Source organism: Commensalibacter papalotli (ex Servin-Garciduenas et al. 2014) (assembly GCF_000527695.1).
GTDB lineage: Bacteria > Pseudomonadota > Alphaproteobacteria > Acetobacterales > Acetobacteraceae > Commensalibacter > Commensalibacter papalotli.
On sequence record NZ_ATSX01000001.1, the window covers coordinates 1384117 to 1441787 of the forward strand.

51 protein-coding genes and 1 tRNA gene (2 of these 52 only partly in view) are annotated in these 57671 nt (G+C 35.7%); 21 read left to right on the top strand and 31 right to left on the bottom strand.

Annotated elements, in window-relative coordinates; all coding sequences use genetic code 11:
- The 3 genes from COMX_RS06265 to COMX_RS06275 all read right to left on the bottom strand — a co-directional run.
- Positions 1-254 carry the 5' end (the start) of a heparinase II/III family protein gene (locus COMX_RS06265; protein ID WP_051461921.1) on the bottom strand. The gene continues 1657 nt to the left of window position 1, outside the view, so 254 of the gene's 1911 nt are visible here — the first part of the coding sequence; it begins with the start codon at positions 252-254; the stop codon falls past the left edge of the window.
- 39 nt (positions 255-293) lie between these two features.
- On the bottom strand, positions 294-965 hold the full coding sequence (gene rpe, locus COMX_RS06270; protein ID WP_034338234.1) for a ribulose-phosphate 3-epimerase: 672 nt from the start codon (positions 963-965) through the stop codon (positions 294-296).
- A 159-nt stretch (positions 966-1124) separates the two neighbouring features.
- Complete coding sequence (locus tag COMX_RS06275) at positions 1125-2387, bottom strand: RsmB/NOP family class I SAM-dependent RNA methyltransferase (RefSeq protein ID WP_051461922.1); 1263 nt, start codon at positions 2385-2387, stop codon at positions 1125-1127.
- 162 nt (positions 2388-2549) lie between these two features.
- Here COMX_RS06275 and COMX_RS06280 point away from each other — a divergent pair, with 162 nt between their 5' ends.
- The 6 genes from COMX_RS06280 to COMX_RS06305 all read left to right on the top strand — a co-directional run bounded on the left by COMX_RS06280 (position 2550) and on the right by COMX_RS06305 (position 8552).
- Entirely contained in the window at positions 2550-3359 is an 810-nt protein-coding gene (locus COMX_RS06280) for a glycosyltransferase family 2 protein (protein ID WP_051461923.1), read from the top strand.
- Positions 3360-3397: 38 nt separating this feature from the next.
- Entirely contained in the window at positions 3398-4078 is a 681-nt protein-coding gene (locus COMX_RS06285) for a YggS family pyridoxal phosphate-dependent enzyme (RefSeq protein WP_034338239.1), read from the top strand.
- Between the two features lie 246 nt (positions 4079-4324).
- Entirely contained in the window at positions 4325-6283 is a 1959-nt protein-coding gene (locus COMX_RS06290) for a potassium transporter Kup (protein WP_051461994.1), read from the top strand.
- Between the two features lie 5 nt (positions 6284-6288).
- Positions 6289-7461: a radical SAM family heme chaperone HemW gene (hemW, locus tag COMX_RS06295; protein ID WP_034338241.1), complete on the top strand. Its 1173-nt coding sequence runs from the start codon at positions 6289-6291 to the stop codon at positions 7459-7461.
- A gap of 30 nt (positions 7462-7491) precedes the next feature.
- Positions 7492-7914 carry a DUF1489 family protein gene (locus tag COMX_RS06300; RefSeq protein WP_034338243.1) on the top strand — a complete coding sequence of 141 codons (423 nt, stop codon included), beginning with the start codon at positions 7492-7494 and terminating at the stop codon, positions 7912-7914.
- Between the two features lie 98 nt (positions 7915-8012).
- Positions 8013-8552, top strand: a complete 540-nt coding sequence (locus tag COMX_RS06305; RefSeq protein ID WP_034338245.1) for an SPOR domain-containing protein — start codon at positions 8013-8015, stop codon at positions 8550-8552.
- Between the two features lie 5 nt (positions 8553-8557).
- Here the strand turns inward: COMX_RS06305 and COMX_RS06310 are convergent, their stop codons facing one another.
- The gene (locus tag COMX_RS06310; RefSeq protein ID WP_034338248.1) at positions 8558-9922 is read right to left on the bottom strand and encodes a hypothetical protein; all 1365 of its coding nucleotides are present in this window, start codon (positions 9920-9922) and stop codon (positions 8558-8560) included.
- A 188-nt stretch (positions 9923-10110) separates the two neighbouring features.
- Here COMX_RS06310 and COMX_RS06315 point away from each other — a divergent pair, with 188 nt between their 5' ends.
- From COMX_RS06315 to COMX_RS06325, 3 genes are read left to right on the top strand one after another with little or no spacing between them, the layout of a single operon-like run.
- Positions 10111-11214 carry a lytic transglycosylase domain-containing protein gene (locus COMX_RS06315; RefSeq protein WP_034338251.1) on the top strand — a complete coding sequence of 368 codons (1104 nt, stop codon included), beginning with the start codon at positions 10111-10113 and terminating at the stop codon, positions 11212-11214.
- Between the two features lie 38 nt (positions 11215-11252).
- Positions 11253-12377 carry a DUF3142 domain-containing protein gene (locus tag COMX_RS06320; protein ID WP_161631853.1) on the top strand — a complete coding sequence of 375 codons (1125 nt, stop codon included), beginning with the start codon at positions 11253-11255 and terminating at the stop codon, positions 12375-12377.
- 43 nt (positions 12378-12420) lie between these two features.
- A complete protein-coding gene (locus tag COMX_RS06325) occupies positions 12421-13392 on the top strand; it encodes an AEC family transporter (protein ID WP_034338257.1) in 972 nt (323 codons plus the stop codon).
- A 27-nt stretch (positions 13393-13419) separates the two neighbouring features.
- Here the strand turns inward: COMX_RS06325 and COMX_RS06330 are convergent, their stop codons facing one another.
- A complete protein-coding gene (locus COMX_RS06330) occupies positions 13420-13923 on the bottom strand; it encodes a YdcF family protein (RefSeq protein WP_235176783.1) in 504 nt (167 codons plus the stop codon).
- A 418-nt stretch (positions 13924-14341) separates the two neighbouring features.
- Here COMX_RS06330 and COMX_RS06335 point away from each other — a divergent pair, with 418 nt between their 5' ends.
- Positions 14342-14785: a LexA family protein gene (locus COMX_RS06335; RefSeq protein ID WP_034338260.1), complete on the top strand. Its 444-nt coding sequence runs from the start codon at positions 14342-14344 to the stop codon at positions 14783-14785.
- A 290-nt stretch (positions 14786-15075) separates the two neighbouring features.
- Positions 15076-15246: a hypothetical protein gene (locus COMX_RS11095; protein ID WP_161631854.1), complete on the top strand. Its 171-nt coding sequence runs from the start codon at positions 15076-15078 to the stop codon at positions 15244-15246.
- Positions 15247-15720: 474 nt separating this feature from the next.
- On the opposite strand, the gene COMX_RS06340 is transcribed toward COMX_RS11095, so the two are convergent.
- The 4 genes from COMX_RS06340 to COMX_RS06355 are packed head-to-tail and all read right to left on the bottom strand — an operon-like array spanning position 15721 to position 19956.
- Positions 15721-16449 carry an SDR family oxidoreductase gene (locus tag COMX_RS06340; protein ID WP_034338263.1) on the bottom strand — a complete coding sequence of 243 codons (729 nt, stop codon included), beginning with the start codon at positions 16447-16449 and terminating at the stop codon, positions 15721-15723.
- A gap of 34 nt (positions 16450-16483) precedes the next feature.
- Positions 16484-17755 carry a class II D-tagatose-bisphosphate aldolase, non-catalytic subunit gene (locus COMX_RS06345; protein ID WP_034338267.1) on the bottom strand — a complete coding sequence of 424 codons (1272 nt, stop codon included), beginning with the start codon at positions 17753-17755 and terminating at the stop codon, positions 16484-16486.
- The gene (locus COMX_RS06350) at positions 17755-18738 is read right to left on the bottom strand and encodes a tagatose kinase (protein ID WP_034338270.1); all 984 of its coding nucleotides are present in this window, start codon (positions 18736-18738) and stop codon (positions 17755-17757) included. The genes COMX_RS06345 and COMX_RS06350 overlap by 1 nt, the downstream gene beginning before the upstream one ends.
- A 45-nt stretch (positions 18739-18783) precedes the next feature.
- Entirely contained in the window at positions 18784-19956 is a 1173-nt protein-coding gene (locus COMX_RS06355; RefSeq protein WP_034338273.1) for an ROK family transcriptional regulator, read from the bottom strand.
- 376 nt (positions 19957-20332) lie between these two features.
- On the opposite strand from COMX_RS06355, the gene COMX_RS06360 reads away from it, so the two are divergent.
- A complete protein-coding gene (locus COMX_RS06360) occupies positions 20333-21217 on the top strand; it encodes a D-psicose 3-epimerase (protein ID WP_034338275.1) in 885 nt (294 codons plus the stop codon).
- A 101-nt stretch (positions 21218-21318) separates the two neighbouring features.
- On the top strand, positions 21319-22566 hold the full coding sequence (locus COMX_RS06365; RefSeq protein ID WP_034338277.1) for an MFS transporter: 1248 nt from the start codon (positions 21319-21321) through the stop codon (positions 22564-22566).
- A 608-nt stretch (positions 22567-23174) separates the two neighbouring features.
- Here the strand turns inward: COMX_RS06365 and holA are convergent.
- The 10 genes from holA to COMX_RS06415 form a co-directional block, all read right to left on the bottom strand.
- Positions 23175-24239, bottom strand: coding sequence for a DNA polymerase III subunit delta (gene holA / locus COMX_RS06370; protein WP_051461925.1), 1065 nt, complete (start codon positions 24237-24239; stop codon positions 23175-23177).
- Between the two features lie 18 nt (positions 24240-24257).
- On the bottom strand, positions 24258-24971 hold the full coding sequence (locus tag COMX_RS06375; protein WP_051461926.1) for a hypothetical protein: 714 nt from the start codon (positions 24969-24971) through the stop codon (positions 24258-24260).
- Positions 24968-27580, bottom strand: coding sequence for a leucine--tRNA ligase (gene leuS, locus COMX_RS06380; protein WP_034338280.1), 2613 nt, complete (start codon positions 27578-27580; stop codon positions 24968-24970). Before leuS ends, COMX_RS06375 begins: the two co-directional genes overlap by 4 nt.
- A gap of 24 nt (positions 27581-27604) precedes the next feature.
- Positions 27605-28096 (bottom strand): DUF3576 domain-containing protein, encoded by a 492-nt coding sequence (locus tag COMX_RS06385; protein ID WP_034338282.1) that lies wholly within the window; start codon positions 28094-28096, stop codon positions 27605-27607.
- Between the two features lie 116 nt (positions 28097-28212).
- Positions 28213-29475 (bottom strand): nickel pincer cofactor biosynthesis protein LarC, encoded by a 1263-nt coding sequence (gene larC, locus COMX_RS06390; protein ID WP_034338285.1) that lies wholly within the window; start codon positions 29473-29475, stop codon positions 28213-28215.
- Positions 29476-29593: 118 nt separating this feature from the next.
- Entirely contained in the window at positions 29594-31795 is a 2202-nt protein-coding gene (locus tag COMX_RS06395) for a hypothetical protein (RefSeq protein ID WP_152534167.1), read from the bottom strand.
- A gap of 451 nt (positions 31796-32246) precedes the next feature.
- Positions 32247-33401: an MFS transporter gene (locus tag COMX_RS06400; RefSeq protein ID WP_051461927.1), complete on the bottom strand. Its 1155-nt coding sequence runs from the start codon at positions 33399-33401 to the stop codon at positions 32247-32249.
- Positions 33402-33406: 5 nt separating this feature from the next.
- Entirely contained in the window at positions 33407-34207 is an 801-nt protein-coding gene (locus tag COMX_RS06405; protein ID WP_034338293.1) for an inositol monophosphatase family protein, read from the bottom strand.
- Between the two features lie 181 nt (positions 34208-34388).
- Positions 34389-37757, bottom strand: coding sequence for a glycosyltransferase (locus COMX_RS06410; protein ID WP_051461928.1), 3369 nt, complete (start codon positions 37755-37757; stop codon positions 34389-34391).
- A gap of 267 nt (positions 37758-38024) precedes the next feature.
- Positions 38025-38408 (bottom strand): hypothetical protein, encoded by a 384-nt coding sequence (locus tag COMX_RS06415; RefSeq protein WP_051461929.1) that lies wholly within the window; start codon positions 38406-38408, stop codon positions 38025-38027.
- A 27-nt stretch (positions 38409-38435) separates the two neighbouring features.
- On the opposite strand from COMX_RS06415, the gene COMX_RS06420 reads away from it, so the two are divergent.
- Both COMX_RS06420 and rpoH read left to right on the top strand, forming a co-directional pair.
- Positions 38436-39425, top strand: a complete 990-nt coding sequence (locus COMX_RS06420; protein ID WP_034338297.1) for an RluA family pseudouridine synthase — start codon at positions 38436-38438, stop codon at positions 39423-39425.
- A gap of 447 nt (positions 39426-39872) precedes the next feature.
- Entirely contained in the window at positions 39873-40781 is a 909-nt protein-coding gene (rpoH, locus tag COMX_RS06425) for an RNA polymerase sigma factor RpoH (protein ID WP_034338300.1), read from the top strand.
- A 79-nt stretch (positions 40782-40860) separates the two neighbouring features.
- On the opposite strand, the gene COMX_RS06430 is transcribed toward rpoH, so the two are convergent.
- The 3 genes from COMX_RS06430 to COMX_RS06440 all read right to left on the bottom strand — a co-directional run bounded on the left by COMX_RS06430 (position 40861) and on the right by COMX_RS06440 (position 42919).
- Entirely contained in the window at positions 40861-41181 is a 321-nt protein-coding gene (locus tag COMX_RS06430; RefSeq protein ID WP_200867609.1) for an AzlD family protein, read from the bottom strand.
- Positions 41171-41929 (bottom strand): AzlC family ABC transporter permease, encoded by a 759-nt coding sequence (locus COMX_RS06435; protein ID WP_034338303.1) that lies wholly within the window; start codon positions 41927-41929, stop codon positions 41171-41173. Before COMX_RS06435 ends, COMX_RS06430 begins: the two co-directional genes overlap by 11 nt.
- A 90-nt stretch (positions 41930-42019) precedes the next feature.
- Positions 42020-42919 (bottom strand): LysR family transcriptional regulator, encoded by a 900-nt coding sequence (locus COMX_RS06440; RefSeq protein WP_034338306.1) that lies wholly within the window; start codon positions 42917-42919, stop codon positions 42020-42022.
- Positions 42920-43012: 93 nt separating this feature from the next.
- Between COMX_RS06440 and COMX_RS06445 the strand changes: the two genes are divergently transcribed.
- Entirely contained in the window at positions 43013-44098 is a 1086-nt protein-coding gene (locus COMX_RS06445; protein ID WP_034338309.1) for an NADH:flavin oxidoreductase/NADH oxidase, read from the top strand.
- Positions 44099-44399: 301 nt separating this feature from the next.
- Here COMX_RS06445 and COMX_RS06450 read toward each other — a convergent pair whose 3' ends face one another.
- Positions 44400-44843, bottom strand: coding sequence for a PACE efflux transporter (locus COMX_RS06450; protein WP_034338311.1), 444 nt, complete (start codon positions 44841-44843; stop codon positions 44400-44402).
- 699 nt (positions 44844-45542) lie between these two features.
- Here COMX_RS06450 and COMX_RS06455 point away from each other — a divergent pair.
- Positions 45543-46898 (top strand): sugar porter family MFS transporter, encoded by a 1356-nt coding sequence (locus COMX_RS06455; RefSeq protein ID WP_200867610.1) that lies wholly within the window; start codon positions 45543-45545, stop codon positions 46896-46898.
- 146 nt (positions 46899-47044) lie between these two features.
- Here the strand turns inward: COMX_RS06455 and COMX_RS06460 are convergent, their stop codons facing one another.
- A complete protein-coding gene (locus COMX_RS06460; RefSeq protein ID WP_034338313.1) occupies positions 47045-47488 on the bottom strand; it encodes a PACE efflux transporter in 444 nt (147 codons plus the stop codon).
- Between the two features lie 110 nt (positions 47489-47598).
- Between COMX_RS06460 and COMX_RS06465 the strand changes: the two genes are divergently transcribed.
- Positions 47599-48480: a LysR family transcriptional regulator gene (locus COMX_RS06465; protein WP_034338316.1), complete on the top strand. Its 882-nt coding sequence runs from the start codon at positions 47599-47601 to the stop codon at positions 48478-48480.
- Positions 48481-48568: 88 nt separating this feature from the next.
- Entirely contained in the window at positions 48569-49069 is a 501-nt protein-coding gene (locus COMX_RS06470; RefSeq protein ID WP_034338318.1) for a DUF6678 family protein, read from the top strand.
- A 63-nt stretch (positions 49070-49132) separates the two neighbouring features.
- Here COMX_RS06470 and COMX_RS10700 read toward each other — a convergent pair whose 3' ends face one another.
- The 7 genes from COMX_RS10700 to COMX_RS06505 all read right to left on the bottom strand — a co-directional run bounded on the left by COMX_RS10700 (position 49133) and on the right by COMX_RS06505 (position 55222).
- Positions 49133-49837 (bottom strand): acetolactate decarboxylase, encoded by a 705-nt coding sequence (locus COMX_RS10700; protein WP_051461930.1) that lies wholly within the window; start codon positions 49835-49837, stop codon positions 49133-49135.
- The gene (locus COMX_RS06480; protein WP_034338320.1) at positions 49838-50650 is read right to left on the bottom strand and encodes a hypothetical protein; all 813 of its coding nucleotides are present in this window, start codon (positions 50648-50650) and stop codon (positions 49838-49840) included.
- Positions 50651-50675: 25 nt separating this feature from the next.
- Complete coding sequence (locus COMX_RS06485) at positions 50676-51284, bottom strand: hypothetical protein (protein WP_034338323.1); 609 nt, start codon at positions 51282-51284, stop codon at positions 50676-50678.
- Positions 51285-51374: 90 nt separating this feature from the next.
- Positions 51375-52661, bottom strand: coding sequence for an adenylosuccinate synthase (locus COMX_RS06490; protein ID WP_034338325.1), 1287 nt, complete (start codon positions 52659-52661; stop codon positions 51375-51377).
- Between the two features lie 63 nt (positions 52662-52724).
- A complete protein-coding gene (locus COMX_RS06495; RefSeq protein ID WP_034338327.1) occupies positions 52725-53879 on the bottom strand; it encodes an ATP phosphoribosyltransferase regulatory subunit in 1155 nt (384 codons plus the stop codon).
- A gap of 48 nt (positions 53880-53927) precedes the next feature.
- Positions 53928-55094: a phosphoserine transaminase gene (locus tag COMX_RS06500; RefSeq protein WP_371827976.1), complete on the bottom strand. Its 1167-nt coding sequence runs from the start codon at positions 55092-55094 to the stop codon at positions 53928-53930.
- Between the two features lie 44 nt (positions 55095-55138).
- Positions 55139-55222: transfer RNA gene (locus COMX_RS06505), tRNA-Leu, on the bottom strand.
- Positions 55223-55636: 414 nt separating this feature from the next.
- Between COMX_RS06505 and rpiB the strand changes: the two genes are divergently transcribed.
- On the top strand, positions 55637-56095 hold the full coding sequence (gene rpiB, locus COMX_RS06510; RefSeq protein WP_034338333.1) for a ribose 5-phosphate isomerase B: 459 nt from the start codon (positions 55637-55639) through the stop codon (positions 56093-56095).
- Positions 56096-56742: 647 nt separating this feature from the next.
- Positions 56743-57671, top strand: the 5' portion of a protein-coding gene (locus COMX_RS06515) for a glycoside hydrolase family 32 protein (protein ID WP_034338336.1). It continues 526 nt past the right edge of the window; 929 of the gene's 1455 nt are visible here — the first part of the coding sequence; its start codon is at positions 56743-56745; the stop codon falls past the right edge of the window.

The window sequence follows — 57671 nt, forward strand, 5'->3', positions numbered from 1 at the left end:
AGCCAAGAAAAATCATAAATTTTACATAATCCATCAATAGGAAGGCTGCGTTTACCCCATAATCCAGGTTGCAATGGTATAATATAATCCTTGTAGATTAACTCCCCTTTAACCAAATGCATGCCATAAATAGAATTACCTTTCCATAAATCTCGCAAAAAATACGCAGGGGTCAGTGGAAGCTTACCATACCCAACAGCAGGCAGACGTGCCAAAGAAAGCCGCATTTTACGTAGCATGCTTTGTAAAGCCATCCTGATCTGCCCCTTTCTTGCTTAACAGACATCAAATAATTATTTTTTATCTGTTCCACGCAGAGCATTCATTGCTTGACGATAATCTTGTTGGCCATACACAGACGTCCCAGCCACCAAAACATCTGCTCCAGCTTTGATAACTAATGGCGCAGTTTCCTTGGTAATTCCACCATCAACACTGACACGAATATCGCGGCCAGTTGCATCAGCCATTTGACGGATTTGTTTGATTTTTGGTAATTGGCTAGAAATAAATTTCTGTCCACCAAAGCCAGGATTGACCGTCATAATCAAAATCGTATCGACCATATCCAACAATTCAGATATCGCCTGTGCTGGTGTTGCAGGACACAAAACAATGCCTGCTTTGATTCCAAAAGATTTGATCGTTTGTAACGTGCGATGTGCGTGTGGACCTGCTTCTATATGAAATAAAATTTGATCTGCCCCTGCCTTCACAAACGGTTCAATAAACAAATCAACAGGCTCAATCATTAAATGAACATCAAAGCACAGTTTACTGTAAGGGCGCAAAGCTTTTACGATTACTGGTCCAAAAGTTATATTAGGAACAAAATGACCATCCATTACATCAAGATGAATCCAATCCGCACCTTGTTCATCAACCGCCTTGATTTCTTCACCAAAACGAGCTGCATCTGCAGAAAGAATACTAGGAGCAATTAAAGGAACGGTTAAAGCTGGCATATACACTCCAATTTTATAAAATAAAAGGATCCAAACTATATCATAGTAAAATGACACTAAATCGAAGAAAAAGAAATATGATATTCCTGTAAATATACATTTTAATATGCAATTTATCAATTTTTACAGTAAAATATTACTTATATCACAATATATTCGTTATAATTTTTTAAATCTTGCCACAAAAAAACCATCCAAACCTCCTTTTTCAGACCACATAAAAGGTAATGTGCGGATCCATCCCTCTTCAGTCAGACTTTCTGGTAAAAAAGGAATATCTTCGGAAGTAAACGGTTGGGCAGTAACCCCTGGTAAGGTTGCAATATATCGTGCTTGCTCTTCAGCTTCTTGGGCTTGCAAAGAGCAAACGCTGTACATTAACCGTCCCCCAGGTTTTAAATATTGTAACGCTGCTTCAATAAGCTCACGTTGTATTTTCACCAAAGCGCCAACTTCTTTTGATTTTTTAATGTGTAAAACATCAGGGTGTCGGCGAAAAATACCCGTCGCAGAGCAAGGCGCATCTAATAATATTGCATCAAATTCTGCTTTGTAATTCAATTGTGCTGCATCAGATTGCACAATTTTTGCTTGTAATTGTAGACGATCCAAATTTTCTTTAAGACGTTTAATCCGTTTTGGGTCTTTCTCGACAGCAACGACTTGACCACCTGCAATAATCAGCTGTGCTGTTTTCCCTCCTGGAGCTGCGCATAAATCGGCAACCTTTTCACCGTTTTGAACACGTAATAAAAAAGCAGGTAAAGAGGCTGCCACATCTTGCACCCAAAATTGGCCATCATTAAAACCTGGTAGAGTATTAACTTTGGTACCAACAGGATAACGATAACTGTCCGCACATAAAAACGTTCCCCCTTCAGGAGGCGTTATCCCAGCCTTAACCGATAAATCTAAAGGCACTTCATAAGAAAGACATTGTGCCAGCTTTCTGGGATTAAAACCTGCTTTGTCCCATTCTTGCCAAAGCCAAGTTGGTAGATTAAGGCGTTCTTGGTCCAGCCCTTCCAAAGATTCTTGACCTTTATCAGCGACTTTTCTTAAAACCGCATTCACCAACCCTGTAAAACCAGAAAATCCATTTTTGCGTGTTAAATTAACCGTCGTATTAATCGCTGCATGTCTAGGGGTTTCAAGGAAAATAATTTGTGCCACCCCTAAAAGCAAAATCCACAAAACCTTTTGTGGGGGCGCTCGACGGAGCAAAGGCTCAATAATAGCTTCCAACACACCTTTTTGTCGCAAGCAACACACAATCAATCGATAAGCCGCAGCTTTGTCACGCGCATCAGCATGTCGTGACAGCAATTGGTCTAAAACCACATCCAAAGAGCGATTCTTTTCCAAAACTTGACTAATTGCTTCAAAAGCAATTTGACGTGTGTCATCTTTTTCTTTATTCATTATCTCGAACTTAAACTTAACAATTTATTATTGAACAGGATTTTCTTGTTTTACAATTTATATATTAATTTAAAATCATATATAATCTTAGATATGCCATATTTATGCATATTATAGTATCTTTATTTTACCATTCTATCACAAGAAACGTTACTTGCTATAATGAAAAACTGGTCAATTATCCTTCCTTATTATAATGAAGAAAAATTCCTTCCCGGCACCCTTGAATCAATTTGCGCTCAACATTTAAAAGATTTCACTCTTATTCTAGTTAACAATGCCTCGAATGATCAGTCCGAAGAAATCACAAAAAAAACTTTATCTCGTTATCCAGATATTGACGTTCTTTATCTATATGAGCCTAACCCTGGAAAAACAAATGCATTACAAACTGGGTTAAATGCAGTTACTACCCCGTATGTTGCAACAATTGATGCTGATACATATTATCCCCCTTATTATCTTTATTTTTGCAATTCTATTCTTGAAAAACGCCCAGAAATTCATGGGGTTATGGCGTGTGATATTTATGCACCTTATGAAGATCATAAAAGCCAAAAACGATGCCGAAAAATCTATAGAAAATCTCTTCTTTTCAGCAAACAATGCCATGCTGGTGGTTATGCTCAAACCTTCCGTACTAAAAGTTTGAGACAAGTCGGAGGGTTTGACCAAAATTTATGGCCTTATGTCTTGATGGATCATGAAATTGTTCATCGTTTATTAAGAGTTGGTAAAACTTATTACTCTTCTAAACATTGGTGTATGCCCTCTGAACGCAGAAGCGATAGAACAAAAGTACAGTGGAATAAACTTGAGAAAATACTTTATGAATTTAGTCCATATTTCCTCAAAGACTGGTTTTTTTATCGTTTCCTTAAAAAACGTTTTGAACAACGTAAAGCAACCATTACGCAATTACGTGAGCATAAATGGGAAAAAAACATAGATAAAGATGCTCATCTATCGTAATATAAAATATTCTTTTCATTTTGTACTGATAGCCTTTTATGAATAGTTTAGAAATTCAACAAAATCTATACAATATTAGACAGCGTATTGAAAAAGCAGCCAGTGTTTGTGATCGTAATTCCAAAGAAATACAACTTGTTGCTGTTTCTAAATTTCATCCGATCACGGCGGTGCAAGCTGCTTTATCGCATAATCAATTCATATTCGGAGAAAATCGAATACAAGAAGCCAAAGAGAAATTTACACCTCTATTGGAGATAAATCCTGATATTCGTCTGCATATTATCGGCCCTATACAAACCAATAAAATTATTGATGCTGTGAAAATAGCCAACGTCATTGAAACCATTGACCGCGTTGCTTTATTAGATCCTTTGCAAAAAGCAATCGATAAAACAGGACGATGCCCTAAATTATTTATTCAAATCAATGTTGGCCAAGAACCTCAAAAAGCTGGGATAATGCCATCAGAGGCTAATGATTTTATTGAAACTTGCATAAAGAAATTTGGTAAAAAAATTCAAGGGATTATGGGAATCCCCCCTGTTGAACAAAACCCCACCCCTTATTTCCAACAACTGACAAGTTTTGCTCGTCAATATCATTTACCAGAAATCTCAATGGGTATGTCAGCTGATTTTGAGCAAGCTATTGCTTGTGGTGCAACTTTGGTAAGAGTAGGCTCTGCTATTTTTGGAAACCGTCCTCCTAAATTATAAAATAGTTCACCACACAAAAAACTTTTCAAAAATAACAAAAAGCTATATTTGTTTTCTATTTTAAATTAAAGCTGTTTTTGAATAATCAAGCAAAGATTATAAATAAACACGGAGTCCCCCTACATGACTGATTCTTCAAACGAGGAAGATACTCATAAAAAAGACGAACCTTCGTCTGAAAATACAGATACAACCACCTATGTATCCTCTATTCATGATAATACTGAACTTAAAAATGAAGATGAAATGTTACAAGGCGGTGTTGCAGTTTTACCTTCATTAAGTGAAGAAAGCCCAATCACCGAATTTGGAACTGATCAACCTGAACATAAGATCAAACCTTTAAACGCAGCAATTTTAATGACTGTTCTTGGGGTTGTGTATGGCGATATCGGAACCAGTCCGATCTATGCATTCAAATCCACGATGTGGGTTATTTCTAATCATCATACAGACGTGCAACGCTGGGAAGTTTTCGGTATTGTCAGCCTTATTTTCTGGGCTTTGATATTAGTTGTTACTATTAAATATGTAATGTTAGTCATGCGTGCCGACCATAATGGTGAGGGTGGTATTCTAGCATTAATGTCGTTGGCACAACGTGTTACGAAAAATATCAGAGGCAAAGTCCTCTTAGGGATTGTCGGGATTGCAGGAACTTGCCTTTTCTTTGGCGATGGAATGATTACCCCTGCGGTCTCGGTGCTTTCTGCTATTGAGGGGCTTGAAGTTTCCATCCCTCAAACCCAAGAATTTATCGTGCCAATGGCTTTGATTATCTTGTTTGGCTTATTTAGTATGCAAAGCAAGGGAACAGAACGTATTGGTAAAATATTCGGACCCGTTATGTTTTTGTGGTTCGGCACCATCGGTGCCCTGGGATTATTACAAGTCATCCAACATCCCTTTATTTTGGCAGCCTTGTCTCCATATTATGCAATAACCTTTATTATTCAACACGAATGGATGGCATTTCTGGCCCTTGGTTCTGTTGTTTTGGCCGTTACAGGTGCCGAAGCGTTATATGCAGATATGGGACATTTCGGCAGAAACCCAATTCGCTATGCGTGGATTTTCTTTGTATTGCCTTGTTTGACCTTAAACTATATGGGACAAGGTGCTTTGGTATTAAGCGATGCTAAGGCGCTAAGTAATCCTTTTTTCTACTTAGCACCTCATTGGTTTAATATTCCTTTGGTTATTTTATCAACCTTTGCCACAGTTATCGCCAGCCAAGCAGGAATCTCTGGTGGTTTTTCTTTAGCCAGACAACTAACATTACTGGGATATTTCCCAAGACTGCGTATATTACATACAAATGCCGAAGAAGAAGGGCAAATCTATGTGCCTGATGTTAATCATGCTTTAATGTTGGGATCTTTATTATTAATTGTAAGCTTTAGATCCTCTGAAGCTTTGGCTGCGGCTTATGGTATCGCAGTGACAGGAACTTTCCTTTGTACCACAACCTTATCCTGTGTTGTATTTAATAAACTTTATAAATGGCCAGTTTATAAAGTGGCTTTAATTTTTGGTATTTTCTTCTGTATCGATATTCCATTCTTTGCCGCAAACGCCTTGAAAATTCCTCAAGGAGGTTGGGTGCCATTACTCCTTGGTATTTGTTTAACGATTATGATGACCTCTTGGAACAAAGGGCGTAATATTATCATAAAAAAACGTGAACAAGGGGCTTTGCCTATTGCTTCTTTCCTAGCTCGGCTACCACAAGGAAAAATTACTCGCGTTTCTGGAACTGCTATTTTCATGACGCCAGACCCTATGTCTATTCCCAATTCTTTGATTCATAATTTGCGTCATAACAAAGTTTTACATGATCATGTGTTATTTGTAACGATTGAGAACTTAAAACAGCCAGAAGCAGAATACGGACATCGTATTGCCATGCGTAAACTTGCACCTAATATTTATCAAGTCATCGTGCGTTATGGCTTTATGGAAATGCCAAACTTACCTAAAGTCTTGGAGCTTTTGAAATCACAACCACAGCTGGGCTTTTTTGATCCTTTACAAGCATCTTATTTTACCACCAGAGAACAAATTGTTCCTGCTGCTATTCCTAAGATGAGCAGATGGAGATTAAATATCTACATGTTTATGAATAGAAACGCCAGTCCTGTCACCGACTTTTTGCGTATTCCCGCAGATCGTGTGGTTGAATTAGCCGTTCGTGTATCTATCTGATTGGTATGGAACCTACAATTGAACATCAACAACAAGGCATTGCACTTTATATTCATTGGCCATTTTGTTTGGCCAAATGCCCTTATTGCGATTTTAATAGCCACGTTGCCCAACAAATTCCTCAAGAGGCATATGCCAATGCCCTTGTTCAGGAATTAATAACTTCACTGACAGATATTCCTAAAAAACCCCTCACCTCTATTTTCTTTGGTGGGGGAACTCCTTCCTTAATGCTTCCCTCAACGGTGCAAACTTTAATTGATACTGCAACCAGCTTGCTTCCTGTATCTAATGACATTGAAATTACCCTTGAGGCCAACCCTACCAGTGTTGAAAACCAAAAATTGAAAGATTTTCAAAAAGCAGGTGTTAACCGTGTATCTTTGGGTATTCAAAGCCTTAACCCCACCGCTTTGAAAGCTTTGGGTCGAGAACATTCTGTTGCTGGGGCGATTGAAGCATTAAGTTTAGCCAAAAAAATATTTAGTCGTATTTCATTTGATCTGATTTATGCTCGTGAAGGACAAAGCGTTTATGAATGGGAAAATGAGTTAAAAGAAGCTCTATCATTGGCAAATGATCATTTATCCTTGTATCAATTAACTATTGAGCCTGGAACCCTGTTTGCCAAACAATATCAACAAGGTAAAATTACTTTACCTAATGAAGAAATCAGTACAACGCTTTTGAATATGACTGAAACCATAACAGGACAATATGGACTGCAAGCTTATGAAGTTTCTAATTATGCCAAAATAGGTGCACAGAGCAGGCATAATTTAACCTATTGGCGTTATCAAGACTATATCGGTATCGGCCCTGGGGCGCATGGGCGCGTAACAATAGATCAAACTTTATATGCCACTGAACGCCATAAAAACCCGCAAAAATGGTTGAAATCTGTACAAGAAAATGGGCATGCTTTATGTGTCAAAGAGGCTTTGACCTCAAAGGACAAAGCCCAAGAAATGTTACTTATGGGATTACGATTAACTGAAGGCGTTCAAGCCGAGGCTTTTGCGCAACGTTGTGGCGTTGATTTGATGGATGCTATTAACCAATCAATGCTCACAGCTTTACTTGAAGAAAATTATCTTTCTTGGGATAATAATTACCTTAAAACAACACCTCAAGGACGTTTACGTCTCAACGCAATACTGGACGTTTTACTTCAATAATATACTCTTAGATATAGAAAAGGATAATCCATGCTTCATATCATGAAAGTTGCAGTTGGTATTACAGATATTGAAGAGTTACAACAAGTAAATCTATTTTATGCCAAAGACAATCAAGGCTATCCGTATGTATACACACGTTATCCACCCAAAGAGGCAGAGAAAATTCTCAATGATGGTGGTTCTTTATACCGTGTAATCAAAGGGTCTTTGTGTTGTCGTCAAATTATCAAAGATTTTACACCCAGTATCCGAGAAAATGGAAACCCCTGCATCAAAATCTCGCTGGAACCTGAAATTATACGCACACAGTCCATTGCAATGCGTCCATTTCAAGGGTGGCGTTACCTTAAACCAGAGAATGCTCCTCAAGATCTAAACACAAGCAACATGCAGTTACTGGACTTACCCATTAAACTTCGTAAAGAACTTGAAGAGCTTGCTTTGCTCTGAGTATATAAAAGCTATTAAAACATAAAAATGATTTGAAGAAATATCTTTCTTTCTGGTATAAATAATAAGTTCAGTTCGTTATTATAAAGAGTCTCATAATGGTTATTATCAATAAAATTTTGACTACACATCCATTATACTTCGTCCGCTTTATTCCTGTGGCTGCTTTATTATTTTTTACCGCATGTGGTGGTGATGATTTTGCAAATAAACCGTTAACCGTCACCCCTAACGAACATGTCATTGCATCACCTGTTGCAAATGAACCCCCTATTATTATCCTCTCCCCCAACACAAGTAGTTCTGACGCTTACACACCAACAAAAAAAACATCAAAACCAATAAGAAAAAAAACTTCTTCCATCGATTATAATGCTTCAAATATAGTTGCTAATTCAGGAAACTATGCTGTACAAATTGGTGCTTTTTCATCTAACTCTATCGCCAACAAAGCAGCTAAACAAGCCCAACAACAAGCATCAAGTTTACTTGCCTCTGCAAAAACAGACATCGATACCATCCAAAAAAATGGGAAACCTTTATATCGCGTTAAACTGACAGGGCTTAGTGCCTATACGGCGGCACAAGCTTGTTCTGAACTAAAACAAAAACAGCTTTCTTGTATTATCACACAATAAACCAATTAAATAATCGCAAACTGTTCCCATTCCCTAGGCTTGTTAGGATAAAAGTTACCATTCCCTTGTAGGTCGACCTGAAAACAAAGCTTACGATCTTTACTGTAAATAATTGCTATATTTTCTTGCTTTTCGACTACAATAATATCTTCTTGTTGATCCTCAAAAACAAAAGGGGTAATCAATATTTCCCCTTTACGATAATGTAATTTAAACAATACATCTTCCCACACGCATACTAACCGATAACCAGACTGATCCCCATATAACCTTACTGGTAGACAATGCGTATTATATATAAAATCACGTACTGGGATAATTTTTTTCTTGGCCTGATCGTAAACTAAAATATAGTAATTATGTGCAATTAAATAAGGTAAGTGGGATAACGAGTTATTATCATCCATATTATGACGTGAATTAATTTGATCAGCCTCGTAAAAACTACATTTTAAATATGCTCTTAAAAAACACAACCTCAATAAATTACGGCTTTGTTGATGATGATTATTTTTGCATAGACTATAAATTAATAGTAAATTATTCTCGTTATCGTCAAATATGATATGATTATTTTTAACTGTTGAAAAAACTTTACTGGCAAGCAGTTTAAAAACAAGTAAAGGATAACGATGTCTTAACAGTTTAATCTTAGAATAAATATTATGAATATGATGTCTACGAATTTTAACAACTTGTTGTATAACATCCTGATCATTTCCTGCGATCAGCATATCAAGAATAGATTTAAATTCTTCAGAACCTTTCAAACTATTAATAACTAGATGATGAGCAAATAAAACAGGAACAAGAACTGTATTGGGCAGATTTTCTCTAATTTTATCAATATGTTCATGATCAATTGCATTATATCCAACACTCCCTTGATAAGTATCATGAGCAATATATATCTTGCCCGAAACTTCATGAGATTGGATCGTTGTCTGCACGATAGAATGTGGGTCTAATCTATCTACTGTCCTTTGCATAATTCCACTGACCGAAGCAATATTTGCATCTAGCGTATAACGTGCACCCATCGCAAAAACAACATCTGCGTTTAGCGATGCCGAGAATTTTAAAGCAGCATATGCAGCCATCGAAAGCCCTGTAACGAGTATCTTCTTATATTTTATGGCAATTTCATTACATAATGGAATAATATGATACATATCAGAATGCTGATAATAATTATCGAATTTGGTTGTTATCCCCAAGCAAGACAAATCATATTTCTCAACAATTGGTTTTAAAAAATAATTATTTTGCGCTTGTTCAGTCTGATCTGCGGATGTGAAAGTAATTAAAATATAATCACTTGTTCCTTCATGATAATGCAGTAACAATTCCTCACCTTCAAAAATAATCATCCTTGATCCTTAACCATACATCATTGCTTTAGATTACAAGTATAATATAGTTCTTTTTATAAAAAACTGTTACCAATATCTTAATAGACAGAATAACTCTTTATAAATATAGAGATTATGCCTTTAACAAAATAATATTCATCTGTTATAAATAAAAAACGCATTTAATCACTTCAGGATAAAAAGTAATGAAAATCTATAAAAATATGAAAAAGGATTCATTCTTATATTTTTTACGTTTTTCTCCTGTCTTGATTTTATTATGCATGACTGCTTGTGGAGGTGGAGGAAGTAAAAATAAAGGTGGCGCTGTGGTCTCTTCTCGTTACAGTAATTATATGTCCAGCCATCCCAATTGGAAACCACCCGGACCTCCTGCTGATCCTTGGGGGCCTTATATTAATCAATCATCACAACGTTTTAATGTACCTGACCAATGGATTCGTGCTGTGATGATGCAAGAATCTCGTGGATATCAATATTATAATAAACGTCCCATCACCTCTCCTCATGGGGCAAAAGGATTAATGCAACTTAAAACACCTGCATATAAAGATATGGCCAAACGTTATAAATTGGGTAAAGACCCTTATAATCCTTCGGATAATATCATGGCTGGAACAGCTTACATTCGTATTTTATACAACAAATTCGGAGCCCCAGGATTTGTTGCAGCCTATCATGGAGGGCCTGGAACATTAAGCAATCATTTAAATAAAGGTTCTTCTTTACCTAAAGAAACCAAAAAATATCTAGCAGCTGTTTCACAAAAACTTGGTAATGATGTACCAATGAGTGGCCCTTTTGCAAAATATGCTAGTGGCTCTTCCAGACGTTCAAACTCCAAAACCCCTTTACCCTTAGAAGCCTATTATACCCCTAAATCATATGCACCAACGACTATGGTTGCACAAAATACTGCTCAACATAAACACGTGAAAAATACTGTTGGTAAAAACGCTTATAAACCTATGACGCCTATTTATCCCGCGCAACGCCAAGCAACACCTGATATTGTGCAAGTTGCTTATGTACCTGACACCAATACGGGGGGAAATTGGGGAATACAAGTGGGTGCTTATTCCTCTGCCAGTTTAGCTCAACAAGCAACCTCCAGAGCACAACGTAATGCTGGGGGCTCTTTGTTATCTGCCAGCCAATCTATACAAACTGTTCATAAAAATGGATCAACTTTATACCGAGCACGATTAACTGGCGTTAACCAAATCGCCGCTATACAAGCTTGTCGTCAATTAAAACAAAAAGGAATGAATTGCGTTACAGTCCAATAAAATATGGCAAGTGCTTCATCAAGATTACTATTGTTATTTTGTTATTTTCCCTAACCCAAAGCACTCATATCAACCGTATTTTACCCCAAGAAGTTTATATTTGGCAGAAAAAATGGGTTGCTAGCTTAAAACCTGCAATAGAACAAACCACCCCTTATATTACAGGCTGGAGATTTTTAGCAGGAGAGTACGAACCCGATGGGCAAGTTATTTACTCTGTTATTTCATTTGAGTGGTTACAGCAATCGCACTTGCCTTTAACGGCAGTTTTTCGTTTTGATCGATTGCGTCCATTGCCATCTATTGATGAAATTTTATCTCTGATTCAGAAATCATCTGTTTATCAAAATAATCATATTCGCAATATAGAGCTGGATTTGGACTGGCCAACTGCAAAATTAAATCTTTATATTGCCCTGTTAAAATCACTCAGGGAAAAACTTCCTAAAAATATCCAACTCAACATTACCATGATACCAGATTGGCTGCGTTCACCTCAATTCCCAGAGCTAAGTGAACAGGTTCCTTATCTTGTTCTACAAGTTCACAGTGTAGATAATCCTCAAACAGGTTTATTCAATCCAAAGAATGCCATAGCCTATATTCATAAAATGAATCGTCTCAGTCACCATCCTTTTTATGTTGCTTTACCTACTTATGGTTTGAAAATTCAAACATCGTCAACAGGAAGAATTTACGCAATAGAAGGAGAAAACAACTTTAAGTCAGGACAATTTGGCAAGGAATTATATAGCGACCCCCAACAGATAAGAAAGTTAATCCAAGAGCTACAACAAAATACCCCTGCGCATTTACAAGGAATAATCTGGTTTCGTTTACCCATAAGCAAAGATCAACGTAACTGGAGCAAAGATACATGGATAGCCATGTTGTGCCATCATCCTTTAAATGGAAAAATTATAACCCAAGAAATTCCTGCCCCCAACAATCCTGGAACCATTCAACTTATCTTGGTTAATAAAGGCAATATAACCTTACCTTTACCTAAAATCGTTCCATTACGATGTCCAACAGCTGATGGTTTTTATCCATACCAATTAACTATAAATGCTCATAATAAATACGAATTATCATTAACCCAACAAACAGCCCCTTTAAATACAAATCAACAACGTGCTATTGGTTGGATGCGCTGCAATTGAAACTTTTCTTTCTCTAAAACTCATCAGAAAGCACGTCTTTTTTATGCAACATCAGTTACAATCTGCCTCTATTGTTATACCCATCATTCTCATTTTAATATTTGGTTTTATTTCAGCCAAAAGAAATATATTTGGAAATAATGCAACAACAATCTCAACTTTAAGCAAGCTGGTTCTTACTATAACACTGCCACCACTTTTATTTGCTGGCACACTTAGTATATCTAAGGATCAATTACATAATGCGCTCTCATTATTTGGCGCATTATTATTTAGCAATATAGGATTATATTTAATTTGTTTTTTTATAGCTCGAATTTTCTTTAAACGAAATATCACCGAAGCCGCACTGGCTGGTTTAGCAGGCAGCTTTTCAGCAGGTCCTTTTTATGGCCCAGCATTGTTAGAGCCCCTTTACGGTAACAGCAGCAGTGTTTCAATCAGTATGATCGCAATTGTTATCAATATGGCCTTAATCCCTTTGGCAACGATCATGATTGAAATTGATCAAGAGAAAAAAAGCACAACTACTAATAAACCTATACATAAACTGTTATTGAGCTCAATATATCACGCGATTATAGATTGTCCTTATGTATGGGCACCTTTGTTGGCTATTATTCTGTTACTTTGTGGGGTTCAACTGCCTCAATTTATCAATAATACATGTTTATTAATCGGCAAAGCAACCTCTGGTATTGCTGTATTCGTGGCAGGAATGACAATTGCTGTAAATCGATTTAAATTGACCAAAGAATGTATCAGCTTTGCTTTAATTAAAGATATTGGTTTGCCTGCCCTGTTTTTTTGCACTGCGTCTTTATTCTTTCTAGAAAAAGGAACCCCTATTTTTAATGAAGGGCTTTTATTATGCGCTATGCCCTCGGGCCCTATGATTATTTTGTTCAGTAATCAATATAAACAATATCAGCAAGAAGCAGCTTCTATCTTAGCCATTTCAACTTTTTCAATGATTATCACTGTCACTATATTAATTGGATTATTGGGTTTATAAAGTGAAATAACTTTCCTCCCAGCATCTTTATTTAATCCGTAACCAATAAGCTGAATACCCAATCATTTCCCTTGGGACAGAGAAAAAATCTCGCCAAGAGGCATAAGATGGAGACGCCTGTCCAATCTCATTGATCCCTACTGCATGAAAAGCCAAGCGAATACGAGGAATATGATAGTATTGAGAAACAACAATAACTGATTTAAAATGATTGCTAACCATATATTGCCAAGTGTTTTTTGCTGTTGCCCTTGTATTAACACCCAACTCATCTTGAATAATTACTTGTTTAGGAATGCCATGCACAATTAAATAATCTGCCATAATTTGGGGTTCACTATACCCCTCTTTTCCCGTGCCACCACTCACCAAAATTAAAGGCGCATAACCCTGTCTATATACATTAATAGCTTCATTTAAACGTGCAGCCAAACCTACACTAGGGGTACCGTCCAGTTCCACTTTGGTTCCTAACACAACAATCAAATCTGCTTGAAATAAATGATTTTTTATTCCTCCTAAAACAATCATAAACATGACCATAAAATACAAAATAAATAGAAAAAACACCAACTTGATTTTATGAATATAAAAAAATTTCATCATTAAACTATTAAAACTCAACTATTTAAAAGCTATTTATTCGTAAAATAATCACTACTTCTTATATTTCTAAATATTAAGATAACCATGTAATATTTTACAGATCTTATGCTTACTCTTTAATTTTAGAATATTCAAATTAATCAATACATCAATCAATGGTGGTTTATCGCGTCTGTTGAATTTAACGAAATTAGAATTTTTATGAAAAATTTATTCATTTAAAACGTATGCAGATTTATACATAAACAAAGTCAAAGGATTACAGTTTATATTTATGGTTTTATTCCATTGCTTTTTACTGTGAACATACCCATATCAGTGCTGTTTATATAGGAGATCAAAGATGGCACAGACAATTGTTACTGAAATCAGAACCATACATTTCAATACACAAAAACGACTTATTCCCTTTGTCGATGTCAATGTATGTGCTGGATTTCCATCCCCTGCATCTGATTATTTAGAGAAGCCACTGGATCTTACAGAACATCTGGTTGCCCATCCAGCAGCCACCTATTATATCCGAGTATCAGGGGATTCAATGATTGGTCATGGGATATATAACGGTGATTTACTTATCGTGGATCGATCCTTAGAGCCCCATCAAGGAGATATCGTTATCGTTGCGCTAGACGGGGAATTAACCTGCAAGCAGTTAGCTTTTAAAAACAATATCCCTTATCTAAAATCTGGTAACCCAGATTATCCCCCCATAGAAATGAAAGATAAAGAAACTTATATATGGGGTATCGTAATCCACAGGATACACTCTTTTAGAAAAAGATAGTCTTTGTCGCGCTCTGAGAAAATACTACAATATATCACTGCCCTTTTTTCTCAATATAATTCAAGCATAGAAAGGACCTTGAATATCTCGCATCGTTTGCTACATCGACTTAAAAATAAATGTAACTAATCAAATTTAAAACTCTAAATTTATACCAAAAATAACGTATAACAAATTTGCATTTATATGATTAAAACTTGATCACAATTAAATAACCTATTGACTATATTGCATAGTTAGGCATTAATATTTCTATATAAGAATTTTTACATAATCGAAAGGAATACTATATGTCTAAAAATATTAAAATCCCTTCTATGCCTAAAATTCGTGAACTTACGCTAATAGAAATCAAAAATGTGTCTGGTGGGCGAGTTAGCCTTGTTAGCGTCGGAAAAAATCCAAATATATCATACATATACCCTGGAAAAAAACAAAATAAACCCGTCCTCAGATCTTAATTTTAAAATTTTTTATATAAAAGGCGAGTAAGACTCATTCTTCCTCGCCAAATCCTCATTAACATATAAACAAATACAACTAATCATAAATTATAATTTCATAGATTAGCTAAGAAGAATGTAAGAAACATTTGTTATAAGTTCATCAAGTTTCTCTATTATATTCAATAATTTTTCTCCACAAGCCATAAAAACGTATGGCAACAGTTAGAGAATGACCATTTCAGAACAAGAAAAGCTATATTTAAAAACGCTTATATATAATCTTTCTTACAAAAAGAAAATACTAAGCTGATATAAACGTCTTTCTTTCACTCAAAAATTATTGGACGCAAAGGCCAAAGGACAATTAATCATCAAATTAATTTTATTAAAATCCAATTCGAATTTAAAAACCTTTTCGCTTTACAAACCATCCAACTCGTCCAATAATCATAACCTCATTATTGACTTACAACATGCAAAGTTATTCTCTTATAACTCTTGTGCTAAGGGTTGAATAACGATATCTCTGATTGCAACATGACGTGGTCGTGTTAACATAAACAAAACAGCTTCTGCAACTTCAGATGGCTCCATAAGGCTGCCAAGTTCTTTTGCTTTTTTCAAGTTTTCTTCTGGCCAGTCTGCTAATAAGGCACTAATTACAGGACCAGGAGAAACAGAACCAATACGAATACCATGTTGACTGACTTGACGACGCATTGTCTGAACAAAAGAATTGGTTGCCCATTTTGATGCACAATAAACAGGTTCCCAGTGTATTGGTAAATGTCCCGCAATAGAACTGGTTACAATAATATCCCCTGTTTTTTGTTTAATCATATGGGGTATGACATCACGAATATTTTTCATAACAACAGATACGTTAAGGTCAATTAACCGATCAATATCATTAGGATCTGAATCAATTAAATCCCCCCCGATATAACATCCTGCATTAGCATGAAATATATCAATTTTACCTGTTTTTTCGATGATACTAGGAACCATTTGTGCACAACTAGCTGGATCGATAAGATTTGTAACACAAGGTATAATTTTATCTTTATATTTTGCTTGTATTTTTTCCATTGTTGCAACATCACGATCAACCATGACAACGGTCGCACCATTGGCAACTAAGATTTCTGTAGAAGCAAGTCCAATACCTGATGCTGCACCTGTGATGACAGCAACTTTATTTTGTAATGAGTTAGACATTTTATTAATCCTTTTAAAAATAAAAGAGGGAAACTTAATCGAGATGGCATGCTTTATGATAAGATTTCAGAACTTTTTGAACATACCAAATTATAACTTCTTCAGGATCAAAGCTTTTTTTAGAAAAATGTTCTGCTCCTGGTAAATATTGCATCATTAAAGGTGCTGGAACGGTTGCACCTTTAATTTTTGATAGTAACGTTTGAACATACTCGTTGGCTTTGGGATCTGCCCAATAATAACGAATACGATCAGATAAAGAATAATGACGCAATAAATAACATTCATGTGCGTTACCATGATAATGGCTATTCCAATAATTGGGTTTCGCTAGCATTAAATTTTCGAGACCATTTTGTAAATAACGGTACGAATAATCAGAAAAAACTTCACTTGCTATATGATCCAGAGCAAACAAACATTCTCTGACTGCAAAAGTTAATTCAGGGCCAACTTTTAAAATCGCATAGCCATCTTCAACTAATTGAGATAAATAATGCACCCCTTGATAATCCGTTGAATGCGCTTCAAAAACAAGATTAGACTCAGTATCTAATGAATTGGATAAAGATCGTGCTTTTTCTCGATCATAATAAACGATATCCCAATTTCCATATTCTACACCAGGTTGAACAACCAATCCAAGCAATCGATGCGTTACGTCTTCCAATCCTATTGCACATAAAGCATCTTGATGAATTTTTAATGTTTGTGCTGCTGCTTCTGCTTTTGTTGGTTCAAGAGAGGTAATCACATGATCTGCTCCACCTGGAGGGGGAACTTCTGTGCCTATAATATAAAGTGGTTTCTTTTTATCACTATCAGCCGCGACTTTTTCTGCAGCTTGAATTAAACGCACGGCACGTTGTGAAACAATCTGATCGTCCAATGCAGGTGGCTCACCTTTACATCCCATAGACGTATCAATATGAATTTTACGAAAACCTGCTTTGATATAAGCAATAACCATTTTTTCAGCCTCATCCATGGCCTCATTTGCAGATAAATGCTTCCAAGGATTTGGCCCTAAATGATCCCCACCAAGAGTAATTAAATCTTCGGGGCATTGTTCAGTTTTTGCTAGAGAGAATACCAAATGAGCAAAATCATCTGGTTTCATCCCAGTATATCCACCTTGATGGTTAACCTGATTACAAGTTGCCTCGATTAAGACACTACTTTGATGATCGCGCCCTAATCTTAACGCTGCTTTTAAAACCAGAGGATGGGCGGAACAGACGGACGTAATTCCTTTTGGATTTCCTTGCGTTCTATATTTCTTTAGTTCTTCAAGGGTTACTTTCATTATATTTTCCTAGGAGTGTTTTGAATAAACTTGTGAAGTTCTTTTAAGGTTGATGTTCCTTCCATAGGGCCAGTAAACTGTACGTTTCGAGCACCTGCTGCGTTTGCGAGTGTTAAAGACTCATTTAAACTCATTCCTAGCCGTCTACAGCTGACATAAGTTGCTCCAAAACAATCGCCAGCACCTGTAGGATCAATTTCTTTAATTTGAAAAGCTTGACCAGAGACAGTTTTACCATTGCGATGATAAGAGGTTGCCCCTTCTTTTCCTTGTTTTAAAACAATTTCAATGACACCTGCTGCAAATGTTTTTTTAACCGCATCCGTCAAATTAGAGCTTTCGGTGATGGTTAGGATCTCTTCACCAGAAGGAAGAAGTAAGTCTGTTTTCCCTAATAAATATGCAAGACGTTGTGTAAACACGTCATCTGTTATTAACTCTTTGCGAATATTAGGATCAAAGGAGAGAGTACCTCCTCGACTTTTAATTACATTTATTGCATATTCTGCCATTTCCCAAGCACCAGGAATGGATAATAACGTGCCCATAATATGAATATGACCTGCTTTTGCAATTAATGTATCTGTATTTTGGTTTTTAACAATTTTTCCTGCAGCAGAGGCAACAATATTAAAGACAAAATCACGTTCACCATCATCTCGATATCTTACAAACGCACTTCCAGTTGGTAAATGCGTATCTACGGAGATAGCAGAGATATCCACGCCATCTTGTTGTAAACGATTTACATTAATTTCCCCAAAAGCATCTTTTCCGACGGTTGCAATGATCCCTGCATTATTTGTTAATTTTGCACATTGATCAATAAATATAGCTGGGGCACCACTTGGATATGGTCCTGTAAAAGTTAATGGTGGAGAAAACCCATTTCCCGTTTCAGTCGCCATGATTTCAACCAAAATTTCACCAATCGTGATGGTGGGTCCTAAGTCATTAGATGCTAAAATATGATCAATAGACATAAAATATACTCCGAATAAGATGGATAGGCATATGACAAATGTTTATTAAGTTATAGACATAAATTTTTGATGTAATATACAAGCGGCTCCATATGCTGAACCTAACTCTGGATTTTGATTTAAAATAATCTCTGGAACTGGAAATGGTGTATCTCTATACAACTCGATATATGTATTAACCCGAGTAGAAATTAAGTCATATAATTTTGCCATTGATCCTCCTAAAATAACTTTATTAGGGTCAATCATGCGACAAGCTTGAACCAAAGCAAAACCCAAATATTTTGCCCATTCATCAGCCAAACTTACGGCCATTGGTTCACGATCATTTACATATTGAATGAACATATCAATGGTTATATTATCTTTGCCTGATAAATCATGATAACGAGACAATAGTTGTTCTAAACTAATAACCGCCTCTAGTGTTTTATGTTCTTTATGGTGATCTTGAATGGTCAGATGCCCGATTTCTCCAGCAAGTCCATTTCCACCACGAAATAACTTACCATCAATAACAATACCACCTCCAACACCGCTTTCTAGGACTAAAAAAAGAGTAACCCCTTCTGAGATATTTGATTGATAAATAGCGCCAATTGCAAAAGCATTTGCGTCATTTTCTATGGCTATTGGTAAGCTTGATAATAATTTACTTTTGGCGATCTCTAAGAAATCAACATTCGACCATTTAAGTAATGCTGCATCAAAAATATACCCTTTATCATTCATTTGTGCAGGGATTGAAAAACCAATTCCTTCAAGCTTATTCATGATGTCTTCATTACACATAGAATATGCTAATTTAATAGATTCATCTATTGCATTTTCAACACCCATTTCACTGCATGTAAATACTTGATGGCGCATATCGACAATTGATGCAGTCAGATCAATAAGAATGGTCGTAATATATGTAACCCCGATTTCAATACCAAGAAAATACACAGCCTCAGGAACAAGCTCTAGTAATATCCCAGGACGCCCACGATTACTATTTTCAGCTATTTGATCATCAGATTTTCTAATTTCTCTAACAAAGCCACTATTAACTAAATTAACAATAATATGACCCGAAGACGAACGATTTAATCCCATTTGTCTGGCTATGTCCGCACGGCTAAGCGCACCAAACTGGTATAAAACCTGAAGGGCTATCTGACCATTACTTTGCCTGACTTGTTTATGAATATTAGAATATAAATTTAAATCGTTCATTAAATTGCTTTGATAGTTGATACACAACGTTAATATATTATAATTACACGCAACAAAATACCATTAATTTTATAGTTTTATACAGTTTATATAAAATTATCATACCTTAATTTTTAATTATTAATATAATTTGTTTTTCATTGCAACAAATTTATTATTGATCAATAATCACGAATATTTTACTAAAATTATAGTAAATTACTGTTTTTAATTTTGAATAAATAAATTATTTCTATACATAATATCAGTATATTCAGATAAAAAATATTTTTTAATATAAATTTGTACAAAAGATTCCTTTTATTTAGAATATGTAATTTTTAAGATTATATTTAGTCAGTTATTTTCTGTATGAATATAAAATCAGGAGTGAGTTATGAAGTTTGGAACACTATATTCTTATTGGGGGAATGAATGGGATTGCAATTTAGAAGCATATATAAAGCTTATCCAAAAAGTATCTTCAATCGGTTTTGATATTCTTGAAGTAAGTGCTGATCATATTTATCAAATGTCTGAAACAGATCTGCAAACATTAAATGATGTTCGCAAACAAAATGGATTGGTTTTTACTTTAAATAGTGGTCCAACCAAAGAGTTCGATTTGGCATCTGCTGATGAATATATTCGTCAACAAGGCATTCACTATTACACTAAAATTATAGAGAAAATGCCTCTTATAGAATCAAATATGCTGATTGGCGCGTTATATTCATACTGGCCAAGTGATTTTATCAGTATTAATAAAAAAAATGCATGGGAACGCAGTATAAATTGTTTAAAACAAATAGGAAAAGTTGCCGAATCCTTAAATATAACCATTGCTTTAGAAGTTTTAAATCGTAATGAAACTTATATCCTTACTAACTGTGAAGAAGCAGTAGAATATTGTAAAAAAATAAACAGCAGTGCTGTTAAAATTCTACTTGATACATATCACATGAATATTGAAGAGGATAATATTCCTGACGCCATTCGGTATGCTGGAGATTGGCTGGCTCATCTTCATGTTGGGGAGAACAATCGCAAACTTCCTGGGATGAATAATACAATAAATTGGCCAGCTATTGGTCAAGCTTTGCATGATATTGGATATGACAAAGGTGTTGTTATGGAACCATTTTTATTAAAGGGTGGTTCTGTTGGTAATGCCATTCGCGTGTGGCGAGATCTAAGCAATAATGCATCTCCTGCACAAATGGATGAGTATATTTCTCAATCTTTATCCTTTTTAAGAAATACGTTCTCTATCCAAAACTAGCCAATAAAAGATATTAAGCAATCAGACCCAAATCTCCGCATGCTTAATTCTATTAAACGCTTAATAAAATCATAATTATTCTGACAGAATAGGTTTTTTTTATGAAATCACAAAAACTATTATTTGGTTTTATGCCCTCTTCGTTGATTTGGGGATATATAGCTATTGCTATCTTTATGGCTGGTGACGGTTTTGAAGCTGCTTTTTTATCTAAATATATAACCGATATGGGTTATACAGAAGCTCAATCGGCTTTTATATTCACTGCATATGGATTGCTGGTCGCAATTTCGGCTTGGTGTTCAGGAGTAGTCGCAGAGATTATTACACCGCAAAAGGCAATGTGTATAGGATTCATATTATGGTCAGTTATGCATGTTTGCTTCATGATCTTTGGTATTGGAATGCATAATTATCCATTAATGGTTATTTGCTATGGTATTCGTGGGCTTGGCTATCCATTATTTTTATATTCTTTTGTAATCCTGATTATTCAAAATGTTTCTGAAAGTAAAGTCTCAACAGCAATGGGATGGTTTTGGGCAGCTTACTCCATTGGTTTCGGGGTATTAGGAGGTTATTTGCCAGGATATATTAACCCAATTATTGGTGAATATCATACTTTATGGATGTCATTAATCTGGGTTATTGTGGGTGGTTTAATTTCGTTAATTACTTTACGTAATGTGAAAACAGACAAATCAAAGGCAAATCTTTCTTTTAAAGAAAAAACAGAAGAACTTACCAAAGCAGTTACTATTTTATTTTCAAATAAAAATATTTTTATGTCAGCTTTAGTACGTATTATTAACACAACACCAATTTTTGGATTTGCTGTAATTATGCCTTGGTTACTTGTTGGTACGAATGTCACAGATCAGGGTTTAGGGTTTTCAAAAACTGAATGGCAAAACATTTGGACCGTATTCATGGTGGTTACAATCTTTACCAATATTATATGGGGAATCTTAGGGGACCATATTGGTTGGTTACGCCAAGCACGTTGGTTCGGCTGTATTGGTGGTGCAATTGCTTGCTTTGCTTTTTATTATATACCTGTATCTTTTGGTCATAACTATTTAATGGCAATGATCCCTGCTGTTATGTTTGGATTTACTGTTGCTGCATTTGTGCCAATGACTGCTGTTTTTGCTGCATTAGAGCCTAACCATAAAGGGGCTGCGATTTCTATTTATAACTTGTCTGCGGGTTTAAGTAATTTTGTTGGTCCAGCTATAGCAACAATTATGGTGCCTTTATTTGGTATTGTTGGGGCAATTTGGGCATATATTGCGTTATATATATTTGCTGCTATCTTAACTTTATTTATCAAAGTGGATCAAAAATAAAAATATACTCATTATTAAAACAATATTTGAAACATCAGATCTTGGATTTTATTATAATAACGAAAAATAAAATTTATAATCTTAACTTTTTAAATATTGTTTTCTTAATAGTTAAATCTATAAGCATTTTTAAAATACCCCACGGTTTTTTAAATATACCCTCAACTATCCCCCACTTTTCTTTTATTTAAATTGATTCTATTTAATACTATTTGAGTAGCAATCGTTATATTCAGCTATTTATGGGTATTTTTAAAGTTTGTTTAACACTATTTTGATTGTTAATGGTGTCTACGGCGGGATTCGAACCCACGGCCCCAGGATTCATCTCACTACGATTTTCATCGCCATTGTGCTTGGCACAATGTTTGTAAGCTGGACTGTCTCTTTACCCTAGGATAAAATCCCGTAGGCACCACCCGTACAGTCTCTACACCTTCCCTGTAAACAGGGCTTGGCTCGGGATTGGCATGGCAAGATCGCCGAAACGTTCCCCGAATTTGAGCGGATCCACTTTATCGTTTCCCTATAAAGCGCCCAATTAGTTTAGGAATCCTGTGCTCTATCCTGCTGAGCTACGCAGACACATTCTTTCTTGTAACCTGTCTTTATAAATTTGAAAAGAGCTTGCGTTCATCTAATGATATTTTTTTACCTTGAACATGCCCAGAAACCGTTAACATAAAATGCTGACATAAAACCTCTGCGGGGGTTGCTGTTTGTTTACACAAATATTCCAGCTTTTGCACATAACGCAATAACAATGACAAGGATTGAGAATTCCAACTATCTAATGCTTTTAAAAAACTGTCCGTTCGTTTAAAAAAAACAGGGGGACTTAACTTAGAAATCGCTAGTTTTGCTGGCGTCCCTTCCTCTAATAAAAAACGAGCCTGTAATAAACGATCTGTGTGCTGTAATAAACTGCGCGTCAAAGCAATCATATTAACCCCTTCTTTAAGGGCTTTATTAAGGGCTTTGTCAGCGATTGCTGTTTGACCACTCATAACCGCATAAACAACATCATCAACAGAATATTCTCCAGCATCTCCAATTGCTTGCTGCACATGAATAAGAGTAATTTCTGAGTCTTGACCTACATATAACAGTAATTTTTCTATTTCATTACGAATAAGGGCCCTATCCGCTCCTAAAATCGCAACTAAATAACGAAAAGCATCTGATCCAATTCTCTTTTTTCCTAATAAAAAACGAACTGTCTCTTCCAAAGAGCGTCCAGTTTCTGCGTAACAAGGGATAGAAGCTATAAGCGGATGTTTTTCAGCTAAGATACGTAATGGTGATTTAGGGGACAGACTGCCAGCCTCGATAATAATTATAGAATCAAAGCTTGATGGATCAATAATATCCGTCGAGTATAGATTACAAAATAATTCTAAAGGCTTATTAAGACTATCTACAGCTTCTCTAACCCAAATAGCACGCTGTCCTCCCATTAAAGAAAGCGCTGTTGCCTCCTCTCTCAATCGTTCGTGACTCTCTTTATTTAGTACACAAATTTGAAAAGGATCATCTAAACGACCTGCAACTTTTTTAACAAGTTGGCTTGCTCTTTCACGAACCAAACCACTATTTTCACCATAAATCAAATAGACACGAAATTTTATAGGGCCTTGTAAAAGACTCATAATATTTCGTGCATCTATTTTCATAATAATAATCCAACACTATTAATTACCAGGTGCATCTTCTGGTTTCATATTATCCATACCTACAGGAATCATCGTATTTCGCCCCGTTGCCATCGCAGGGAAACCATCAGAACCAGCACTTTGCGTTGCAGCACCGTTTGTACCAGGATTCATACTTGGTAACATATAATTGGGCTTTGGTGTATCTGGTGTTGCTGCTTTGGTTTGATAAGTATCGTTATTTCTGAACCATGTTGCAACCTGTTGGGTTACTTCATCGGCTAAATTTTTAGCAACACGCGCTTGTGCTGTTTCGTCATTTAGACTTTGTGCAAAATATTGCTCGTACGTTACCGTATATCCGTCCATTGCCTGTGCATCACCTTGCGCAATAACAACGGGATTGATAGAAATGGTCTTTAGTGCCCAATGTGCCCTACCAATCATTCTTGCACGACCAGAAGAGTTATCATGATGAATATCAATTGCCTCTTCATTTAAGCTTGGAGAAACATCCAATTGGTACGTTTTAGGATCTTCGGGTCCTGCTCCAGCAAGATTTTGTTGCAATGATTGGCGCACTAGCTGTCCATAACGGTCAGACAATACAGGAACATAAATTTTCTGTAATTCGCTATTTACATCCAGATTAGCGCTTTTGCCATACATGGGTTTAAATCCACATCCTGACAACATCACTCCAATCCCTAACAATACGCCAGAGGTTTTTAATAATTGACTAATTCGTTTCATCCGCTTACCACAAAGTTAACGATTTTATTAGGAACATGAATGGTCTTAATAATAGTTTTCCCATCCAAGAATTTCGCAACTGCCTTTTCTGAACGTGCCAGCTCTATAACAGCATCTTTATCCATATCAGGAGCAACCTCAATCGTTGCCCTTAATTTCCCTTTGATTTGCACCGCAATGATAACCCGTGTTGCCGCCAACAATGCATCATCAGCTATTGGCCAAGGGGTTTGTGCAACCAATTCTTGAACACCAAGTAATCGCACCATATCTTCGGCCATATGCGGAACCAAAGGTCCAGATAATAGGCTTAACATATAAGCTGCTTCACGACGGGCAAAATCCACCCCGACTTCTTTGGCTTGCTTTTCAGCATCTGCAACTGCGTTTGTCAGCTCATGCAAGCGGGCAATCGCCACATTCATTGCAAACCCATCCAATGCCTCTGTCACAGCCACAATGGTGCGATGCGTCATACGACGCAAATCATCTGCGCTTTGTGCAATTTGCTCCGGCAAAGAAACGTCAACTGGAACATCTTGTGCAATAATAGACACAACACGATATAGACGTTGCAAGAAACGAGAGGTTGCAACAGCGCCCTCTTCTGTCCATTCCATATCCCGTTCTGGTGGATTATCAGACAAAATAAACCAACGCGCGGTATCCGCACCAAAACGTTCTATGATCGCAGAAGGCGCAATCGTATTTTTCTTAGATTTGGACATTTTTTCAATACGTCCAACCATAACTGCTTCGCCAGTATCACGGGTTACAAAACCAGCATCTGTTTTTTTGATTTCATCAGGGGATAACCACTCACCCGCAGCATCTTTATAGCTTTCATGCATTACCATGCCTTGGGTAAACAATGCCTTGAAAGGCTCTTGCATTCCCACTTCATCAATGGTGTTTAAAGCACGGGTAAAAAAACGTGCATAAAGCAAATGAAGAATAGCATGTTCAATCCCACCGATATATTGATCGACTGGCATCCAGCGGTTTACCGCTTCATGATCAATTGGATCGGAGGAATGCGGTGCCGTAAAACGTGCAAAATACCAAGAACTGTCAACGAATGTATCACAGGTATCGGTTTCTCTTTGTGCCTTGCCATGACATTTTGGACAGTCAACATGCTTCCAGGTCGGATGATTATCCAAAGGGTTTCCAGACAAAGAAAAATCAACATCTTCTGGTAAAATCACTGGCAATTGATCTTCTGGAACAGGCACAACACCACAAGTTGGGCAGTGAATTACAGGAATTGGGCAGCCCCAATAACGTTGACGAGATAATCCCCAATCCCGTAAACGCCAATTAACAATCTTTTCACCAATGCCCATTTCTTCCAAACGTGCAATCGCTGCTTTCTTGGCTTTGGCAATCGTCAAACCATTTAAAAAATCGGAATTAATTAATACACCATCACCCGCATGTGGCTTGTCTGTAACCACGAATTGTGTTGGATCTTCACCTTGCGGCATCACCACGGTTTTAAAAGCAAGGTTATATTTACGGGCAAAATCAATATCGCGTTGATCGCCTGATGGGCATCCGAAAACAGCACCTGTGCCATAATCCATCAACACAAAATTAGCAATCCAAACAGGGAATTTTTGATTAGGTATAAAAGGATGAATGACTTGCAAGCCTGTATCCACGCCTTTTTTCTCTGCCTTTTCGATAACTTCTTCAGAAGTACCCATGCGGTGGCATTCTGCTATAAACTCACCAAGTTTAGAGTTGTTTTTAGCCAATTTTGCAGCGATTGGATGATCAGGAGAAATCGCTAAAAACGCCATTCCAAATAACGTATCTGGGCGTGTGGTAAAGACTTCAACGGATTGTAAAGCTTCTTCGAAATCAGATGGTGCATGATCCAAAGTAAACCGAACTTTTGCGCCTTCTGAACGTCCTAACCAGCGTTCTTGCATGGTTTTAACGCGTTCTGGCCAATTATCTAATGTTTTTAAACCATCCAACAAAGGCTGGGCAAATTTGGTAATTTTAAAGAACCATTGAAAGAGTTGTTTCTTTTCAATTAACGCACCAGAACGCCAACCTCTTCCATCAATAACTTGCTCATTGGCCAGCACTGTTTGATCTTCTGGATCCCAATTAACCCAACTTTCACGGCGCTCCAACAAGCCTTCCTTCATCAAACGAAGGATTAATTTTTGCTGCTGTCCGTAATATTCAGGTTGGCATGTTGCAAATTCACGATCCCAATTCAAGGAAAAGCCCAAACGTTTGAGCTCTGCTCGCATCGCAGCAATATTTTCCATTGTCCATTTTGCTGGTGATACACCACGGCTTTTTGCTGCATTTTCAGCAGGCAATCCAAAAGCATCCCATCCCATAGGATGTAAAACACTATATCCACGGGCACGCTTATACCGAGCAACCACGTCCCCCAGTGTGTAATTCCGCACATGGCCCATATGTAATTGCCCCGAAGGATATGGAAACATCTCTAGGACATAGTATTTGGGCAAATTAGGGTCAGGAACATTGGGAACGTCAAACAAGCGACGCTTTTCCCATTCTTGTTGCCAAAATGGTTCAGTGTGTTGGAAATTATACGAAAAAGAAGAAGAGTCGCTCATAATATTTTAATCAGTATCTGTTAATTATTTTTTATATTTATCGGCACGTAACTCACGCGCACGGACTTGGATCTTGCTGGTAATGTCTGAAGCTGTATTCGCTGTTACTGGCGCATCAACCCACTGACCATTTTCTTGAACTTGTCTATGAACAACAACGCTGATTGAATCAGAACGCAAGCGGCGATCTAAGATTGCACAAATAATCTGAAAACGTTCTTTGTTAGCAGGAACAGGTTGATACCAATCGGTTACAAGAGTTCCCCCTACTGCATCAGCAGACAAAAGAGGCATAAAAGATAATGTATCAACAGCACCTCGCCATAAATACGCATTTACACCACCTTGCAAGTTGTCATCACCCCCCACAGCAGAACGATCTACTCCCACTAAGCGTTGGTCTGGAAATGCCAAGTTGTCTTGTTTTTTATCTTTTGAACAAGCAACAAGGCCTAAAGACAAAGCACTTGCCACTAACAAAAGTCGAGAAAACGACAATGAGGATACAAAATTCATAGGTTATGGCCTCTCCACTATTACCAAATCAGTGATCTGACGTTGATGATTTTTACAAAAAACGTTACAATAATATTGTCGTTCGTTATACAGAATTTAAATCTTTTTTTAAATCTTTATTCTTTATAATATGAGTTTTTTGCTGTTAAAAAAAGTCTTTTTACTGTTTTACTGATCTGATCAGGGTGTAAATCATGTTTTTGAGCAACAGATTGGCAAGTTTGCAAATCTGGAATCACGGAAATAATTTTATTATCTAATAATTGCCCAACCTGAACTTTGATTTTCCCCCAAGGGCTTAATACCAACTCATCATAATGCGTTAATCCTTCGTAATGCTCTGTACGCCAATGCACTGTATGTAACGCTATTTGAGAGAATAAATGATGCCGTATAGAGGTCGCAAATTCAGGTAAAGAAACAATAACTAATTTATGTGTTACTTGATTCGTCGTAAAAATAGGCATTATATAAACAAGCTGCGCCTCTTTTTGGTAAAGTTCTTGCTGTAAAATCTCAATTTGTTCTGGTTGTAGATTTGTAAATTCTGCTTGAGTTATAACAACATTATTATCGATATTATGTTTTCTGCCGTCTGTTACGTGACCAATACATAGTCTTAAAAAATTAGGAAGATTATCATATTCTATTCTTCCTGCTCCATAACCAACACGGTCAATACATAATGGAGGGCAAGGGGAAAAACAAACATTTAATGCTTTAATTAATGCTGCACAAGTAGAGGTTAATAACTCTTTTTGCGGACCAGAGGATATAATAGGAGTTTCATCACCCAATAATTGTAATGTCGCAGGCGTTGGTACTGGTAAAGAGCCTTGTGGGTATTTCAACATACCAGATCCTACATTTAAAGGAGACGCATACCATTGATCAATATTTAACCAATCGCACCCTGTACAACACAAAACCACTGTAACAACAGTATTTAAGGCTCTAATTTTATGAAAATAGATTTCCTCTATGGGTAAAGCACGCACCTGTGCCTCTGCCACCGCAAGATAAGTAAAACAATTAATAGCTAGATCTTTCGCTTTTTCAGATAGATTTGCGTTGGAGATCAATGCAATAATCGTACTCAGTAACTGCAAATCTTCAGGAGCAGAATATTTATCTACGAAAATTGGTAGCTCGTAATAAGGAATCGATTCCAAATCAGTATCTTTAGAAGTAAGACTGATATGAGCCTTGGTTGTTTCAATCCCATTGCGCTTAATACGCATTAAATCTAACCGTGCACCAACATCTAATGCTTGCAATGCATCGTGCAAAATTTCTTGTGGCACCCCAGCATCAACCAGAGCACCAATAAACCTGCTGCTGCTCATTCCTGCAAAACAATCTAGATAGCCAATCTTCACCGAATAATTCTTTCGTTACTTTAAATTAACAGTATTTTAATTACTTTAATGATATTAAAAAATCCACTTAGACAATTCAACAGTTCTTTACTAACGATTTATACCTTAGCTGAAAATCTTACTGCCCTTTCAAAAAATGAAAAGAGGATCTTAATTTTTTCCAAAATAAATCACGCTTTACCTTGGTAACTGCACCAAATTGGGGCTCTGGACAATTATAACCAAAATGGGTAGCAAAAGATACTACAGGACCGTTTTTCAAATAGAGATTATAAAGCGCTACAGATTTTGCATTCGCATACGAAGAATTTTTCCATAAACTTACTTGTGCATGCTCTTCAGCAGATTCATATGAATCTGAATTAGGATAATAATATATAGCAGGAGGAGAACCATAATTTGATGTATCTTGCATCCAACCATTAGCATGACATAAAATAGCTGCGTATGCCTGTGATTGATGAGGTATTAGACTGGCCGCATATAAAACATCTTGTGTGGCCAAATACCGATAATGAAAGCGATGATTAGGAATTGGCCAAGAAGCCCCTGTTCGAACTTGTTCTGTGGAAACGCTCCATGGTTTATTGTTAGAGTTATGCACAGGCCCCATCATTTGGCTGATACCATATGCATAATCACCTGGATTTTGATCTGGATAACCAGACGTTCCCATCAGCGCCATACCGTGGCGACGCAAAATTACTGCTGCTTTCCATGCTGCCTTGGCACGATCTGTTGCCCAAAAACTGCGACGCATATCCGTTGTTGCCTTAATATAATCGCGCTCTAGTTGAACATGCTGAGGTATCCCTTTACAATTAGCATCCGCTGAAGTGACAAAATAAGGAATAGCTTCTTGTATACGTCCAGCCCGCATTAATCTACGAGCAAGCAAATGGCGCAATGCCATAGAGCGTCCAGCTAAATTATATCCGTAATATTTATCAGTATCTTGATCGTAATAATTTTCATTGCTGACCTCTTGATCACATACAGCCTGTCTATCTCTGGGGACAGTCGTATGAATATTAACAAATCGCTTTAGCTCATCAGGCGTTAATACATTTTCAGCGAGATAAACGACATCTCCCCAATAACTATCTCGAACTGGCCATAATTCTTCCAAAGCTTGAACAAAATTACCTTGAGACAATGTTAAAACTGCACGTTCCCCTTGTACACGCTGTATATTATCTTTTCGTAAACTTCCGTCATTAAAATGAGCAATCGCTTGGTGGTAAAATTCTTGCCCTTTTTCTTTATCACCTTTTCTCAGGGCAATCTTGGCCAAAACCCAAGCATCAAGTGCCTTTTGATTCTTTTGCCAATCATACTGGGCAAAAACCTGTGCTTTATCCATATCATTATTTTGATATGCAAAAGCCCCCAAAGATCCCAAATCATCATAATGATTTTTCTGATCTATTCCAGCCTTTACAAAAGCTTGTAAGATATTTTGCGTTTGTTCTTTCGAATAAGTTCTATAGTCGATTTCATCCGTTAATACATAAGCCAACAAAATTTTACGTAACAAAGGATTATGAACAGCCTGATCTAACAATAATTTAGCATCAGGATTCTTGGGGTCACTCAACCCTTTTAGAATAATGACAATCGAACTTAAACCACTATTCTCACCCAGTTTAACTTGTTTTAAATATAGCTCTACTGCTCTTTGTAATTGTAATAAACTATCCTCTTTAACACCACCAACATTCCATAGTGTTATACCACCTGAATCATCTTTGGGATTATATGGCGTTGTTATTCGCTTGCCAATTTGATCAAGAATTACACCCGCAGCCTCTCCATAAGCAGCAATTCCAAGATGCAAAGGATCTGGCGCACCATTTGCAACTAAATATGCTGTACCATTAAAGGATTGCACCGCATCTTCAAAATGTCCTAACTCTTTTTCAATACGACCTAATGTGTATTTCGCACAAACTTGCTGTGCAGCATTTTTGTCATTATAAGCCAGCAGAGCAAAAGCTGAGCGTGCTTCTTCCCATTGTTTATCGTGAAATAATGTTGCTGCCTTTTTATAAGCTTCGTCCGTATTAGGACAAGTCGTTTGTTCTGAAGCTAAAAGATTTACGTTATCAGCTGAAAACAGATTTTGCTTTTCTTGTGCAGTGACGACACCAAGATTTTTTATCTTTTGAGAAAAAGTATCCGTTGAGGGTAAATCTAATAATGTCTGCTTGCGATTATCCAATAACTGCCATGGGAAAAAAGGGCCACATGCAATTACCACCGTAGAAGTCAATACAGTCAGCCCCACGCAATAACACAAAACCCTTACTGACTGCTTCATTTAACGATTGTCCTTATATCAAAAAATCTTACCTACCAAGAGCATAGTGACATAAAATAAGACGTGAATATAGTAACAATTAACAAGTATTAATTTCAATCAAGTTAACCTTTAAAATGCTGTTACTTAATCATATTAGATGATAGCTTAAATGCAAGAGCCGGTAATTCTACTCTTACTTGTGACACAAAGATAAATCTGTTTTTATTTCCCAAAACAGATATTACTGGGGGAATATTATCACCGATTTTACAGTATCTAAAGATAGTCATATCGCTATCTTGCACTATGAGTGAATCGCAAACCTCTTAAAATGATACTCTAAATGATGCCATATTAAACCCAGATAAATTGTTCATGATATTCAAGCTGATTAAATCTTAGTCAACTTAAATATACACAAATGAATATCCACTCATAAATTATTAATAAAACGCTCTCAATATCAGGGTTATAAACTGCCCTGATTAGCATTCATAACTTTTTGCAAAGCTATTGTTAAAAGCAAAACAATCACCATCAACAATGCTACAAATATAAATGCATGAGATAAAGAACTGTGATGTGCAATAAACCCAACCATCGCAGGTCCTGCTAAAATACCAATATATCCCAACGTAGAAACAGCAGGCACAGCAACCATTTGTGACATCGTCGTTTGTTTACCAATCTGATTAAACATCACAGGCACAATATTAGAACAACCAGCACCAATTAAAAAATACCCTGTTAATAATATAGATAAATCAATCCCTGTAATGACAAAGTAAAAGCCTAACAAAGCGATAATGCTACCTATGATAACAACACGCAAAGCTCCAAATTTATTGACAATATAATCACCTGTAAGCCTTCCCCCTGTCATTGCTGTTGCAAAGGCCGTAAAACCTATACCTCCCAAAGAATCTGAGATATGTTTTGAATCAACTAAATACACAGCACTCCAATCTAATGCCGTTCCCTCGACTAAAAAAACAACAAAACAAATAATCCCTAAAACCAAAACGATCCCTTTCGGAATAGCAAAAGCAGGCCCTTCAGCAGGATTGGCATAAGGTAAAAAATGTCGAAAGCTAATACCAAAAAGAAAAATAATAATAAATAAAATTAAAAAAGTTGAAGCAATAATATTAACGCCCAAGGCAAGAAACCCTGTCATTAATCCTGCCCCGACTATACCACCTAGACTAAACATGCCATGAAATCCAGACATTAAGGCTTTTTTTTCTTTTTTCTCTACAATAATGGCTTGAACATTAATGGCACAATCCGTCATGCCAACACCCACACCAAAAATTAACAAAAAGAACGCCAAAAGAATTGGATGAGAGATAAAAGACAAAAAGGGCGCAGCAACCACCATGATAATGGTTGAAACGATAATAACATTTTTACACCCATAACGAGATGTCAAAGGTCCTGCCATAGGCATTGAAATAATAGCCCCTGCGCCTAAACAAAGTAATAATGTTCCCAAGACAGCATCATTAATTCCCGTATTCATTTTTGCAAAAGGGACAATGACTGCCCACATAGCGGTAATCATCCCTGCAATCAAGAAAATAACACGGGTGGCAATTTTATCATTCATATAATGTTGAAGCATAACAACTATTCTTCTGTATTTAAGATCTGCAAAACATCTTGATGTAATTGTGCATTAGCACTGGCAATAATAGCACCACCTTGCTCTGGTCTATGTCCCTCGATTGTTGTTACAACTCCACCTGCATGTTCAATAATTGGAATAAGGGCTGCAATATCATAAGGTTGTAAAGAATACTCTACACAAATATCAATATGTCCAGCCGCCAACATCGCCATAGCATAACATTCACCACCGTAACGGGTCATTAAAACTTGTTTTTTAAGTAATCCAAAATTATTTTTTGGATAAATATCTACAGACTCAGGCGAGGTTGTATGTAAAATTGCTTGATTTAAAGGAACAGATTGTCTTGTTTTTATTTGTACCGTTCCTAAACGGCCTGCAAACCAAGATGCCTGTCCATCAGACCAAAATCGATCCCCTGTATAAGGTTGACTCATTATTCCCATGACGGCTTTACTATCATATAGCAACCCAATTAAACATCCCCATACTGGTAATCCACATAGAAAAGGTCGCGTCCCATCAATTGGATCAATAACCCACTCAAACAGGCTATCCCCCTGAGTTCTTCCAAATTCTTCACCCATAATAGAATGTTCTGGATATTGCTGCGAGATCGCTTGTCGTAGCAATTTTTCTGTATCACGATCAATATTAGTCACAGGATCAAACCGAAATCCCTCTTTGACTTTGGTACTAATATCTATTGTTTGGTTATTTAAATATGATTGTAACGTTTTTTGTTCAGCAACTTTAGCCAAACCATGTAAAAATTCTGGCGATGGTAAGGCAATATTCATAATACCCTCTTATGGCTCATCGTTATATACAGCAAAAAATATAAGCTGTTGTATTTCTGAACAATAACCAAAATAAAAACCTATTTCCATATAAAATAACGATTATTATTTATTTAACAAAGCAATCCATTACCAATTTTATACAGTATATCTCTTTGATATTTACGAACTCGTTACTATCTTATTGATTCTTGTCGAACGGAATAAGGTCAAAATAAGGTTTCCCTTGGCGTGCAAAAGAAGGACTATAAAAAGGATCATTATCAAGTAATTTTCCCCATCTTTTCCGCATTACTTTCACTTCCTTTTCAAATCTATCTAATTTTTCCTTGGTATCATCTAACCCTCTACTGAGAGATTCATGGTGTTCAGCAACAAAATCTGGCGTGATAATGATTTTATATCCCAACTGCGTAATTTTTAAACATAAATCAATATCATTAAAAGCAACCTTCAATGTTTTAGCATCAAACCCACCAACTTCTTCAAATACCTTTCGAGGAACCAACATACATGCTGCTGTAACAGCTGATACTTGATGAGGAAGCCATGCACGAGCACCATACCCAGGGTAAAACTCTGATTCATGCGAAAAAGCATGACCTGCCACACCCATCCAACCTAAAACAACCCCACAATGTTGGATCATTCTATTTTGATATAAAAATTTTCCACCAACAGCACCAACATTAGCGTCAATGACCATTTCTCCAAGCATGGTATCTAACCATAACTCATCCTGTACAAATAAATCATTATTTAAAAAAACAATATAGTCAGATGATGTTCTTTTTACCGCTAAATTATTAATTTTTGAATAATTAAATGCATACGGATAATTGATAATTTTTACTTTCTCATTTTTAGAGATTTTCTCTAAATATAAAAGAGTTTCCTGTTCTTTAGAGTTATTGTTAACCAGAACAATTTGTATGTTATGCCGTTTAGTGTACTTTAAAACATGTTCAACACATTTTTGTGTAAAATGAACCTGATCTTTAAACGGAATAATAATAGCAACAGACTGATTTGGTTCAACAGACGCTGTTATATGATACATACTATGTTTACCATAGCTATCCACCGTTGCCTTTACATTTAAACGGCTTAAATGATCAGATACAGCTTTAATTCCAGCACCTATAACATAAGGCTTTGTCTCTGTAGATGAGGCTGTTGAAGTCGCCGTTTTACGCCAATGATACAATATTTCAGGAACATGAACAATTTGATGGGGCTGCACCAGTTCAATACAACGCAAAAGAAAATCATGATCTTGTGCACCATTATATTGTGTATCTAAATAACCAACTTGCTGAACCAAAGTTCGACGAACCATTGTTAAATGGTTTATATAGTTACAACCTAATAAATATCGATAGTTCCATTCTGGTTTGAACATAGGATCTGATATAATCCCATCATCATCGATCTTATCTTCATCAGAATATAAAATATTTACTTGATTATGAGGGTCGAATGCCAACATTCTTTCTATAGCACAATCAACAAGCACATCATCATGATCAAAAAAAGCAATCCATTCACCTTGTGCTAGATCAAGACAAGCATTCGTTGCCTCAGATATTCCTCTATTTTTCTCAGCAATAATATATTTAACTCGTGAATCTTTTTTTGCTATTTTTTTAATCTCTGCAACAATAATACTATCCCCTCCACCATCATCACAAAGAATAAGCTCTATATTTTTATATGTCTGATTTAACACAGAGTAAACAGCTGCTTGGAAGTCCTTTAAAACTGGTCGATACACAGGACATACAACAGAAACTAACGGTCTTACTTTAAGTGACGTAGTCTTAATTTTTTTGTGCAACTCTAAATGATGTTGATAAAACCAAGACGCATAGTTCAAAACAGTTCCACCGTCATAAGGGAGAACTTCTTCTACATTTCTTAAAGCATGTTGTATTGCTTCAGTTAGAATATTATCCTTTATTTTTATTTTCTCTAGGTGACGATCTATATCTTTGATCTTATTAGCAACAGAAACTATTTTGTCAATTTGATCATTCAGCGCAACACCAAATAAAGCAGGACTACCTGGTAGTTCAATCATTTCAGGTAATAAATAAAAACGATAAACTTTATCAGTTCCATCTCTTAACTCTGTAGGGATAGAATATGAAAACCCAGAATATAAATCTATACCATGAGCATCATATACATCTTTCCGAGGTTCATCGGCCAATACACTTGCGATCGGGCGATGACCTAAACAAATAAGAACATGACACTTTGTTTCAAAATTTGCGTAACTACAATCTCGTGCAATTGACACCCATCCCCTAAGATTACCATTAATAGGATCATCAACATGCCCAATAACCCGAGGTTGAAATGCTATTTCAAAAGGATGTTCTTTAACTTTTTTCCCATTTACATAAAATTTAATATAATAATCATGTTGATCACGAATCATTATGATATGTTTCTGACCATCAAGGTAATGCGTTGGTAACTTATAAGAAAAACCTACGAACTCTTTATTTATTTTAGATTTTTTAACATCTGAGCGAGATTTATTACATTGTAAAGAGCCAACCAACTTCCTATCAATATAAATAGACAAATTAACAGGCTCATCTACCAATACATCACAAGCCCATCCTTTTATTTCATTCGCATTAACTTCATCTAAAAAACATAATATATTAGATGAAATTTGAACTGGACCATCATAAGTAGATGGAATAGCTGAAAGAGGTTTATAATTTTGACCTAGTTGAGATAACTTGTCCCAAACTTTCTGTGCGGCATCATATGCTGTATAATCAAGGATATCATTTTGATCATAATCTTGAAAAATACTCCATTCTCTTACACTTCCCCCAGGCTGTTTTCTTGCAATACGCCGTTGCCAATGCTCTCTGCTACGAATAATATAATGATGAATACGCCATTTAGCCTGCAAAATAGCATTCGATGCCACAATCCCATCAGATGACCATTGAATAATTTTATTATCTAAATTAACAATAGGCTCTCCTACATCTACAAAATGAGGATTAACAACTTTTTTTGCAAAAGCTGTCTTGAAAAACATTTTAACATGTCTGTTAATGTTTTCCGTATCCGCTCCTCTTAAAGTATACGCTTCAAGAACTAAACGTTCCTTAGAATCCTCCAAATTAGAAGAACCAAAAGTCATCCAGTTTAATGCAAAACCTTTAGAGCCCGACATTTGATTCAAAAGGTCATTTAAATTCTCATCTTTAGGAGGAATTAGAAATTCATCAGCATCTAAAAAACACATCCATTCCGCAGAGTCACGATATTTTTTTATTGCATGAGTGTATGCTGCACCTTGTTTTGTAAGACCTTTAATAGGATGCATACCATCTTTCCATAAGACGTAATCTACAGGAAAATATCGACTGGCATATTTTATTATTTCAGATGTACGATCTGTTGATTCATTGTCATAAATAACAATTTTTTCAAAACCAATTAGAGCGTGATGACATATCCATTCAAGGATGTCATTTTCTTCATTTTTAACAATAAGAACTAGGAGACTTTGAAACATCAGAATTTTATCACAAACAGCTATTAGATAAGCGAATATAACTTTATACTAGGCCAATTTAGTAACATACTTTTGAAATTAAACCAAAACTAATCGTTAATAAACTTAATCAATACTCTTTTTTTCATTTACTTTTCCCACCAATCACTATAGTCACTTTAATGTTTAATACATATATCCTTTTTCACCAAGAACTGTTTCAATAACCAATTATAACTTATTCGTGTTTAATTAAACACTGGAAAGCGCTTTAAAAATTTTAGATTATTATTTCCTTAAAGGATCTAATAATTTTATTTCAGATAATTTTTGTTGATTAGCCACATCCCACATCACAATACGATCTGGTAAACCTCCCCCACTAAGAGATATTACCATCATTTGATCTGATTGTCGAAAGATTTGGGTAATATGCGTTCCATTCGGTTCTTGTAAAACACTTACAGGGCGCATCACCGAAGCGGGTACAGATGATGTCGGTATTGTCGACATTACAGTTGCTGGATGATCATTTTTATGAATAAGTCGACTGACAATAACGAAAATTAAAACTGTTGTTGCCACAACAATTAAAACCCCTAGAAAAATAACTAACGCTAACATTCCTTTATTTTTTTGTGTTAAAGGTTCTGTTGTCTGTTCTGGCAGCATATTCTTCACTTTTTTGGAACTTTCTTTATGTCTGATACAAATAATAAAACTGAGTCTTCTTTTGTAGCCCTAGTTGCAAGAGAAAACAATAATATCCGTCTTGATCGTTTCCTTGCTCAAACTTACCATGACTATTCTAGATCTCGCCTTAAATCGCTAATAGAGCAAGGACTGTGCCAACGCAATCATTTAATAGTACGTGATCCATCAACTTCAGTCAAAGAAAACGATCATATAGAATTACACATTCCTCAAGCTAAACCTTACGCTCTAGAAGCCCAAAAAATTGATTTAGACATTTTATACGAAGATCACGATTTAATTGTTGTTAACAAATCCGCAGGCCTAGTCGTCCATCCTGCACCAGGCAATGAAGATGGAACCCTAGTTAACGCGCTTTTAGCACATTGTGGAGATACCCTTACAGGAATTGGTGGGGAAAAACGTCCAGGTATTGTGCATAGGTTGGACAAAGATACTTCAGGGATTATTGTCGTTGCCAAAACAGAGCAAGCTTTAACTAAATTATCAGAAGATTTCGCCAACAGAAATATTGACCGTTTATATCTTGCTTTGTGTTGGGGGATCTTAAGCCCCACCAAAGGCAGTATTGAAGGAAATATCGGCCGAGATCCATATGATCGCAAAAGAATGGCCGTGGTTAAAAGAGGTGGAAAATTTGCCAGAACACATTATAAAACCCTTCAACTCATTAATCCTGCTATCAGTTTAATCCAATGTAAACTCGACACAGGGCGGACTCATCAGATACGTGTTCACCTTTCAAAAGAAGGCCACCCTTTAATCGGTGATCCTGTTTATTTAAAACGCGTTCCAACGATATCTAAACAGCTTTCGGATGAACAAAGAAATATTACGTTGGACTTTCCTCGACAAGCTCTACATGCAACCTTTTTAGGATTTTCCCATCCTATCACAGGGAAATATTTACAATTTGAAACCGAGTTACCTAAAGATATGCAAGATTTAATTAAAAATATAATTGTCAATATATAAAAATTCACAATTGAAAAAATTCATATTCCTTTTACATCTTATTTAATACCTAAATTCAACACGATATGACGATTCGTTCCATAGCGAATCGATTTAACACTTCGAATTCGTTATAAAACCCTTTAAAAATATTAATTTTTTTCGTTAATTTTTTATTAACAAAAACTTTACTTTATGCCATAAGCATATTTAAAATCTAACCTTACAGGGTGCAATTTATTAACAATCAATTTTATTGCATATTTAAATCGTTTTTCTCGATGAAAAGGCAACAAAAAAAGATGTTATTTTTTTGACAGGACCATTTTGGTCTGATATTAAATAATTGTTAGGTAACAATCACCTAGCAACATAAAAGCAGCAAATAAAGCTGTATTATAAATAAGTATAAAGATCTACAAATCTATTTTGCAATAGCAGAATACAATATCATAAGGAGCATATGTTATGGTGTCGTCAATGTTAAAAATAAGTCCAGATACTAATCTTACTCAATATATGCAATATACACGTAAGTTTCCTCTATTAACTCTTGAGGAAGAATACAAATATGCAAAAAAATGGAAAGATGAAGGCGATATAGAAGCTGCACATCGTTTAGTTTCTGCTCATCTAAGATTAGTAATCAAAATTGCTGCTGGTTATAAAGGTTATGGTCTACCTTTGAACGAGTTGATCAGCGAAGGAAATATTGGGATGTTACAAGCAATACAACGCTTTGATCCTGAAAGAGGTTTTCGCTTTACAACTTACGCAATTTGGTGGATTAAGGCCGCTATACAAGAATACATCTTGCACAGCTGGTCTTTGGTTAAAATTGGCACAACAGCAACTCAAAAGAAGCTTTTCTTTAACCTACGTCGCGTTAAAAGTCAGATTAGAGCTTTGGGTGAAAATGATTTAGATCCAGAGCAACTTGAGGCAATTTCCAAAGCATTAGGCGTTGCCAAAGAAGAGGTTCAAAATATGAATCAACGCTTAAGCGCTCACGATCACAGTCTAAACACACCAATCGGTAATGACAGTGATTATGACGAGTGGCAAAGTATGTTAGTTGATGACAGTATCAATCAAGAGGAGAGTTATGCTGAAGAACAAGAACTTTCAAATCGTAGAACACTTTTGCATGAAGCAATGCAATCTTTAAAACCCAGAGAACGTGAAATCTTGGTTGAAAGAAGACTAAAAGAAAAACCTGCAACGTTAGAGGAGTTGTCTCAAGTCTATAACATTTCAAGAGAGCGTATCAGACAAATCGAAGTCAGAGCTTTTGAAAAACTTCAAGAGGTAATACAAGCTTCTACTTTTTTTTCTGATAATAGTAGTAGCCATATCCAAAGACATGCTATTGCTTGACTGTAAACTTCACTTTTTACTTCAGACACTTTTTAATATCAGAGGATTATATATAAATATAATCCTCTTTTTTTGTTATTTAATGTAAGATCATTGGTAAAAAAAATCGTAAAATTCCTGCTGACCCTATACCGACGACTAATGTTACTAAAAAAGAAAAACGCATCGCGGTAATAATTGTTAAAGTAACCGCGATTAAATCTGATAATTTTCCTGTTACAAAAATTGGGGCAATCAAAGAGATCATAACGCAACCAGGTAAAATTTCTAACACTCTCGTTAACTTGGGATAATCTTTATTCCTAAGTAAAAGGTACCCACTAATCCGTGTTAGGTATGTTACAAATCCCATACCAACAATCGTTAAAAACGAATGTTCATTAATCAGATTATTCAGCATGTTTTACCTCAAAAAAACGCGAGGGCATACATAATACCATAAGCAACCCTGTCATTGTTCCTGCGATAACATACCAGGCACCAGGCACCATTAAATGTACAATGCAAGCAACTAACAAACTACATATCCATGGAATTCCTCGACGCCATCCATTCCACATACCCCGTAATAGTACAATAAAAACTGCGGGAAAGGCCATATCAAACCCATATTGGGTTAAATCCCCCAATAATGGTCCCACAAACATTCCTAAGACTGCAGAAACAATCCAAGTTATATAAAAAGAAACAGCAATCGTAATATAAAAAGGATAACTAAATGGTTCTCTGTATCCTTCTTCCATCCGACGATAACTATCCTGCAAAGAAAGCGCCCATGTTTCATCGCAAAGCAGAAAGAACGATAATAACATTTTACGCACAGGCTGCCTGCGACAAATAGGGATCATTGTTGCTCCCATCAAAATATGACGGCAATTTACCAACAAAGTCATACAAACAATCAAAAGTAAAGGTGGTATTTGTTGCCACAGGCCAATAGCGACAAACTCAGACCCACCTGCAAAATTTAGCCCGCACATTAAAACCAGTTCTAATAAGCTCATCCCTTTAATTTTGGCTTGTGCCCCAAGCATCATTCCAAATGGAATAAAACTGATAATCAAAGGAATAGCTACTTTAAATGCCCTTACGCATTCTTTATATGTATGATGTTTTAATTTCTGTTGTGCAACAGAGGAAACTGACATTTCCTTTTCCTATTTTTAAAGTGAAGAAAAATCTTAGTCAGTTAAATTTAAGATGTAAACCAATTTCCTTTTATTTTAATAGACCTAACATTAATTTCCCCCATTCTGCCACATAACTTGGCGTAACCATTGTTGCCTGGGATCTTTATGATTGCGTTCATGCCACGCCATAATCTTGGTATATCCTTTTACTTCGATCGGGGGATCAATTAATATAATATTTTTGAAATTCTTAACAACCCGCTCTGGCGCCACAGCGATAAAATCGCTTTTTTCCAAAACACATGGCAATAATAAAAAACTGGTAACCGATAAAGCAACCTTTCGACTTAATCCTAATTGTTTTAATGCTTCATCCGTAACCCCGCAAAATTGTCCCCCATGATGAGAGACCAATACATGCTCATAAGCACAAAAATTTTCTAAACTTATTTTGCCCAAGCTTACCAAAGGATGATCTTTTCTCATAACACAAACATAACGCTCTTGATACAAAACACGTTGGTATAAAAAATCAGATATATTTTCTGGAGACGTTAAAAGCACATCCAACTCTCCGCGCTCAAGCATTAACTGTACATCAAGTTGATGATAAGAAAGGAAAGCCACATTCACATGAGGCGCTTGTTGTTTTAAAGCCATAACAAAAGGAACTCCTGTAACCAGCATATCATTATCATTGGCGGCAATATTAAACGTCATTTCCAGATCAACAGGATTAAACTGTGGTGGTTGCATTAACATATGAATATCTGATAAAATTTTCTTGATAGGCTCTGCCAAACTTAACGCACGATCCGTCGGCACCACTCCATGTGGCGCACGAATAAATAATGGATCCTTGAATTGCTCTCTTAATCGGCCTAACATAATACTGACCGCAGGTTGTGTAAGAGATAATGTCCTGGCTGCACGTGTGACATTACGCTCATCCAGCAACGCGTTCATAACTTTAAGCAAATTAAAATCCAAAGAACTGATATTATCCATTTTTATAATCTTTATATAAATTATTAATTATATTTATATCTAATTTATTCCTATGATGAAAACAATCAATCATTCTTAGATAAAGAGATTCAAATGACAAAATTATATAGTTTAAATACACCCTATCAAATCAAAGGGCTTTCTTTGAAAAACCGTGTTGTTATGCCTCCAATGTGCCAATATCAAGCTCAAAATGGTATTGTCAATCAATGGCACCACATTCATTATGCCTCTCGCGCAGTTGGAGGGGTTGGATTGATTATTGTTGAAATGACCAGCGTTGCTGAAAATGGAAGAATTTCCCCATATTGCCTGGGATTATGGAACGATGCACAACGTGATGCATTCAAACCTATTATTGATGCAGTGCATGCACAAGATGCAAAGATCGCTATTCAAATTGCACATTCTGGACGCAAAGCTTTGGGTGAAAAAAATGTCGTATCTTCCTCGCCTATAATTTACGATGGCAGTGTCGATGCTGGTGAAGGAAAATGGGAATATAAAACCCCAAAAGAACTTACAAAATCTGAAATATTAGACCTTGTACAAGCATTCCAAAATACTGCGAAACGCGCAATAGAGGCTGGGTTTGATGCCATTGAACTGCATGGGGCTCATGGATATTTAATTCACCAATTTCATTCTCCTAAAATGAATCTGCGTACAGATGAATATGGACAAGACAAATTTCTGTTTGGTAAGCAAATCATTAAAGCAGTTAAAGATATTATGCCTGCAGAGATGCCTTTAATCATTCGAATTTCTGCTCAAGAATTCAGTAAAAATGGGTATGATGTTACTTATGGTTGTAAAATCGCCAAAGAATATGTCGATGCTGGTATAGACGTGATACATGTGAGTGGCGGTGGAGATGGGCCACTTGATAACAATCATCGCCCCTCTTTTCATGCAGGTTATCAAGTGTATCTTGCCAAAGCAGTTAAACAAACGGTTAATGTTCCCGTTATTGCAGTTGGAAAACTAGAAGATCCTGAATTAGCAGATTATGTTCTAAATTCTGGTGATGCTGACCTGGTTGCTATTGGAAGAGGTTTATTAAAAGATCCTTATTGGGTTTTAAATACGCAATACAAGCATAACCCTCCGAATGAAGCCATTCAGTTTGTTCCAAAAGCTTATCAAACATCATTGTCTCTTGAACTGAATAAGAAATAAAATTAATAAGGCCTTAGTTAGTCACTATGGGCATAAGGCCTTTTTACAGTATAATAAAATTACAATATGAAGAATTAGTAACAACAAGCCAAATATACTAGTATATTTGGTAACCTGATCAACCGATTGCTTACAAAAACAAAGGCTAATATGTTATAAAAACACGTTTGTTTAAAAATCAATTTATTTTGGTTTAATCAAAACGATGTCTAATATAAAACAGTTCATATTATTATAATTTACAAAAAAAAGTCCAACTTTGAAATTGAACTCTTTTTAACAGGTAATATTTTAAAATTCATTAAGAATTAAAAGAATATTCTCCTTCAACTTCTTCATCAACTGGAAAGATAAAATCATATCCCAGATTGAAGAGAAATGTATAAACTAAATAGAACAATACAATAGTAATATCCATTAAAAAGGCTGAAATCAAACTGATTCCCAAATACCAAGCAACAATAGGAACAAGAGAGATCGTTAAGCCCGCTTCGAATAAAATCGCATGGAATACACGAATAACGATATTTTTTTGAGTTGTGCCGCGGAAGTAAAGTATCACTTTATCAAAAGATAAATTATAAACAAAATTCCAAATTGTAGAAGCCAAAGATGAAGCAATTGCGACAACACTCATCTCGGTAATAGGTTGGTTAAACAATAATACACCAACGGGTATAAACAAAAACAATCCAATTATCTCATAAACAACCGCATGCCGAACTCTATCTCGGAAGGTACGCATTTAAAAATACTCTTTTTTACATTATTAATTCTTACTTTTAACTAATCTTTTTATAGATTATAGTTTTACATCATTTAGGTTTAATTTTTTTTCTTCTTTTTACTTTGTTATTACTTAACCTAACTATATCTGCTTTATTTTTAGAAGTAAATAACAACAGATAACTCATAGTGCTTCAAATTTGAAACATAAGAGAGAATTATAACATTCAAGCGAATGACAATATATTTAATAACATTTAGAGATTCATGAATTTATATAATGATTGATATTAAAAAAATGCCTTAAATTCAAATATTATAAAACTATAAAAGCATTTGTTATCGTGAAAATATTCATTTTTATTTTCAAAAAAAATCAATCCGCGGATTATATAAAATATATTAACAAATATATATAATTTATTTTAAAACGTTAAAAATAAATTATCATATAAAGATAATACAAAGAAATTCGCTATTTTTAAAACTTATAATTTCTTTTAAAAACAGACAGTTATATATCTTATATCGTATTTAAACTACATTTTTTGATGTATAAAATACTCTATAAGCATATTTCTTGAATTAAAAGTAATCACTTATTGTATTAATCAATTCCTTAAGATTAAGATCAATATATAATTTATTTTACCATAGATAAGACATTGCATTTTTAAATACAGAAACTTATCTGATTTTAAAAGATTGAATCACGATTATGGAAAAATCCAAGAACACCTCACAAAAATGGTCTATGATCATTATTTTATCATCAATTACATCTGCCCTTGCTGGCTTTTTATTTGGATACGATACAGTAGTCATATCTGGAGCAGAATTAAAAATCCAAGCGCTTTGGAATTTAAGCCCACAATTACATGGTTTCGTCACAGCATCAGCATTATATGGTACTGTTGTCGGAGCATTAATTGGTATTTGGCCAGCCAATCATTTTGGTCGAAAAATTACACTTTTGATTATTGCCCTTATTTATGTCGTATCTTCATTAGGTACAGCATTCGCACCAGAAGTATATTCGTTTGTTTTTATGCGTTTTCTTGGGGGGCTAGCTATTGGTGCATCAACTGTGGTTGCACCACTTTATATTGCTGAAATTTCTCCACCACAATATCGTGGACGTTTGGCTGGAATGTTTCAATTAAACGTTGTTTTATCTATGGTTATCGCTTATATCGCCAATTCACTCATTGCTGGTATGGGGGAACATGATTGGCGTTGGATGCTTGGGATGGCTGCTATCCCTTCAATAATTTACACAATTTGTTGTTTATTTATTCCTGAAAGCCCAAGATGGTTAATTAGCATTAAAAATAACACGACAGAAGCAACATCTGTATTAAAACGTTTTTATCCAACAGAAACACCCGAACAAATTGAGAATATTGTTGCAACTATCAAAAATGAAACACAATCAAAATTATCTAATGAAAAATTCTGGAGTTGGCGTTTACATCTTCCTATTTTCTTAGCAATCTTAATTGCACTTTTTAATCAAGCTTCTGGTATTAATGCAGTGCTTTACTTTGCACCACGAATTTTTGAACTTACAGGTCTGGGTGAAAAAGCTGCACTTCTACAATCGATCGGCGTTGGTGTGACATTCCTTATTTTTACAGCGGTTGGAGTGGCATTAATCGATCGTTTAGGGAGGAAAACCCTGCTTTATATCGGTGGAGTTGGATATGTAATTTCACTTGCACTAATTGCTTGGGGATTTGCATATCAATATTACGTAATTATCCCCCCTTGTATTTTCTTGTTTATCGCCTCTCATGCTATTGGACAAGGCACGGTTATCTGGGTTCTTATTTCAGAGATTTTCCCCAATCAATTTCGTGCTCAAGGACAAGCTGTAGGCAGCTTTACCCATTGGTTATGTGCCGCTGTTATTACGACTGTTTTCCCAAGCCTAGTAACGAATTTCTCTCCAAGTTATGTCTTTATGTTCTTCTGTTTCATGATGATAATACAACTCTTTTGGATCAAATATATGGTTGTTGAAACCAAAGGAATACCTTTGGAAGAAGTACAAAAGAAACTCGGTATCATTTAAATTATTTACTTTAGCAACTTTTATTATCAGGCACGAAATTTAATTCGTGCCTTTTTTCATTTCGTTCAATAGAGGGAGGATATACTGGGCTCAAGGCCCTTAAAACAGAAAGTATATTTTCTTAAATTTAAAAAATCATTATATTATTATTTAGAAGCACTAGCTTGTATAATTTTTCTTTCTTTCACTGGAAAAATAAAATCATAAGCAATATTGAAAAAGAATGCATAAACTAGATAAAAAATAACAATACCCATATCCATAATAAATGCATCAAGAAAACTAATTTGCAAATACCATGCAATCCCTGGCAAAGTGACTAAGGTTAATCCTACTTCAAAAAGAATAGTATGTATTACTCTGATTTTTAGACTTTTTTTAACATAACCACGTAAAAATATTAAAGTTTTATCAAATCCAAGATTATAAATAAAATTCCAAATCGTAGCTGCCACAGAGGAAAAGATACCAATAACCCCCATATCAGTAACAGAGTGATTAAACACCCATACAGAGCACGGAATGAAAAAAATCAAACCAACGACTTCAAACATTAGCGCGTGACGAACTCTGTCCCAAAAGGTACGCATAACCTCTTTTTTTCCTTAATCTTGATGATATTATTTACATTTATAGAGATAACCATATATGCTTTATTTTTAGATGTAAATACACATGAAAAATTGCTGGCGGTTCATTTATGAAACATATAAATTGGGATAACCTTAAAATATTAGTCATCGTAGCAAGGTCAAAGACCCTTAGACGCGCTGCACAAAAAACAGGAATTAGTCCCGCGACACTTGCTAGGCGTATTGATGATTTAGAACACGAGCTTGGTGTAAAACTGATTGAACGTGTTCAGGCAGGCTGTATCCCTACCCCAGCAGGCGAAGATATCATCAAATGGGCAAAGGAGATGGAAGAAATTTCCTTTGAAATTGAACGTGCTGTCGATCAACAAGATTTTCATGAGGTTGAAGGAACGGTCAGAATTAATGCCGATGAATTAATATCTTATTTTTTAACATCTAGATTTGCAGAATTTCATAAATTATATCCTAATATTGAGATTGAAATCATTACATCTCACCGTGCATATAGCTTAACTCGATTGGAAGCTGACATCGGTATTCGAACTTTTCGACCAGAGCAAGGGGATCTGATTATCCAAAAAATCGGTACCTTATCTTATGGACTCTATTGTGGACAAAATTATTATAAAGAACATCAATCAATCATTGATAACCAAAATTGGAAAAAACTTGATTTTGTTGGTTTTGATGAAGTACGTTTACATTTTGAGACTGAAAAATGGCTGCGCTCATTACCAAATGCCCCGACGCCTTGGATGCGTTGCAGTTATGCCCTAGGAATCTTTGATGGGATTACTCATAATAATGGACTAGGCGTTTTAGATACTTTCGTCGGCACAGAAATTGCTGATCTTTTGCACCCTGTAATTCCACACATTCCTGAACTAGACCAAGAAATCTGGATTTCTGTCCATAGTGGCCTCAGATCCAGCGCCAGAATTAAAGCAGTAAAAAAATATATCAGCGATCTATTTATTAAAAAGTAATTTTTTTCTATTACATAAAAATAGTCATAAACATATCAAATATATTTTAAATAAAAGTTAATATATTGTTCTAAATTTAGAGGTGATTATGCCATTTCAAAAACTAAATCCTGCATCAGAATTGTATGACAAGTATAAAAAAAACACTACTCAATATAAAGATGATCTTAGTAATCTAAGAGAAACTGTTGCTGCTATTATTACCAAAAAACGTTTAGTATCCTATATGAACACGACAAAGTGGCTTAAACTTCAATCTGCAGTTCATCAACTATCTTTTCTTCCTGCCTATATTATAAAATCCATTACTGATAAAGAGAACAACCAAAATATAATCAAAGGACTTGAAAGACTAAAAAAAGAAGCACCATGGTGGCTTGGCGATTGGTCCAATTTTTACGAAGAAGGCATGCCACCTCTTTTTAATATCGAATGGATCAAAGTGCGTCCACAGCTTTCCATATCGAAAGGCGCATTAATTCAACCTGAAATCATAGATGAATCAGACTCTTTCAGAGTAATACTAAATGACCATTATATACCACATGAAGAAGCAAATCATATATTTACAATTTACGGTTACAAATAATTTTGATCTCCAATCAATACTTAATAACCTTATTCAACAACAAGAAAATCTTGAGCTCTTGGATTATTTCTCTATCTTTTGAATCATATCGTCTAACAAACTTACATCTATTTTCAGATCTTTATAAGACTTACTGCTGGGATTTGTAACCTCAATCGTTTGTTTTTCTTCAAAAGCTAGTTGTGCTTGATTCATATAAAATTCCAACACATGACCACTAATCTGATTACTTTCATCCAAGAAGTGAAAATGAAAACCTGGCACAGCAATACGACCAAAAATCTCGGGCGTCCAAAATCCAATTAATCTTCCTGCAATATATTGATGGGTATCTATTTTCTGTGATGCAGCAACCTCTTTTACATCTCTTACATGCCCTTCTGCTGAAGGATAAGGTCGCCTAAAAGTAACCTGTTCAAATACACCTTCTAAAGAAACTGCTAAAAAGATATTATCTGGCTGAGTAAAGCGTTTTAAATTTTCATAAATATTTTTATGGTGCACATGCTCAATCAAATATTCTTGCTCTGGCTTAAAATCAGTCAATTGAATAAAAGGCACTCTAGCTTCAAAATCTAATGTTTTCAATGTTTTTCCTGCTGTTCCTTCATAAGCCGTGCCATCAAATATCGTAAGCTCTCCATTCAAATCAGCGGAACAGCCCAACCCAAAATTACATCCACAACGTAATCTAGCAAAAGCTTGCTCACCTTGAATATGCCCTGCCATTAAGGCACCTATTGTTGAAAATTGAACAATCTTGCTCATTTATTCTTCCTTATTTTTCTGATTGTTATAAAAATTTTCTACTAATCTCATCCCAATAATCTTATCAGCAAATTCTTTGGCTGTCATAGGGGCAGAGGTATTTTCAGGTCGGTAAAGATATACTAACGCCCATAACAAAAAAGCAACCCCAAAAATTATAGAAAATATTGTTCCTACTAAAAAATACACAATACCGATACTTGAAAAAAGGATATAAAAGAATATAAGGCTCCACGCGATTGGAAAACTAAAATAATCATGCGCATCAAATGTATCATATGTTTCGCTTTTACTTAAACCCATTATAAAAGCAACTTTCTTTACCATTCTTTTGGCTTTATATCCACGCACAGCATAATCCCCTTTATTCACAAATTTTTTAGGCGAAAATACCGTATGATGAAGGGGTAAATATTTTTTCAATACATCATAAATCTTTGTATAATATTGCTCTTGATCTTGTTCTGAAAGCGCTCTAAATCTTTTCCACTGCGTTTGATAGATTTCTAAAATATTGATTAAAATATCTGCAAATTTCTTGATACTTAAGGGTTCAGGCTCATCAGTTTCAAAATAGTCCAAATACTCAAATCTTGAATATATAATTTCTTTTGGTAATGCAATTGCCTCACAAGCATCATAAACTAGTGCCGGAAAGAGCAAATCATCTACTCCATACTTCCCCTCATTTAACAAAATATCAGGCAGGCATTCTGATTTAGATTGAATATCTAAAAAGTTATAGCACACTGCATATATTTTATATTGCAACATCTCACGTTGCTCTGATGTAAAACCGCTTAATTGATCCATAAAATAATCCGTATAACTTCAAAAGCTACTTATTCTTGTCCCTAACAACCCCATATAAAAAACCCGACCAAACCCATGACAACAAAACAAAAGGAGCATAAATCAAAATTGCTAAGACGATACTCATTATAAGCACTTCCAAAAGCTCTTTTCCTGATGATATACCTACTCCTATATCATTATTCAAAATATCATCCTCGCTTGACCATGGATTAGTAATAAAACAAGTGCCACACATTAATAAAAATAGGCCGAAAAAGGGAATTGAAACAATTAAAGCACAACCTGCCCCTATCATTTGCAAAACATAGAAAATAATATCTTCTTTAATTCCCATTTGCCTTAGTGAAAAAAAGAACAATATATTAGCTTTTCGATGAACTAACTGAGATGTATTAACCGCCCTCTGTTGATGGAAACCATATCTACAACATGAAATAAAAAGCGCTAATAGAGTAAAAATTAAATACGTAAAAAAACTACGAATACAGGTATTCAACAAAGAACCTGAAAAATTATGAAAAAAGAACCGAATATAAGTAAATTGCAAAATAATCAATACAATGCTCAGACGATTTAAACCAACTGAAATACGGTCTTCTTTTAACCCTAGTTTTTTAAGAAAATAATTCATTATTTAAACGCATTATATAAATTAAACATAAAAAAAGGATAGCTCTAAAGCTATCCTTTGTAAAAGATATATTATTTTGATAATAAAATATTACACCACAAAATCATCAGACTTAATCGTATCTTCTCGCTCTGGACTGGTAGAGATAATGCTGACTTTAACCCCTGTTAGTTCTTCAATACGTTTAATATAGTTATTTGCAGCATCAGGTAGGCCATCACGGCTTCTGACCCCATATGTGCTTTGATCCCAACCAGGCATTGTTTCATAAATAGGTTTTAAACGTTTTTGAGCTTCCAGAGTATATGGAAAACGATTAATTTGCTTACCATCCAACTCGTATCCAACACAGATTTTAAGCTCTTTTAAACCGTCCAAAACGTCCAATTTCATAATGGCTAGACCATCCAAGCCACCCACTTGCACCGCACGTTTAACCAATACTGCATCAAACCACCCACAACGACGAGGGCGACCCGTTACAGTTCCAAATTCAAAGCCTTTTTCGCCCAAATATTTACCCACATCATCAAACAATTCTGTTGGAAAAGGCCCAGCGCCAACACGTGTTGTATAAGCTTTGGCAATCCCAAGTATATATCCCCCTGCACGAGGGCCTGTGCCACTGCCAACACCTGTTTGAGAAGGAACAGTATTAGAGCTGGTCACAAAAGGATAGGTTCCATGATCCACGTCAAGCATAATAGCCTGAGCACCTTCGAACAGAATAAATTTATTCTGTTCCAAAGCAGTAGCCAATATTTCAGGAACATGCGCCATAAAAGGTAATACTTTAGGGGCAATATCAGCCAAATATGCCAAAGTTTCCTCTTTGGTAAATATTTTTTCACCCAAAGAAGCTAATAACGCATTGTGATGAGCCAGTAACTCGTCCAAACGCCAATCTAATGTTTCTGGTTCTGTTAAATCACATAAACGAATAGCACGGCGTGCTACTTTATCTTCATAAGCAGGACCAATGCCACGACCTGTTGTGCCAATCTTTCTGTCCCCTCTTGCTTTTTCACGAGCTTGATCCAATGCCACATGAGAAGGTAGAATCAAAGGGCAATTCTCAGCAACTTTTAAAAATTCAGGCGTAATTTCAATATTTTGATCTTTAAATCGTGCAATTTCATTCAACAATGCTTGAGGATCAACCACAACACCATTACCAATAATACTGGTCTTTTTACGTACAACGCCAGAAGGAAGCAAAGAAAGTTTATAACTTTCCCCGTCAATCACCAATGTATGCCCAGCGTTATGCCCACCTTGAAAACGCACCACAACATCCGCATGACTGGCAAGCCAATCAACAATCTTACCTTTTCCTTCATCACCCCATTGAGAGCCCACGATGGTAACACTGGACATAAAATTTTTCCTACTAAATATATTAAAAAGTTAAGTTAAACCAACAATAATGCAATATTTAAATTACTCAGCAACCGCTTGTAACTCTTTACCCTGCAAAATGTAATTACAATTTAAACGACAAGCTTCTGCTTGAGCATCCTCATCTGCCGTTAATCCCATAATCAGAATATACCCATCCTGACGCAGACTAGTTAACTCTTGTATTGTATGACCAAAGGGAACAAATACACGTTCACGTATATGTTCATCAAAATTAATTAATGGTAATAATAAATCTGGACGTAAAGTTAGCCCACAAGCTGGCTCACCATTATCGGATAAATAACGACCACCGCGCCCAACTTCACCACTAACACCATTAATATAGACCGAAAAACATAATCCCGTATGATAGTTCCATCCACGAAACTCCACAGGATCAATCGTTAACTGCAAATCTGGATTATGCGCTTGCACGGCTTCTACTACTGTTAATAAACGATCAAATATTTGTTGTGCTTCTTGGGGTAAATCTAACCCTTTTAACATGTTAATTGCACGATCAGCAGGGCCTGCTGCTTGTAACATGGTTGTTAAAATACCAGACAAACCGCCACCATATTTTTGAACAGCTGCCACATCTTTACGATCCAATGCACGCATCAAAATTTTAGTTTGCTGTTCATCAAAAGATTCTGTTTGAATAATCGTATTTGCCAATTGAGGCATCATTAAATCAATAGATATAGAAGGAAGAACATCTTCCATCGCTAATGCAGCGGCAATAATTGTAATAATTTCTGCATCAGCCTGAGGACTATCAACGCCAATAAGCTCTATTCCCGCCTGCAATATTTGTCTTGCAGCACTATGTTTTGCACCGCTAACCAATATACATGGCCCAGCATAAGAAAGACGCAATGGACGTGGAGAATTAATTAAACGTGTTGCTGCAATACGAGCAATTTGTGGCGTAATATCAGGACGTAACCCCATCATATAATGGGTTTCTGGGTCCATAACGCGAAATGTTTGTTCAGCAATCCCAGACCCTGCATTTGCCAAAAGGCTTTGTTCAAATTCTAACAAAGGAGGGCTGACACGTTCATATCCATAATCATTAAATGCACTCATGATCCATTGGACTAGACTGGCTTCTGCCTCTGCATCCGAAGGTAAAAGATCACAAAACCCTATTGGTAATAGAGCATTACTCATTTCCAAATCTTCAATCATAGAACCGTGCTTTACCCTTGCCTTATTAAACAATAACTTTTATTGATATTAGTATGTAGATTTAATAAAAGCAAATGCCCAATCCAGCCACGGCAATAATAATTTAATATCCGTCGTTTCAACCGTAGCACCACCCCAAATTCGCAAGCCCAAAGGTGCGTCTCGATAACTGGCCAAATCATAACCAGCCTTTTCGGTAGCAAGTAATTTCGTTATTTTTGAAAATACAATTTTTTGTTCTTTATCGTCTAATCCCACAAACCAAGGATCAACAATTTTTAAACATATTGAAGTATTAGAACGAAACTCTTCTTTACTGGCTAAAAACTCTACCCACGGTGCTTGAGCAACCCACTGAGAGATCTCTTTTAAATTTTGATCACAACGTTTTTTTAAACCTGGTAACCCACCCATAGATTGTGCCCAACGCAATCCATCAAGAGCATCCTCTACACACAACATAGAAGGCGTATTGATGGTATCACCTTCGAAGATTTTATCGTTTAATTTACCTTGCTTTAGAACACGGAAAATCTTAGGTAATGGACGTAGCTGCTCGGTTTCTTCCAAACGCTTTACAGCCTTAGGAGACAACGCAATCATACCATGTGCGGCCTCTCCACCAAGGGCTTTTTGCCATGACCACGTTACCACATCTAACTTCTCCCATGGTAAATCCATAGCAAAAGCTGCCGAAGTTGCATCGCAAATAACTAAACCATCACGATGTTGAGGAATAAACTCATCATTCGGAATTTTAACCCCAGAGGTAGTCCCATTCCATACCATGACCACATCATGTGCCCAGTTAATCTGTCTTAAATCAGGTAACTCACCATAATCAGCATGCAATATTCTTGCATCAGATAGTTTTAATTGCTTAACAACGTCTGTAACCCATTCAGCAGAAAAACTATCAAAAGAAAGCATATCTACAGGACGAGAACCCAAGATTGCCCATAATGCCAACTCTACTGCACCCGTATCAGAAGCAGGAATAATTCCGACTTTCCAATCTTTGGGAATCCCTAATATTTCAGAAGAAAGAGTAATAACCTCATTTAACTTTGCACGTCCCTCACCTGAACGATGAGAACGTCCTACTAGTGCATCTTGTAATGCACTAAGATTCCATCCTGGGCGTTTCGCACATGGACCAGAGGAAAAACAAGGGTTGTTCGGTTTTTGATTGGGTTTTGTAGGTAATGAAGACATCGGCATAAGGTTTCACAACATATGGTGCATATTTATATGCAATTTGGTGCGAAAGGGGGGATTTGAACCCCCACGCCTTGCGGCGGTCGATTTTGAGTCGACTACGTCTACCGTTCCGTCACTCTCGCTTTATATATGTTGTCTTAGCAGATATTCCTATCAAAAGACAATGTTCTTTTAAAAAAAAATAAGAAAAATTGCAAGGGATTTATTTTTAATTACTTATTATTTTTTTATGCAAACCAAAAATTAAACAAATCTTCAAATATAAGTTGGTTTGTAGCAATGGTTTATCCCCTAATTTACGTTAAAATCCTACAATTTAAGTAAATTAAATTAACATTCATTATTTTATTTTCTATTTGACTCTCTTTATTAAATTTGATCAGATAATACACATAAATAACATTCTATTTATTACTTAATGAATAGGCTCTATTAATAATATACATCTTAATTTGTTCATCATATTAATTAATATAGGGATTTGTTTTCTTTATAATAAAGCATTAGTTCAAATTTAAACAATAAGGATCAGATAAATGAAAGTAGCCGTTGGTGGCGATCATGCTGGTTTTACCCTTAGACAAGCGGTAATCCAAATTATAAAAGACCTAGGTCATACACCTGTCGATTTTGGATGTTATAGTCTGGAAGAAACGGATTTTCCTGGTTATGCTGAAAAAGCCTGTCAATCAATTATCAATAAAGAATGCGAAAGAGGCATTCTGGTTTGTGGATCTGGGGTTGGCGTCTCAATTGTTGCAAATAAAGTCCCCGGTATCCGAGCCTCTGTATGTCATGATTATTATCTGGCACATCAATCCGTAGAACATGATGATGTTAATGTCATGTGTTTCGGTGGTAAAGTGATAGGAGAATGGTTGGCTGCTGATTTAGTCAAAGCGTTTCTTGATGCAAAATTTAGTGATAACAAAGATATACGCAGACGCGTAACACAAATGAATGATATTGAAGCAAAATATAGCTCTAAAGAATAACAAATATCAACTTTGATATTTTAAACTGAATATTTTCTTCTTTCCATCAAAACAAATGCAAGTATACGTTTAGGTGGATAGAAGAGATTTGTATTTAAGTGCATATCATTAAATATAATTAAAATTGTGTATTCTTTTAATACTATTTTAAAAAATTCATAATATGAATTTATAAAATCTCGGTATATAGATTTTACGTGATATTTAACCCGCACTCATCTCATAAAAATCAACACGATGTTTAAAGAATTTCTCAACTTATATCTTTAACTACACATGAACCATTTTTTTGTGTTTTCTTTATATATATCATTGCATAAACTGCTTCTTATCAAAATCCATGAAATATAAAACAGTTTAGAAATAGTTTTATGACGTCATAATCTTGCAATATTCTAACTAAATTACGTATTAAACAATTTTCCCTGAAAATACACTAACGTTATTTGCACAAGACTTTCGATCTATAATTTTCACCTGTAATTTTAAAAGTATAAAATAAATATATTTTTAATATGTATTTTCAACTTAAAGTATAGTATAATAATACTATATACATACTTACAAGTTTAAAGTAAATATATATATATACTTTTTAAAAACTAAATATATTTTTAATTATTATTTAATAATAAAAGGAATTTACAATGGAAACACTTTCCGATGCTGATATTTTCGTAAAAAATACAGCTAAAACAGTTGATAATTTATACTATCCTACTTTTCATGTTGCTGCAGAATCTGGTTGGATTAATGATCCAAATGGTTTGATTTATATCAATGGTTACTATCATTTTTTCTTTCAGCACTATCCATACAGTGCTGAATGGGGTCCCATGCATTGGGGACATGTCATCAGTAAAGATTTAGTACATTGGGAACATCTTCCAATTGCGCTTTATCCTGATCAAGATTACGATCGTGGTGGCTGTTATTCTGGTTCTGCTGTGGATAATAACGGGGTATTTACCTTAATTTATACAGGTAATGTATGGTTAGGGGCAGAAGGCGATGATACTCATATTCGCCAAGTACAGTGTATGGCAACCAGTACGGATGGGATTAACTTTATTAAACATGGTCCTGTATTATATCCACCAGAAGGTATTATGCATTTCCGCGATCCTAAAGTATGGCGAGCAAGAGATTCGTGGTGGATGGTTGTCGGCGCACGTCCACAAACCAACCTTGGCGAAGTCAGGTTATACCAATCTCCAAACTTAACCGATTGGACATTTGTAAGAATATTAGACCAAGCCACAACATCCCAAGAAGGCTTTATGTGGGAATGCCCAGACTTCTTTAACGTTAATAACAAAGATATCTTAATTACATCCCCCCAAGGCATTGATGCCCAAGGATATGATTATCGTAATCATTTTCAAAGCGGTTACCGTTGTGGTGTATGGGAGAAAGATAGCTCTTATACTGTTCAAGAAGAATTCAAAGAAATTGATCATGGACATGACTTTTATGCGCCACAATCTTTCACAGCAGCAGATGGTCGCCGTATCATGGTTGGTTGGATGAATATGTGGAATTCCACCATGCCGACACAAAAACAAGGTTGGGCTGG

What these genes read in the sequence shown, in the direction of transcription:
- COMX_RS06300 (WP_034338243.1), top strand. Translation starts at nt 7,492, where the DNA reads ATGCTTCATATCATGAAAGTTGCAGTTGGTATTACAGATATTGAAGAG.
- COMX_RS06480 (WP_034338320.1), bottom strand. Translation starts at nt 50,650, where the DNA reads ATGGATCAATTAAGCGGTTTTACATCAGAGCAACGTGAGATGTTGCAA.
- COMX_RS06405 (WP_034338293.1), bottom strand. Translation starts at nt 34,207, where the DNA reads ATGAATATTGCCTTACCATCGCCAGAATTTTTACATGGTTTGGCTAAA.
- COMX_RS06350 (WP_034338270.1), bottom strand. Translation starts at nt 18,738, where the DNA reads ATGTCTATTGATCATATTTTAGCATCTAATGACTTAGGACCCACCATC.
- COMX_RS06455 (WP_200867610.1), top strand. Translation starts at nt 45,543, where the DNA reads ATGGAAAAATCCAAGAACACCTCACAAAAATGGTCTATGATCATTATT.
- COMX_RS06375 (WP_051461926.1), bottom strand. Translation starts at nt 24,971, where the DNA reads ATGAAACGAATTAGTCAATTATTAAAAACCTCTGGCGTATTGTTAGGG.
- holA (WP_051461925.1), bottom strand. Translation starts at nt 24,239, where the DNA reads ATGAAAATAGATGCACGAAATATTATGAGTCTTTTACAAGGCCCTATA.
- COMX_RS06360 (WP_034338275.1), top strand. Translation starts at nt 20,333, where the DNA reads ATGAAGTTTGGAACACTATATTCTTATTGGGGGAATGAATGGGATTGC.
- COMX_RS06500 (WP_371827976.1), bottom strand. Translation starts at nt 55,094, where the DNA reads ATGTCTTCATTACCTACAAAACCCAATCAAAAACCGAACAACCCTTGT.
- COMX_RS06305 (WP_034338245.1), top strand. Translation starts at nt 8,013, where the DNA reads ATGGTTATTATCAATAAAATTTTGACTACACATCCATTATACTTCGTC.
- COMX_RS06310 (WP_034338248.1), bottom strand. Translation starts at nt 9,922, where the DNA reads ATGATTATTTTTGAAGGTGAGGAATTGTTACTGCATTATCATGAAGGA.
- rpoH (WP_034338300.1), top strand. Translation starts at nt 39,873, where the DNA reads ATGGTGTCGTCAATGTTAAAAATAAGTCCAGATACTAATCTTACTCAA.
- COMX_RS06315 (WP_034338251.1), top strand. Translation starts at nt 10,111, where the DNA reads ATGAAAATCTATAAAAATATGAAAAAGGATTCATTCTTATATTTTTTA.
- COMX_RS06470 (WP_034338318.1), top strand. Translation starts at nt 48,569, where the DNA reads ATGCCATTTCAAAAACTAAATCCTGCATCAGAATTGTATGACAAGTAT.
- COMX_RS06345 (WP_034338267.1), bottom strand. Translation starts at nt 17,755, where the DNA reads ATGAAAGTAACCCTTGAAGAACTAAAGAAATATAGAACGCAAGGAAAT.
- COMX_RS06495 (WP_034338327.1), bottom strand. Translation starts at nt 53,879, where the DNA reads ATGATTGAAGATTTGGAAATGAGTAATGCTCTATTACCAATAGGGTTT.
- COMX_RS06410 (WP_051461928.1), bottom strand. Translation starts at nt 37,757, where the DNA reads ATGTTTCAAAGTCTCCTAGTTCTTATTGTTAAAAATGAAGAAAATGAC.
- COMX_RS10700 (WP_051461930.1), bottom strand. Translation starts at nt 49,837, where the DNA reads ATGAGCAAGATTGTTCAATTTTCAACAATAGGTGCCTTAATGGCAGGG.
- COMX_RS06330 (WP_235176783.1), bottom strand. Translation starts at nt 13,923, where the DNA reads ATGATTGTTTTAGGAGGAATAAAAAATCATTTATTTCAAGCAGATTTG.
- COMX_RS06435 (WP_034338303.1), bottom strand. Translation starts at nt 41,929, where the DNA reads ATGTCAGTTTCCTCTGTTGCACAACAGAAATTAAAACATCATACATAT.
- COMX_RS06445 (WP_034338309.1), top strand. Translation starts at nt 43,013, where the DNA reads ATGACAAAATTATATAGTTTAAATACACCCTATCAAATCAAAGGGCTT.
- COMX_RS11095 (WP_161631854.1), top strand. Translation starts at nt 15,076, where the DNA reads ATGTCTAAAAATATTAAAATCCCTTCTATGCCTAAAATTCGTGAACTT.
- COMX_RS06335 (WP_034338260.1), top strand. Translation starts at nt 14,342, where the DNA reads ATGGCACAGACAATTGTTACTGAAATCAGAACCATACATTTCAATACA.
- COMX_RS06420 (WP_034338297.1), top strand. Translation starts at nt 38,436, where the DNA reads ATGTCTGATACAAATAATAAAACTGAGTCTTCTTTTGTAGCCCTAGTT.
- COMX_RS06395 (WP_152534167.1), bottom strand. Translation starts at nt 31,795, where the DNA reads ATGAAGCAGTCAGTAAGGGTTTTGTGTTATTGCGTGGGGCTGACTGTA.
- COMX_RS06290 (WP_051461994.1), top strand. Translation starts at nt 4,325, where the DNA reads ATGTTACAAGGCGGTGTTGCAGTTTTACCTTCATTAAGTGAAGAAAGC.
- COMX_RS06355 (WP_034338273.1), bottom strand. Translation starts at nt 19,956, where the DNA reads ATGAACGATTTAAATTTATATTCTAATATTCATAAACAAGTCAGGCAA.
- COMX_RS06485 (WP_034338323.1), bottom strand. Translation starts at nt 51,284, where the DNA reads ATGAATTATTTTCTTAAAAAACTAGGGTTAAAAGAAGACCGTATTTCA.
- COMX_RS06340 (WP_034338263.1), bottom strand. Translation starts at nt 16,449, where the DNA reads ATGTCTAACTCATTACAAAATAAAGTTGCTGTCATCACAGGTGCAGCA.
- COMX_RS06280 (WP_051461923.1), top strand. Translation starts at nt 2,550, where the DNA reads ATGAAAAACTGGTCAATTATCCTTCCTTATTATAATGAAGAAAAATTC.
- COMX_RS06415 (WP_051461929.1), bottom strand. Translation starts at nt 38,408, where the DNA reads ATGCTGCCAGAACAGACAACAGAACCTTTAACACAAAAAAATAAAGGA.
- COMX_RS06325 (WP_034338257.1), top strand. Translation starts at nt 12,421, where the DNA reads ATGCAACATCAGTTACAATCTGCCTCTATTGTTATACCCATCATTCTC.
- COMX_RS06365 (WP_034338277.1), top strand. Translation starts at nt 21,319, where the DNA reads ATGAAATCACAAAAACTATTATTTGGTTTTATGCCCTCTTCGTTGATT.
- rpiB (WP_034338333.1), top strand. Translation starts at nt 55,637, where the DNA reads ATGAAAGTAGCCGTTGGTGGCGATCATGCTGGTTTTACCCTTAGACAA.
- COMX_RS06430 (WP_200867609.1), bottom strand. Translation starts at nt 41,181, where the DNA reads ATGCTGAATAATCTGATTAATGAACATTCGTTTTTAACGATTGTTGGT.
- COMX_RS06490 (WP_034338325.1), bottom strand. Translation starts at nt 52,661, where the DNA reads ATGTCCAGTGTTACCATCGTGGGCTCTCAATGGGGTGATGAAGGAAAA.
- COMX_RS06460 (WP_034338313.1), bottom strand. Translation starts at nt 47,488, where the DNA reads ATGCGTACCTTTTGGGACAGAGTTCGTCACGCGCTAATGTTTGAAGTC.
- hemW (WP_034338241.1), top strand. Translation starts at nt 6,289, where the DNA reads ATGGAACCTACAATTGAACATCAACAACAAGGCATTGCACTTTATATT.
- rpe (WP_034338234.1), bottom strand. Translation starts at nt 965, where the DNA reads ATGCCAGCTTTAACCGTTCCTTTAATTGCTCCTAGTATTCTTTCTGCA.
- COMX_RS06275 (WP_051461922.1), bottom strand. Translation starts at nt 2,387, where the DNA reads ATGAATAAAGAAAAAGATGACACACGTCAAATTGCTTTTGAAGCAATT.
- COMX_RS06285 (WP_034338239.1), top strand. Translation starts at nt 3,398, where the DNA reads ATGAATAGTTTAGAAATTCAACAAAATCTATACAATATTAGACAGCGT.
- COMX_RS06440 (WP_034338306.1), bottom strand. Translation starts at nt 42,919, where the DNA reads ATGGATAATATCAGTTCTTTGGATTTTAATTTGCTTAAAGTTATGAAC.
- COMX_RS06450 (WP_034338311.1), bottom strand. Translation starts at nt 44,843, where the DNA reads ATGCGTACCTTCCGAGATAGAGTTCGGCATGCGGTTGTTTATGAGATA.
- COMX_RS06400 (WP_051461927.1), bottom strand. Translation starts at nt 33,401, where the DNA reads ATGCTTCAACATTATATGAATGATAAAATTGCCACCCGTGTTATTTTC.
- COMX_RS06465 (WP_034338316.1), top strand. Translation starts at nt 47,599, where the DNA reads ATGAAACATATAAATTGGGATAACCTTAAAATATTAGTCATCGTAGCA.
- COMX_RS06385 (WP_034338282.1), bottom strand. Translation starts at nt 28,096, where the DNA reads ATGAATTTTGTATCCTCATTGTCGTTTTCTCGACTTTTGTTAGTGGCA.
- leuS (WP_034338280.1), bottom strand. Translation starts at nt 27,580, where the DNA reads ATGAGCGACTCTTCTTCTTTTTCGTATAATTTCCAACACACTGAACCA.